Genomic DNA, 48,379 nt, shown 5'->3' with positions numbered 1-48,379 from the left:
CTTTAAAACGATAAAAACTGTCACGACTATAGCCCATAATCTTGCAAGCACGTGATACGTTTCCTAACTGTTGGGAGAGTTCAAGCAATCCCAGTTTGTTCTTGATGACCTTTTCTGATGTTGTCATAACTCAATCTGTTTTCTGTTACAAAAATATTCTTTTTATGCGTAACTGTCAGATTAAGTCGTGACTAATTCAAAATAATGCGGAGAATCAGATGCTCTTGTTTAAAAAGTCAAGACTTAATTTAAGAATTTACCCGTCTGACAATAGACAAATGCTTAAATTAAGTCTTGACTAAATCTTTAGAATAGGCTCTGGCAATCCTAATGATTATTGTTGAGCTTCTTACCAACAATAGGGGATACTTCGCTTTGTGCACACCTTTCTGAGTGCTGCAAGGAAGTAACTGCGTTGGCTACACCACCCTCGATTGGTACGTTCTCTGTTAATAATGTCAGTTAGTTCGTCATTAGTGAGTTTGCGCAGACGGACATAATACTTAACAGTTTCATACTCTCCCCGGAGGGTTGACTTAGAAAAAATGGTTTTGATCTTCATAAAGATACATTTTTAAGTTAAACTTACACATCTTCTTACCACCGTGGCTATCTTCATGATTTGCTCGGTTGGTGCGTCTAAATGAGACGACTCTTGATGTTATGCTTGCAAAGGTATGAAAAAATATCTATAAAATAACATGCTGCTCCATGACTTATTTTATCTTTATCCTTCAAGAAAAAGGGTCGGGTGTTGGTTAAATGAAAAAGTCTCGGTAAACCTTGTAAAGGCTACCGAGACTTTTTCATTATCAATATTTATTTACTTCACTTCCTCAAAATCTGCGTCCTGAATGGTGTCGTCCTGCTTAGGCTGCTCCTGCTGACCTGCATCTGCGCCCGGCTGAGAACCTGCCTGACCTGCACCCTGATACATCTGCTGCGATGCTGCCTGCATTACGGTGTTGAGGTTGTTGATGGCAGTGTCGATGGCAGCGACGTCGGCAGCCTTGTGGGCGTCCTTGAGCTGCTGGAGGGCACTCTCGATACCGGGCTTTTGGTCAGCCGGAATCTTGTCGCCGTTATCCTTCAGGAAGTTCTCTGTGGTGAAAATCATGGAGTCAGCCTGATTGAGCTTGTCAATCTTTTCACGCTCTGCCTTGTCGGCTGCGGCGTTTTGCTCAGCTTCTGCCTTCATGCGATCGATCTCCTCTTGGCTCAAACCGGATGAGGCTTCTATGCGAATCTTCTGTTCCTTGCCGGTAGCCTTGTCCTTGGCACTTACATTCAGAATACCATTGGCGTCGATGTCGAATGTTACTTCAATCTGTGGTACGCCACGGCGAGCCGGAGCTATGCCTTCCAAATTGAACTGACCGATACTCTTGTTCTGTGCTGCCATGGGGCGTTCGCCTTGGAGTACGTGGATGGTCACGGCCGTCTGATTGTCTACCGCGGTAGAGAAGGTCTCGCTCTTCTTGCAGGGTATCGTGGTGTTGGCTTCGATAAGCTTGGTCATTACGCCACCCATTGTCTCGATACCGAGGGTCAATGGTGTCACGTCGAGCAACACAATGTCACCCACACCGCTTTCCTTGTTGAGGATGGCACCTTGGATAGCAGCACCTACGGCTACCACTTCGTCGGGGTTAACACCCTTTGAAGGCTCTTTGCCGAAGTAATTCTTAACCAATGTCTGAACAGCAGGAATACGGCTGGAACCACCTACGAGGATAACCTCATCAATGTCTGAAGTCGAGAGTTTGGCGTCGCGGATAGCGTTCTGGCAAGGAACCAAGCAAGCCTGAATCAACTCATGGGCCAACTGTTCAAACTGAGCGCGGGTCAAAGTCTTTACAAGGTGCTTGGGCACACCGCCTTCCGCACTGATATAAGGCAGGTTGATTTCGGTAGAAGTAGAGCTTGACAACTCGATCTTAGCTTTCTCGGCAGCCTCTTTCAAGCGCTGCATGGCCATGGGATCCTTGGTCAAATCAATGCCCTCATCGGCCTTGAAACCGTCAGCGAGCCACTTAATGATAACCTGATCGAAGTCGTCACCACCGAGGTGAGTGTCACCATTGGTTGAGAGAACCTCGAATACGCCACCGCCAAACTCGAGGATGGAAATGTCGAATGTACCACCACCAAGGTCGAACACGGCGATTTTCATATCCTTATTTGCTTTATCCACACCATAGGCGAGGGCTGCGGCTGTAGGCTCATTCACGATACGCTGCACGTTAAGTCCGGCGATTTGACCGGCCTCCTTTGTGGCCTGACGCTGTGAGTCAGAGAAGTAAGCGGGAACCGTAATGACGGCGTCGGTCACTTCCTGACCCAAATAATCCTCGGCAGTTTTCTTCATCTTCTGAAGTACCATGGCCGAAATTTCCTGCGGAGTGTACTTGCGTCCTTCTATTTCCACACGAGGATAACCGGCTTCGTTCACAACCGTGTAAGGCATGGTCTCAGCCTCTTTGCGGCTCTGCTCATAGGTCTCACCCATGAAGCGCTTGATAGAATAAACGGTGTTCTGCGGGTTTGTGATAGCCTGACGCTTGGCAGGATCGCCCACTTTACGCTCTCCGTCTTTAACAAAGCCAATCACTGAAGGAGTCGTACGCTTGCCTTCACTGTTTGCTATTACTACAGGCTCGTTGCCTTCAAATACAGATACGCAACTGTTAGTAGTACCTAAGTCGATTCCAATAATCTTTCCCATAATTGTATATATTTTATTTTTTCTTGTTATTCAATATAAAGTGCCGCCTTGGCGGGCGACACTCCAAAAATAACAAACCCCATGCCAAGGAAAAACCATGGGCATAGGGTATGACAAGTTGACATGACTAATCGTCGTATCGTTTCAATATGCTGTCGTATTTGTCAATCCTTCGGTCGCGCAGGAAGGGCCACCAGCGTCTTACTTGCTCACTGTGGTCGAGGTCAATGTTGACGATGATACTCTCTTCCTCATCGTTGCCGGCCCTATAGTGCAGCTCTCCTTGCGGCCCGGCGACGAAGCTGCTGCCCCAAAACTGTATGCCTTCGGTCTGCCCACTGGGGTCGGGTTCAAAGCCTACACGGTTTACCGATATGACGGGAAGCCCATTGGCAACGGCATGCCCACGCTGTACGGTGGTCCAAGCCTCACGCTGTCGCTCCTGCTCTTCTTTCGAGTCGCTCAGTGCATAGCCTATGGCGGTGGGATAGATGAGCATTTCGGCGCCTTGCAGCGCCATGAGGCGGGCTGCTTCGGGATACCATTGGTCCCAGCAAACGAGCACGCCCAACCGGCCCACGCTGGTGTCGATAGGGTGGAATCCCAAGTCGCCGGGCGTGAAATAGAACTTCTCGTAATAGGCCGGATCATCGGGAATGTGCATCTTGCGATACTTTCCGGCAATGCTTCCGTCGGCTTCTATTACCACGGCCGTGTTGTGATAAAGGCCCGGTGCTCGACGTTCAAACAACGAGGTCACGATAACCACATGATAGGTCTTGGCCAGTTCGCCGAAGAATTGGGTGGAAGGCCCCGGTATCGGTTCGGCTAAATCAAAGACATTGACATCCTCTGTTTGGCAGAAATAGAGCGAGTTGTGCAGTTCCTGCAATACGATGAGTTGCGCGCCACGCTGTGCGAGGTCGGCTATACCTTCGGCCAGACGAACCATGTTGTCTTGTTGGTCGGCCACGTTGTGCTGTTGGAGAAATCCAATTTTCAATTCTTTCATACGTTGATGGGTTGATGTGGGGGTGAATGAGTGGGGTGGTGAGTTGATGGGATGATGGCGTGGGAGCTGTCGCAAGGGTAGACCGATAGGTCGGTTACAGCCTTGCGTTGAGGCTACAAGGCCAATGCTCCTTCGGGAAATTGCATCGTCAGGCAGTGGAGCGACCCATGTTGACGGATGACCGTGCGTGAGTCTACGCCAATGATGTCGCGTCCGGGGAAGGCCAATCCTATGGTTCGGAGGGCCTCTTGGTCCTTTTCGGGCTGCTCATAAGTAGGCACCATTACCGCCCCATTCATGATAACGAAGTTGGCATAGGTAGCCGGCAATCGTTCGCCATCGTCGTAGATGGCCGTGGGCATGGGCAATCGAAGCAGCCGATAGGGGCGTCCGTCAGCGGTCTTTAGCTGTTTGAGTTGTTGCTCCAAGGCGTTGAAATCCTCAAACTGCTCATCATTCATGTCGTCGCAGCCTATATATAATAAGGTGTCGTCGGGTGCCAAACGAACGATCGTGTCGATATGGCCATCCGTGTCGTCACCGATGAGGTTTCCATGGTCGAGCCATACAATGCGCTCCGCATGGAGCCTACGGCGCAATTGCTCCTCAATCTGCGCTTGGGAGAGCGGCTGATTGCGATGCGGAGCCAGCAAACATTGCGACGTGGTGAACACGGTTCCCCGTCCATCGCTCTCTATCGATCCGCCCTCCAGCACCAAGTCGTCGTGGCTTTCCACTGTTCCGGCAAATACGCCTTGGGCATTGAGCTGCCCGGTTATGCGATTGTCTTTCTCCCAAGCAAACTTTTCGCCCCATCCATTGAACTTAAAGTCGAGCAGTCGGTGGGCCGGCGCTTCTCTGTCCATTGCCTTCCGAGCCGTCAGGGTGATGGCTCCATGGTCGCGGGCCCACGTGTCGTTGGTTTCCATGGCGTAAAACCTGACATTGCGCAGCGCCGCTTCGTCGATGTGACTGCGCAACGTCTCGGCCACGATGTGGGGCTGCGGCGTTACGATGAGCACGGGTTCATAGCGGGCGATGGTACGGGTCATTTCAATGAAAGTGGCCGTAATGTCGTCCAAATAAGGCTTCCAGTCAGTGTCGGCGTGGGGCCATGTCAGTTGAATACCGCTCTGCGGCTCCCATTCGGCAGGGAGAACGAAATCGCCGGGGGTAAAGTTGGGATGACTCATTGCTTATAAAATAATGTGTAACTTTTTATCGTGCGAATTTACAAAGAATCGCCGTCATATCCGCATTTTTTTAGAAGTTTTACGTCATGGCGGTCCTTTTCAGACGGCTTGAGGAGTATGGCGAAGCGTAGGATGGACGGGGTAGAGGCATGGGAGTCGAAGTGTTAAAAAACTTCCGAATATTTTACACAAGGTAGCCGAATGCTTTTAATTTTGTAAGAAATAAATTTATTGGTTGTGAAAATACGATTCTTATGGTATTTTGTATCTATTTGTAAATCAAAGGGTTGCTTGATTGATGATTTGCAGTGACGCATTTTGAGGCCTGAAAACCTTGTCTTTTCGCGTTTTTTGTAGGCTTTTTCTGCTATGAGAATTGCGTTTTGATGAGGTCATAGCTGCCTTATGGCGTGGCTGAAGCTATCTTATGAAGCAGCAAAAGGTCATGTTCGGTTGTTAAATCATTGCTTTTGAGCCTTTCGAGAAGCTGAGTGTGGTGATATGGGAGTGTTAAAAAACGCTGTGCTTTCTTTACAAAAAAGCGGTCAAAATCTGTTCGGACCATAGGCCGTAATGGGCTGGGCGAGTGGCGGAATATGGACTGTTGCTCATAATTTGTGAGCGAAAGCATTGCCGAAAACTTACTTTTGCCTATCTTTGCATAAGATAGGCTGCATTCAACAATTTAAGAACGAGCTCTTATTGTCTTCGTTTGCACTATCTTTGCATAAGATAGGCGGCGCTCGACAATTTAAGAACGAGCTTTTATTGTCTTCGTTTGCGCTATCGCGGCATTAGAAAAATAGAAACGGAATGCTTGAAATAAAAGATCCCATACTGACTCTGTCGGGCCGACAGATACTCTCCGGCAGTCAATCGTTTGCCGTGGAGGGTGGTGAGGCCGTGTGCCTATCGGGCCACAGCGGGTCGGGAAAAACAATGCTGTTGCGGGTTCTCATGGGACTGCAACCGCTCGATAGCGGCTTCGTAAGCATGGATGGCGACCTGCTGACGCCCCTTTCCGCGCCGTATTTTCGCCGCCACATGGCTTATGTTCCGCAGGAGTTGGAGCCGCTCTATCCCACGGTGGAAGAGTGGCTTGACGAGTTGCTCGATCTGAAAGTGAACCGGCAAAGCGATGTCAGCCTGAAAATGGTGGTGCACGAGTTGAAGCTATTGGGGCTGGAACCGTCGTTATTGGGCGCTTCGATGGGCGAGGTGGCCTATCATGACTTGCAACTGATAATGCTGGTCGTGGCCCTGCTGCTCAAGAAACCTTATGTGCTGGTCGACCATATCGGCTCGGTGGCCACTCCGAAGGTGGCCGAACTGCTGGCGCGAATGAAGCAAAACGGGCAGGCAGTGGTGCTTGTGAGTAATGAGGAAGCCTTGTCCTCGCTTTGTAATTATCTTATTCGGATGGACGCTTCCACCCCTTTACAAACCAATTTATAACACATGGAAATAGCTGTTTTAGGCATATTTTTTGGTATCTTGCTGTTGGCGGTGCCTTTGTTTGTGGTCTATCGCTTCGGCATAACCTTTGAAACCAAACTCTATAAGGCGCTGGGCAAGATGATACTCTTCGTAGGTGGCTTGGGCGGCGTGATGAAGTTACTGCTTCTGTGGAGCAATCCCGTCATCAGCGTGCTGGGCTTTCTGTTGATGGTAGTGCTGGCTTCGGCGTCTACGGTGTACCATGCCCGTATGGGGTCGTGGCGCTTTTACCTGCCCGTCGTGGCGGGAGTGCTGCTTTCGTCCTTATTTTTCGGTCTCTATTTTTTGCTTTTGGTGCTGGGACTGAAGAACCCCTTGGAGGCCCGTTTCTTCCTTCCGGTCATCGGAATGTTGATAGGTGGCATGGTTCCGGCCGGTGCTCAGGCGCTCCACACTTATTATTCGGGGCTTCGTCATCATGGAAAGCTCTACGATTATCTGCGTGCCAATGGCGCCACTCCTGCCGAGTCGGTGGCTTATTTCCTGCGGCGGGCCTTGCAAAGGGTCATGGCGACCTATTTAAAGCAGATGGGTATGGCCGTGGTTTATGTGTCGCCGGTGGCCATGTGGGCGCTGATAGCCGGTGGAGTCGACCCGGTTATGGCGGCCGAGTTCGAGATTCTTTTACTGATTACGTCGTTTGCGGCGGCTTGTTGCTCACTCTTGCTGACGGTATGGGTGGCCCGCAAGTACGCTTTTGACGCTTACGGACAATTAAAATAATGAAATATAACTTTCTTCTTTTGCCGTTGGGATTGCTTTTGAGCTTATCCGCTTGCAATCTGCCTTCGGCTCGCAACCATCGTCCTTTAATGCCGGGCGTCAGCCGCATGCCTGCTGCCGGGGAAAGACCCGCCGTTGAGGAAACGGCGGAAAAGCCCGTGGCGATGGATTCTTTGTGGCCCGTTATCTTGTCGAAAGACGTTCCGTCGCAGTTGTTGCGCCGTGAGGGTTACACCGTTTCCTATAACTCATCGACCCGTATTCCCAATTGGGTGATGTGGCGCCTGACAGCCGAGCACACATCGGGCACTTTCAAGCGGGGCGACATTGCCTTTCAGACCGATCACGAGGCCGAGGGACCGGCCGTGAATACCTTTGATTACGCTCGCTCGGGCTATGATCGGGGCCACATGTGCCCATCGGGTGACAACAAATGGAGCCGCCGTGCGCAAGAGGAATCATTCCTGCTGACCAATATTTGTCCGCAAAACCACCAGCTCAATGCCGGCGATTGGAACGAAATGGAACTGCAATGTCGCAATTGGGCCAAGCAATATGGCGACATTTACATCGTTGCCGGCCCTATCTTGTTCAACAAACGGCACAAGACTATTGGGCGGGCGAAGGTCACGGTGCCCGAGGCTTTCTTCAAAGTGGTGCTCTGTTTGCGTGGCAAAGCTAAGGCGATAGGTTTCGTTTATCGCAATGAGGCCGGCAATAGGCCCAAGGGCGATTATGTCAATTCCGTGGACCAGATAGAGCGTATCACGGGCTTTGACTTCTTCCCCGGCCTGCCCGACGACTTGGAACATCAGGTGGAGTCGCGGCAAGACATGGAAGATTGGTAAAAAAAGTTAAGGGATTTTTCCCTGATTCCATATCTCATTATAAATCATTACCTTTGCACTATATTAGGGAAAAGGCCCGTTTCGTGGTCCGGTATTCCCTTTTAAAATGCTTTTAGCGTGAAAATATTACAAGTGTTATCAGCCCTTGAACGATTCGCGCCTCTGCCCTTACAGGAAGGTTTCGACAATGCCGGCCTGCAAGTTGGATTGACAGAGGCGGAAGTCTCAGGGGCTTTATTGTGTCTTGACGTGACCGAAGCCATCGTCGATGAGGCCATTGACAAGCATTGTAACCTCATTGTGTCCCATCATCCGCTCATCTTCCGTAAGTTGAGCCGAATCAGTAATGATGATGAAGTGCAGCGCACGGTGTGGAAAGCGATAAAGAATGACATCTGCATCGTGTCGATGCACACCAATATGGATAACGCCCCGGGCGGTGTCAACTTCCGTATCGCCGATAAGATGGGGCTTCGTGATGTGGCGTTTTTCGGTGAGAAGCGTTCCTATGATGACACGTTGGAGGGTCAGCCTCGGCATATCGACTATGCGTCGGGCGTCATAGGCCGTTTTGAGGAGCCGTTGGCAGCTGACGATTTCGTGTTGTTGTTGCGTAAACGCTTCGATGTGGAGTGCGTACAGTGCAACCAATTGCTGCGCAGACCTATTAATAAGGTGGCCATTTGTGGCGGTTCGGGCGCTTTCCTCTTGCCCGACGCTGTCAAAGCCGGGGCCGATGCTTTCGTGACGGGTGAGATGCACTACCATGATTTCTTTGGTCACGACCAGCAATTGCAGATATGTGTGATTGGTCATTACCAGAGTGAGCAGTTCACGTCGGAGGTCTTTCGCTCCGTCATAGAGGCAGCCTGCCCGGGTGTGCCTTGTCATCTGACGGAGATAAACACCAATCCTATCATTTATTTATAGCACTTGTTGGCGGACTGAAAGCAATCCAATAGAATTATTAATAACATAAATAGAATCAAAATGGCAAAGAAAGATCCTACAGATTTGTCGGTTGAAGAGAAGTTGAAGACGCTCTATCAACTGCAAACTACCCTTAGTGGCATTGATGAAAAGCGTGCGCTCCGTGGTGAGTTGCCCCTCGAAGTACAAGACTTGGAGGACGAAATAGCCGGTCTTCACACCCGTATGGAGAAGATAGAGAACGAAATCCATGAGTTCCAAAGTGCGATTGTACAGAAGAAAGGTGAGATAGCTGACGCGCAAGCCAGCGTAGAACGCTACAAGAAGCAGCTCAATGACGTTAAGAACAACCGTGAGTATGACACGCTGACCAAGGAAATCGAGTTCCAAGAGCTTGAGATTGAACTCTGCAATAAGAAGATTCGTGAGGCGCAAGTTAAGGTAAGCGAGCGTCAGGAGGACCTTCAGAACGCGCAAGCACAAATCGATGACCGCCAAGGAGACCTCGATCAGAAGAAGAGTGAGCTGGAAGAAATCATGCAGGAAACCCGTGAGGAGGAAGAACGTTTGAAGGAAAAGGCCAAGGAATTGGAGCTAAAGATAGAGCCACGCCTGCTTACCAGCTTCCGTCGTATCCGCAAAAATGCCCGCAACGGCTTGGGTATCGTCTATGTACAGCGTGACGCTTGCGGTGGATGTTTCAACAAAATACCGCCTCAGCGTCAGCTCGACATCAAGATGCACAAGAAGATTATCGTGTGTGAATACTGCGGTCGCATCATGATTGACCCGGAACTGGCCGGCGTTAAGTCAGCTCAGGCTGCGGAAGAAAAGCCAAAGCGCAAGCGTACCATCCGTAAAAAGAAGGATGAGGACGCAGAAGAAGCGTAACAAAAAGTAAAAGCGAGGGGTTCGTGTGCAGCAGCTCCTCGTTTTTGTTTTCTACTTTTCATTTAAATAAATATATCAATCAACATAACGAAAAACGATAATGGAAAAGCTTATCATCAATTCATACGACGAGTTTGCTACTTATTTGGGTAAGGAGTTGGGCGTGTCCGAGTGGCTCGAAGTGTCACAAGAGCGCATCAATCAGTTTGCTGACGCCACCTTGGATCACCAGTGGATTCATGTAGATGTGGAGCGTGCGAAGGTTGAAAGTCCCTATAAGAGCACCATAGCGCACGGTTATCTCACGCTGTCGCTGCTCCCTTACATGTGGGGACAGATTATAGAGGTGAACAACTTGAAGATGATGGTCAACTACGGGATGGATAAAATGCGTTTCGGTAAGCCGGTATTGACGGGTAGCCGTGTGCGTCTTGTCGCGTCGCTTGACGGAATTGAGAACTTGCGGGGTATCTGTAAGACCAGCATTAAGTTTAAAATAGAGATTGAAGGCGACCGTAAGCCGGCCTTGGAAGGCATTGCCACCTTCTTATATTACTTTGAATAACGAATCAGTTTGCTGTCATGAAGAAATTATTTGCATTCCTATTGCTGGTAGCCGGTGCCTTAACGGCAGTGGCGCAGGTCAACCGTCCTAAGCTCGTGGTGGGCCTTGTGGTCGATCAGATGCGCTGGGATTACCTCTACTATTACTATGATCAGTTCGGAGAAGATGGCCTGCGGCGGCTCGTTGACCAAGGATATAGCTTTGAAAACACCATGATCAACTATGTTCCAACGGTTACCGCGATTGGTCATGCAAGTATTTACACGGGTTCAGTGCCCGCTTTGATGGGTATTGCCGGCAATAATTTCTTCGAGAACGATGAGCCTAAATACTGTGTTGGTGACCCTTCCGTGAAGAGCGTGGGCAGCAATACGAGTGCGGGACAGATGTCGCCGCGTAATCTCTTGGCGTCAACAATCGGTGACGAATTGCATATCGCCACTGATTTTAAGTCAAAAGTAGTGGGTGTGGCCTTGAAAGATAGGGCCGCGATTCTGCCTGCCGGCCATAGCGCTGATGGCGCTTATTGGTGGGATACCAAAGCGGGGAGATTCGTAACGAGCACTTTCTACCGCAACGAACTGCCCGAGTGGGTGGCTGCTTTCAACAAGAAATACCAGCAGAAGCCCGGTACCGACGTGAAGATGATGGACTTAGGAATAACCCTAACCTTCAAATTGGCGGAGGAAGCCTTGGAGAATGAGCAGATGGGAAAGGACGATGTGACCGATTTCTTGGCCGTAAGTATATCCTCGACCGACGCTATCGGACATGCGTACAGCACCCGCGGAAAGGAAATCAGTAGCGCTTACATGCAGTTGGATAAGGATTTGGCGGCGTTCTTTAAGGTGCTTGACTCGAAGATAGGTAAGGATAATTACCTTCTTTTCCTCACGGCTGACCACGGAGGAGCCCATAATCCCAATTTCATGAAGCGACATCGTATCCCCGCCGGAGGCTTTGAGGGATGGACGATTGGTGGCAAGGAACTGAACGCTCACCTGCAACAAACCTTTGGAACGCAAGCCAAATTGGTGACGGGTGCCAACTCTTTCCGTGTGTATATCAATCGGAAAGGAGTCGCCGAAGCCGGTCTCGACCTGCAACGTGTGAAAGATGAGGCTGCCGCATGGTTGATGAAACGTCCCGAGGTGATGTATGTGGCCGACCATGCCCGGCTTGCCAATCAGGCCATACCACAGCCCATAAAGGAGCGTATCATCAATGGATGGAACGTGAAGCGTAGCGGTGACCTGACCATCATCACGGCCCCGGGCTGGCTCGAGGCCACTAACAGCCCCGATTATAAGGGTACCGGCCATAGCCAATGGAACCCTTACGACGCTCATATTCCATTCGTTCTCTACGGATGGAACGTAAAGAAGGGCAGCACCGTTGAGCCCACACGTATCGTAGACATTGCGCCCACCATCTGCGCAATGCTGCATATCCAAATGCCCAACGCGTGCGTGGGAGACGCAAAGCAAATAAGATAAAGAACAACATGGAATGTGGACGCGGTAAGAGTGCGTCCACATTTTTTCATTTACTTGATATTATAAAGTAGAACAACCAATGGGAGGTTTTTTTGGAACAATATCCGTTAAGGATTGTGTTAACGATGTGTTTTATGGAACGGACTATAATTCACATTTAGGGACCAAGCGTGCCGGTATGGTAGTTTACGACAAAGAACGTGGTTTCAGCCGTAGCATTCATAGTTTGGAGCGTGATTATTTTCGCAGTAAGTTTGAAGATGAGCTTGATAACTTCTGTGGTAACTCAGGAATGGGCGTCATCAGCGATACCGACCCACAGCCTATCATCATCAATTCGCACTTAGGACGCTACGCGGTAGTGACAGTTGCCAAGATCAACAACATGCGTCAGATCTCCGAAGAGATGATGTCGCAACATATTCACTTCAGTGAAATGTCGGCAAATAACATTAATCAGACGGAGCTTGTGGCCCTGCTGATTAATAAGGGCAACACTTTTATTGAAGGAATCAACCATGTTTACAAGACGATAGAGGGCTCTTGCTCCATGCTTATCCTGACAGAAGACGGCATTATCGCAGCTCGTGACCTGCTGGGGCGTACTCCTATTGTCATAGGAAGGCGAGAAGGAGCGTGGGCCGCTACGAGTGAGTCGGCTGCTTATCCCAATCTTGACTTTGAAATCGTGCGCGACGTGGCGCCGGGAGAAATCGTCCGCCTCCGTGCCGATGGGATGGAAGTGCTGCAAGAGCCCTATTCCCACGAGCAGATATGCTCCTTCCTATGGGTGTATTACGGATTTCCGGCCAGCGATTACGAGGGAATCAACGCTGAAGCCGTGCGTGAACGCAATGGCGCCATGATGGGTCGGGAGGATAAAACCGAAGCCGATCTCGTCTGTGGCATACCCGATTCGGGTGTGGGAATGGCGATTGGTTATGCCGAAGGTCATGGCATACCCTATAAACGGGCAGTGTTGAAATATACACCGACATGGCCTCGCAGTTTCACACCGGGCAACCAAAGTCGCCGTAAGCTCGTGGCCAAGATGAAACTCATACCCAACAAGGCCGTGCTCGATGGCCAGCGGGTGGTGTTTTGTGACGACTCCATCGTGCGGGGAACGCAGTTGCGTGACAACGTGCGCACCTTCTTTGAGTATGGTGCCAAGGAAGTGCATGCCCGCATATCGTGTCCCCCCTTGGTCTATGGCTGTCCGTTCATCGGCTTTACCGCTTCAAAAAGCAATTTGGAGCTTATCACCCGCCGTGTCATCAAGGATTTTGAGGGAAATGAGGATATGAAATTGAAGGAGTACGCTACGACCGACAGCCCCGAATACAAGCGCATGGTGGACGAGATAGCCCGCCGATTGGACCTCACGACATTGAAATTCAACAAGGTTGAAACGCTGATTGAGAGTATCGGACTGCCCAAGTGCAAGGTTTGTACCCACTGCTTCGACGGTAGCAGTTACTATCGTGCGCCGCAGGAAGAACAAGCCGCGGAGTAGCGCTACAAGCCTTTCGCATTGGGCAATGACCTGCCAAGAAACAGCTGATGGGCTGATATGAAGCAGCAATAACACCTTATTATATATGTAAACCACCGGTAACCGTTGCCCATCATGGGTAGGGTTGCCGGTGGTTTTGTGTTTTCAGGAGGGTAAGAGGGATGTTTTAAGAAGAATAAGAGTGCAGTTCAATGAGATTGAAAGGGCTTTAAAGAAGAATAAAAGGGGCGCTCAATGAGAAAGAACAAGCTGTTTCAGAGGCGTCGTTTCTCCGCGTTGCCTGCGCCCTTGCCACGGTATTGACTACGCGAAGCATTGAAATTGTAGGTGAGCGAGAGGCCTATGCTGCGTGTAAACTCGTAACAATCCTTTGTATTTACTACCTGCTGACCATATTGGGTCCATGCGCTGCGCCGTGTTTTGAGCACGTCGTTGGCATAGACATTGAGCAACAGCGCCTTGTGAAAGAAGTAATGGGATAGAGAAAGGTCGAGACCGGCCGACGCACGCACCTTTACGAAGTATGCTTTGTTTGATTTCATATATATCCCTATACCGTTCAGCGATGGAAAAAACTAAGCAAAACAATGAAAAAAATAATATTTCGGATAAAAAATAGCTGTCTCTTATCGGGTGATGGGTCCCTCGAGGGTGGATGGGAGGCAGCAGGGTGGAGTGTGGAAATGGGGTGCTTGAGATGTAAGAAAAGCGTTGTGAATCAGGTGGTTGCGTGCATTTAGGGCATGGCCGTGGCCCGATGTGAATATCATTGTGGTCTTTGCCCTATATGGAAGCAGCCCTTTGAGGGCGTCAAAGGGCTGCTTCGGACTTGTCATCATGGGCTTTTCACACGCTCAAAGGGCTGCTTTGGCCATGGCCTTGCACGACGGTTGGGAAATAAGGGGCGCGCGAGGCTCGTCGGATAGTTGGCCCTTTAATGCTTGATGGCCAGCGTATAGTTGTAGTAATGGGTGTCGCCCGTGATGTCCTTCACCACTTTGAGGAATGGCGGAAACTTGATGTCGTCGTGGCTGGCAATGCCTTTGGTTTCAAGAATCATGAGGTTATCGATGGGCTTCAGGTAGGTGTCGAGCTCAAAGAACTGGCCTTGATAGATGAAACTCTTGCGGTTCTTGTGAATCGTTTGCCGATAAGGGTCGGCTTGTTGCAGGAGCGAGGCGTAAAGGTTGTTGCTCACTTGTCGCTCAACGACAATCTCCTCTGTGGGCGATATGCGCTTTGTGGTGGTGTGAACGTTGACTCTGTTGCCCTTCCATTCACGTTTTCGGAGCCTCACTTCGCTGCCCGGCTCGGTCGCCAGATAGGTTTGTGTGATGTCGGTCTCGGTGAAGTCGGTCATCACTCCCGTCACCTCAACGATGTACTTGCGCTCATCCTCGATGGGCTGGGGCAGTCCTAAGACGTTGCTAATCTCCTTTACCACTCTGTTTATCTTGCGATCGAAGTCCTCATCGTTGTTGATGACCCGCAGATGGGGGTGCCCCGTCCATGCGTTGATAATCTTCTTGTCGATGAGGCGGGCCAGTTCGAGGCCCTCGGTGCGCTCGCTGTTGTTGGCCGTGGTGTAGAATCGTTCGGCTCCATCGGCCGCCGACACCAAGTGGAGCACGGCGTCGTAGCGCTCATCACGCAACTTTGGCGTGCTGGTTCCTACGGCTTGGGTGATGTCCGTCCACATTTCGGGCTTCATGTAGGCCGAAATATCCATGGCACCGCGGTCACATACGATGATGGCAGGTTGTCCGCAGGCCTCCGCCATGCGCATAAACTTGTCTTCAAGGGCCAATTGCACCTCGAGAGTTGCCTTCTCTCCTTCGTAAAAAAGTGCGGAGTTCTTAGTCAGATAGTTCATTCCGGCTTGCGAGAACATGGTGGGTACTTCCGGAATTGTGAACACTTGATACCCTAAACTGCTGAAATGTTCTATCACTTTGATAAGGGCTGTCGTCTTGCCGGCACAAGGACCGCCGGTCAATACAATTCGCTTGATACTGTGCATTGCTATATAAATAATGTGATAAGCATAAGGGCAAAGTTACGGGAATTCGTAAATAAATCAAAATAAATGTATCTTTAATTTATGTTTACGCCATTTGTCGCATTGTTAATAATTGTTTTTATAAGGGCTATCCTCTTGAAAAAAGCTTGTAATGAGACTGAAAATTGCTTAAATTTGCGATATATCGACCATTGAATAATACGTATAACAATTTCCTTTTAATCTATCTTTGTGGCTTATGAAACGAACGACTTATACCTGATATAAAGGCATATTATTATCAAAAAGATGTAGTTTGTCGCATTTCCTTGATGATAGCCGCTGACCTGAAGTGAGGAGAATGGAAGGAAGTAAAGACATTTGTTAACACTTTGAAAGACGCTCTTTGCCTTTGCTTTTCGGGCCATGGGAACTTGTCCTCACTCAAAATCCGTTGTAACTAAGAATGGAAACACAAATAAAAAGAATCTATGGAAAAGAAACTATTAATGCTTTTAGTCGGACTGTTCTGCTGTATTGGAGCGGCGATGGCCCAAACGAGAGTAACGGGTACCGTGGTCTCGCAGGACGATGGTGAGCCGGTGATAGGTGCTTCTGTCACTATTCAGGGTACAAAAACCGGTGCGGTTACTGACATTGATGGCCGTTTCACGCTCACGGTGCCCGCCGGTGCCAAACTCGTGTTTAGCTATATCGGCATGAAAAGCCAGACGCTTGCGGCCCGCAACGGCATGAAGGTGAGCTTGGTGCCTGATAACGAGACGCTGGACGAGGTGGTCGTAACGGGTATGATGAAAGTAGATAAGCGACTCTTTACCGGTGCTACGACCAAACTTGACGCCAATAAGGCCAAGCTCGATGGTGTTGCTGACATCAGCCGGTCGCTCGAAGGCCGTGCCGCAGGTGTGTCGGTACAGAACGTGAGCGGCACTTTCGGTACGGCACCAAAGATTCGTGTGCGTGGCGCAACGTCCATTTATGGTAGCTCAAAGCCCTTGTGGGTGGTCGATGGAGTCATTCAGGAGGATGTGGTTAACGTAAGTGCGGACGAGCTTTCTTCAGGAGATGCCTCTACTTTAATATCTTCGGCCATCGCGGGACTTAACTCTGACGACATCGAGAGCTTTCAGATATTGAAAGATGGTTCGGCAACTTCCATCTATGGTGCACGTGCCATGGCGGGAGTTATTGTCATTACCACCAAGAAAGGTAAGGCCGGACAGGCGCATATCAACTATACGGGTGAGTTTACGCTGCGTCTCATCCCCAGCTATTCTACCTTTAACATCATGAACTCGCAAGATCAGATGTCTGTTTATCAGGAGTTGGAGCAGAAAGGATTCCTTAGTTACTCTACCACATCCAATCGTTCTGAATATGGTATTTACGGTAAGATGTATGATTTGTTGACGCTATACGACGTTACTTCGGGTCAGTTCGGGCTGGCCAATACGCAGAAAGCCCGTAATGCTTACCTTCGATCGGCCGAATATAGGAATACTGACTGGTTTGGAGAGCTTTTCAACACCAATGTTATGAGCAATCACTCGGTCAGTATCTCAGGAGGTACGGAGCGGGCACAGTTCTATGGTTCGGTGAGTGCGATGATTGACCCGGGCTGGACCCTGCAAAGCAAGGTGCAACGCTATACGGCCAACTTCAATTCTACCTATCGTATATCGAACAAACTGACTACCAATATAGCTGGAAATGCCTCGTTCCGTAAGCAGAGGGCGCCGGGTACATTGGCTTCAGTGGTAGATGATGTAAATGGAACAGTCAACCGTGACTTCGATATTAACCCCTACTCATACGCCTTGAACACGTCACGTTGTCTTGATCCCGATGAGTATTACACCCGCAATTACGCTCCCTTTAACATTAAGCATGAGCTGGCCAATAACTACATGGACTTAGGTGTGCAGGATTTCCGTGGTCAAATAAAGCTCGACTACAAGCCGGTGAAGAAGTTGGAGCTGTCATTGCTGGCCGCCGTTAAGTATTCCGGCACCTCACAAGAGCACTTCATACACGATCATTCCAATCAGTCTGAGGCCTATCGGGCAGGTTATACTACGGTAATTCGTGACAATAATCCCTTCTTTTATAAGGATCCGCTCAATGCTTACGACGTAAAACACACCGTACTTAACTATGGTGGTATCTTTGAACGTACCGATCGGAGTATCTTTGGTTGGGATATGCGTGCCAGCTTGCAGTATAACGATGTGTTCAATAATGACCATATCGTAAATTTCTACGGTGGTTTGGAAACGAATTCCAACGACCGTCACAACACGTGGTTCCGTGGTTGGGGTATGCAATACGACGCCGGTGAGATAGCTAACTATAACTATGAGATATTCAAGAAGGGCGCCGAGGAGAATACCGAGTACTATACGTTGAGGAATTATCATACCCGCAGTGCTGCGTTTTTCGCTAATGCGACCTACTCATGGAAAGGTCGTTATACGATTAACGGTACCTATCGTTATGAAGGAACCAACGGATTAGGAAAGAATCGTAGCAGTCGTTGGTTGCCGACATGGAACATTGCCGGTACGTGGAATGCACATGAAGAACCTTGGTTCAGAAATGTGTTTAAGGGAAAGTTGAGCCATCTGACGCTCAAGGCTTCGTATTCGCTGACCGCCGACCGACCGGCTGTGACCAATGCGGCAGTGATCATTCGCAGCAATAACCCTTGGCGCCCTTCGGCAGGCATAAAGGAGACTTCTCTTTACCAAAGTTCGCCCGCTAACCAAGACCTTACTTATGAGAAAAAGCATGAGCTTAATTTAGGTTTAGAGGCCGGTTTCCTCAATAACCGTATCAATTTCGCGCTTGATTGGTACAAGCGTAACAACTATGATTTGATTGGTCCGACCGTTACTCAGGGCACTTCGGGCTCCATGATGAGCTATGGTAACATTGCTTCCATGAAGTCTGACGGTGTTGAGGTTAGCCTTTCGACCACCAATATCAAGACAAAGAACTTTAGTTGGACTACCAGTTTCATCTATTCGCACACGCATAATGAGGTGACAAAGCTCGAGACTTCAACCACAATGATGACACTTATATCGGGCAACGGCTTCACGAAGGAAGGCTATCCCGTGCGTTGTCTGTTCTCTGTTCCGTTCCGTGGATTGAACCATGAAGGTATTCCTACCTTCCTCGATCAGGACGGTAATGTGTCTACTACGGGTATTTATTTCCAAACAAGTGACCCTGATAAGTTGGGTTTCCTGAAGTATGAAGGCTCCACAGAGCCGACCGAAACGGGTTCACTCGGCAATATCTTCAAGTACAAAGGCTTTATGCTCAACGTGTTTGTTACTTATTCATTCGGTAACGTGGTACGTCTCGACCCCGTGTTCCGCAGTTATTACAGCGATTTAACGTCTACTCCGAAGGAATTTAAGAACCGTTGGACGGTTCCCGGTGATGAAAATACGACGTCAATTCCTGTTATTGCCAATCAGCGGCAGCGCAATTTGGATTCTCATTTGGGTTATGCGTACAGTGCTTACAACTATTCGACGGAGCGAATTGCCAAGGGTGACTTTATCAGAATGAAGGAAATATCCTTGGGTTATGACTTCCCGAAACCCTTCTGCGGCCGCTTGGGGCTGAATACATTGGGCCTTAAACTGCAAGCAACCAACCTTTTCTTGATCTACGCGGACAAGAAATTGAATGGCCAAGACCCCGAGTTTTTTAATACCGGTGGTGTTGCGGCGCCCATGCCAAAGCAATTTACCCTTACATTACGACTTGGAATCTAAAAGGAAAAAGCTATGAAAAAGAAGATATATTTATATAGTATCGCGGTCTTGAGCCTGCTATCGTTAGCCTCTTGCGATAGTTTTCTTGATAAGATGCCTGACAATCGTGCCGAAATCGATACGGAAGATGAGGTGCAGAAGATATTAGTGGAGGCTTATACCGACCACGATTACATTGTTGTTAATGAGCTTATGTCGGATAATACCGATCGTTATTTGGAGGATAACCCCAATACCGGGCGCTATGTAGAAAGCGTTTACAATTGGAGTGACGTGACAGAATCGGATAATGAAAGCTCTGCCAGATTCTGGACATCGTGCTATGGCTGCATTGCCAATGCCAACTTAGCGTTGGAAGGCATAGAAAGGATGGGGGGACCGACTACCTTGGTTCTTCGTGAAGCTAAGGCCGAGGCGTTGTTGTGTCGTGCTTTTCATCATTTCTTGTTGGTGAATGAGTTTTGCATGGCTTACAACAGCAAGACAAGCGGTGAGGATTTGGGCATTCCGTATTTGGAAGTTCCGGAAACAGAACTCAATCCGAAGCATGACCGAAGCACCGTGGCGGAGGTCTACAAGAAGATTGACCGTGACATACAAGAAGCTCTGCCTATCATGGGTGAGAGCTATTTTGCGGTGCCCAAATACCACTTCAACAAAAGGGCGGCCTATGCTTTCGCGTGTCGTTTCTACCTTTATTATGAACGATGGGCCGACGCTGAGAAATATGCCGACTTGTGTTTGGGTGCCGATCCTTCGATACTCTTGCGTGATTATCAGAAGATGGGTGAGCTTCCCAATGACTATGCGGCCCGTGTGAATCACTATACGGGCGTGGATATAGCCGCCAATCTGCTGCTCACGACTACCTATGGTTATCCTGCCCGCTTCTTAGCGAATAACTCATCGTACAAGAAGTTTGCCCATGTTCCTTACATTGCGGAGCATGAAGACATCCTTGCCAATAATATATGGGGGGCAACCAGTACCTCTTCTTTCTATGATAAAGGACATTCTTATAACAGTTCCAATGCCACATACGTGATTTTCTGGCGTCTGCCCCGTGACTTTGAATACACCAATCCCGTAGCGGGAACGGGGTATCATCGCAGTGTCTATCCGCTGCTTACCACGGATGAATGTCTCCTCAACCGTGCGGAGGCACGCATCATGCAGGGCAAGTATGACGCAGCAGCCACTGACTTGACCCTTTGGATGACCAATTGTGTGAAGCCGGCAGCCGGTCTTACGTTGACGCCCTCTTCTATTCAGCAGTTCTATTCGACCGTTGCTTACAGTTATGATGACGATCCTTTGGTGTCGACCATCAAGAAACACTTGCATCCCCAGTTTGAGATTGGCGAGGAAGGAGGCATAAAGGAAAGCATGCTACAGTGCTTATTGAGCTTCCGTCGCATAGAAACAATGCACATGGGATTGCGCTGGTTTGACATTAAGCGCTACCGTATCGTCATACCACGGCGTACCATTGACATCACGGGTAACCCTGCCAGCATAGAAGACCAACTGACCGTAGATGATCCGCGGCGGGCCATTCAGATACCACTTCGTGTGCGTGACGCAGGCATGAAGCCTAATCCTCGTAAATGATAACTTAACTTGAAGAACTATGAAAAGATACTTTTTATATACATTATTATATATAGTGGCCCTGAGTTTTGTATCCTGTTCCGAGGATAAGCTCAGCGACAAGAGCGTGATAGTTGACAGTAAGGTTGAGGAAAACGCATTCGATAAATGGTTGACAGCCAATTTCATCAATACGTATAACATCAACTTTGAGTATCGTTTCGCCGATAACGAGGCCGATATGGCCTATTACACCGTTCCCGCAAAGCTGGACGCAGCCATCAAGATGGCCCATCTGTTGAAGCATGTATGCTTGGAAACCTACGATGAAGTGGCCGGAATCAACTTTACCCGGGCCAATTTCCCGAAGCACATCTTCCTGATAGGCGAGTGGGAATACAAGAATAACGGCACCTATATCCTTGGTACGGCCGAGGGAGGAAAGAAAGTTTACCTCGCAGGCGTCAACGATTTAGACAAGCATCTCAAGTCGGCTTCTGAGTTGAACCATTATTACTTGAAGACCATTCACCATGAGTTTACCCACATCCTGAATCAAAACAAACCCTATTTGGCCGACTTTCGTAAGGTTTCCGACGCCGGATATGTGAATGATGAGTGGAACGTCGCGCCCAATGATACGGGCTATCTGCATCGTGGATTCGTATCGGCCTACTCGCAGGATGACGACCGTGAGGATTTCGCGGAGCTACTTTCTATCTATGTTACCACCGCTCCGGACCAGTGGGAGGAGTGGATGCAGGATGCGGCCACGGGAAAAGTAGGCTCCATGACGGGCCGTCAGATCATCGAACAGAAGCTCGACATGGTCCGAACCTACATGAAAGACTCGTGGAACGTAAGCTTGGAAGATTTAAGAACAGCCATCCTTCGTCGTCAACAAGATGTGATGACAGGCAAGGTTGACCTGACTGATGTCAAAGTGGAATAACATTAAAACAGCAGATTATGAAGAACAATAAGATATTAATGCTCCTATTGCTGGTTGGCACGACCATCCTCTTGCAGTCATGCCTGAAAAATGAGGAGGACCTTTTCGGCCAACCGTCATCCAATCGCATGGATGCGTATTTGGATAAGGCCAAGAACGTGCTGACCGGTGCGCCCAACGGATGGGCTTTTGAGTACTATCCCAACGTGAAACAAGCCTATGGCGGCTTTACCTATACGCTGAAATTCAATACCGACGGCACGGTGGAAGCCCGCAAGGAAGGTGTGGCAGCAGCCGAGAAGTCCGGCTTTTCTATCAAGACCGACGCCGGACCGGTTCTCTCTTTCGATACTTATAGCAACCTGCTTCACGAGTATGCCACCCCCTCAAGCTCGGCTTATCAAGCCAAGCAAGGCGACTTTGAGTTTGTCATTGACAGCGTTGGTGAGGAGATTGTCAAGTTACATGGCAAGCGCACCCGCAATGTCATGTACCTATATAAGCTCACGGAAAGCGCCGAAACCTATCTGAAGAAAGTTGAACGTCAGAGATCCTTGTTCTGGTATGACCACACCGAGGGCACAATAGGCACAGCCACCGACCGTCAGACGTATGACTTCACGGCCCGGCAGATGACGATTGGCGGTGGCAAAGTGGCCTACACCTTTACCGACAAGGGCATTCGACTCTTCAAGGAGGTGGCGTTAGGTGGTCGGATGGTACGCAATTTTGAGAACGACGACGCCCACATGCAACTCAAATGTCTTGACGAGGGCGCTACGGACGTGGTGCTCAAGGGTACACTTTCGGGCGAGTACTTCCCCGGATTGCTCGAGGCTGAGGCCGGAATCATAAGAATCAATGACGCCGAAATGTCGAAAACCATCACGATGTCGCACCTGAAAGACTTTGATGTGAAGAAGAATGGCGACTGGTTTACGCTGACCCAAGAGGGTGACAACGTGAAACTGGTCTATACAGCCAACCGTACCGGCCACGTGCGCACGGGCCATATAGACTACGCTTTGGGCGAAATCAGGGGCACGGTGACCATTGTTCAAGGAACGTTTGCCGACGATGTGGTGGGCGATTACGAGCTGCATTATCAGGATGGAGCCAATACTTACACGATGAAAGCCCGTATTACACCCGACAAAAAGCTCTATCTGATGTATGGTGAGAACGAGTTGAGTATGAAGTTGCGAGTAACCAACGAGACCATCATAGGCATAGAGAGCGGTCAATATATGGGAGAACTCAAGAATGAGGATGGAACGGTATCCTATTGTTACAACATTTTCCTTGACGAAGCTAACACCTATTGGACCGGTTACAACGCCGGTTATTATTACAATGCCGGTTTCTCTTATTCCGAGGATACCCATGAGCAGGTCGGTCACTTTGAAGGTATGTTTGGCGCGAGGACCATCCGCAACTTCGCCTTGTACTCCTTTAAGGCCAAAAAGTTCTCAAGTGATAACAACAGTGGCTATCTCGTCAGGATGAAAGACCCTTATCTTGTGAAGACCAATTAAAAAGCAATCGTTATGAAGAAGATATTTTGTTCACTAATTCTATGCTTAGGAATAGCCGGTTTGTCGGCTTGTTCCGATGATAACAGCAAGAATCTCAATTGGCAATCGCCCATTTCGATCATTAATTCCAATATTATCTTTGAGGGCAACAAGGCTTCGGGTGGTCTCCGGGTGCAGGCCCCATCGGCCATTACGGCCACCGTCACGGCCCCATGGTGTCACATCAGTGTGGTCAATGGTGACTCCGTTACGGTCAACGTGGATGAGAATGCCACCATAGAGGGGCGCTCCGCCGTTATCGCTATCAAGAGTGGCGATGAGGAACTGACGGCCGTCGTGCAGCAAAAAGGCCTCTCCTTTTTACCCAAGATGGATAAAAAACTGACCCTTACCAGCGATAAGGGCGTTACGAAGTATTACATTAAGCACACCACGGCTGCCAAGGCGTGGAGCAATGTGGCGTGGTTGAAGCCCTCGATGGATGGCGATAGCTTGGTAATCGCGTCTGATGAGAACACCGGTATGGCCCATCGAAGCGGCATGGTCTATGTGCAGTCGGGGCCTTATACGGACTCGGTGGCCGTGGAACAAGCCTTCAGTTTTGACAAAGCCTATCTGCGTAAGTACAACCTCCGCTATCCGTCGGGTTCGGATTGGAAATCCACTCCCGTGGAAATGGTGAAAAACGAAGATGGTTATTACTTCCTCAAGTTCACGGACGCCGCGAACTCCACCTTCTCCGGACTGGAAATACCCTTGGAAGTGGATAATGTCAACATGTCAATCGCTATCGCCAACCTCGCCCTTGCGGGCACCAAGATCTATAAGGGAACCGAATATAAGGTAATGGTCATGGTGATGGGACAGAAAAAGGGTGCTACGAGTATCAGCCGATTCAGCAACGGAGGCATAAAACTGAATGGCGTTCCAACGGTCAACAATGACAAGGTTACATGGAATTTCACGCCTAATGACCAGTTCAATTCCGAGAGATATGACTATCTGTTGCGCTTGTCTCTGTCTACCGACGGTAGTTATTCGGGTTATGCCAAGGTATCGATTGCCACCTTGGGACAGCCTTATCTTGAGCAGGCTGATTGATTCTTGGCGAATGAAAGCGGCTCGGATGAAGGTCCTTCGACCGTTGTTTGCTTACCTTTATTCTAAGTAGTATATAATAGGGCGCAGCTTTTTTCTAAAAAGCTGCGCCTTTTTTGTATCCTTAATCGGCATGAGTTTGATTATGAATTATTTTTACAAAAGGCATAGAAAAAGTGCCATTGCCGTTGATGAATCGTGCTTTCGTTCTGAAAAACGCTAAGAAAATGGTTCTCGTTAATGCGTTGATATATAATTGGTTATGATTTTTAAAGCGTCGAAAAATGCTTCTGCTCTTTCCCATTTGGGTACTTTTACCGGCCCGTAGCGGTGCTTTGGGCTTTTTAAAAGAGGCTTACGGGGATGTGGAAACATGGCCGTGGAGTGGTCAAAGGGCAGTTATGGGCGAGGGACGAGCGTGTGTAGGCTCTGTCAAAGGCGTGGCATGATGGTGTAAAAAAGCCATTTCGGCGTTGTCGCCTCTCCGGATGAGTCGCTGAAAAGAGCGTGAAAAACTGACATAAAACTTTACAAATATCTTCTTTTTCATCAGGCCCCGCAACCTTGGGGCGGGCCCTTTGGCGGCGTGAAGTGAAAAATTATAACCTTTGGAAGACAGATAATCAAATATTTCAATTATCTTTGTATATCCAACCTCCCGAGCCGTGGCCACGCGGTTATGGGCTCCGCGAGGTGGAGATTTATAACTTGTATATATTCATATTTACATAAATTACATGGCAACAGTAGACGACAAGAAGATTATCTTCTCAATGGTGGGAGTCTCAAAAATCATCCCGCAGAATCAAAAGCAAATCCTGAAGAATATCTATCTCTCCTTCTTCTATGGCGCTAAGATTGGTATCATCGGTTTGAATGGTGCCGGTAAGTCGACGCTTATGAAGATTATCGCCGGACTGGAACAGCCTTCGCAAGGCGAAGTAGTGTGGAGTCCCGGCTACTCCGTGGGCTATCTGCCCCAAGATCCGCCGTTGGACGAGGACAAGACCGTGAAAGAGAACGTGCAGGAAGGCGTGCGTGAGGTGTACGACGCCCTGAAAGAATACGACGAAATCAACGTGAAGTTTGGCTTAGAAGAGTATTATGGCGATCCCGACAAGATGGATAAGCTCATGCAAAGGCAAGCCGAGCTGCAGGACATCATCGACGCCACCGACGCGTGGAACATGGATTCCAAGCTCGAAAGGGCCATGGCTGCCCTCCATTGTCCGCCGGGCGATTGGCCCGTCACCAACCTTTCGGGTGGTGAGCGCCGCCGTGTGGCCTTGTGTCGGCTGCTCCTTACGAAGCCCGACGTGCTCTTGCTCGACGAGCCTACCAACCACCTCGACGCCGAAAGTATCGACTGGTTGGAGCAACATTTGCAGCAATACGAGGGCACGGTCATCGCTGTGACCCACGACCGATACTTCCTTGACGACGTGAGCGAGTGGATATTGGAGCTCGACCGTGGCGAGGGTATCCCATGGAAGGGTAATTACTCTTCATGGTTGGAGCAGAAAACAACCCGCATGGCGCAAGAAGAGAAGATTGCGTCGAAGCGCCGCAAGACCCTCCAACGTGAGCTTGAGTGGGTCCGCATGGCTCCCAAGGCCCGTCAGGCCAAGGGCAAGGCCCGTCTGAACTCTTACGAGCAAATGCTCAATGAGGAGCAGAAGGAGCGCGAGGAGAAGCTCGAAATTTATATCCCCAATGGTCCTCGACTGGGTAATAAGGTGATTGAGGCGCAGCATGTGCAGAAGGCTTTTGGTGAGAAAGTGCTCTTCAGCGACCTCAACTTCATGCTCCCGCCCAACGGTATCGTGGGTGTCATTGGCCCCAACGGTGCCGGTAAGACCACGCTTTTCCGTCTTATCATGGGCTTGGATCAGGCCGATGGCGGTACGTTTGAGGTGGGCGAGACGGTGAAGTTGGCCTATGTGGACCAGCAACATAAGGACATCGACCCCAATAAATCGGTGTACGATGTCGTTGCTCAGGGCAATGAGACCATCCGGATGGGTGGCCGCGACATCAACTCAAGAGCCTATCTGTCGCGTTTCAACTTCTCTGGCACCGACCAAAACAAGCTCTGCGGCGTGCTCTCGGGTGGTGAGCGTAACCGTTTGCAATTGGCTTTGGCCTTGAAACAAGAGGGCAATGTGCTCCTGCTCGATGAGCCTACGAACGACATCGACGTCAATACGCTGCGTGCGTTGGAAGAAGGTTTGGAGGCATTTGCCGGCTGTGCCGTTGTCATCAGCCACGACCGATGGTTCCTCGACCGTATTTGTACGCACATATTGGCCTTTGAGGGCAATGGCGAGGTGGTGTTCTTCGAGGGCGATTACTCCGAATACGAAATCAATAAGGCCCGTCGTTTGGGTAACGAGGAAATCAAGAAGACCCGTTACCGCAAGCTGATGGAAGATTAATTCCGGTTCCTTCCGGCAGGCTCATGGGGCTGTCGGAAGGATTATTAATTGATATAAATCTATGGATCAAGCAGAAAAAACAAGGATAGAAGAACGTATCGTGGACGTGCTCAAGACCGTCTACGACCCCGAGATTCCCGTTGACATTTGGAATTTGGGTATGATATATAAGGTGGAAGTGAAGGAGGATGGCGTTGTCGACTTAGACATGACGTTCACGGCGCCCAATTGTCCGGCCGCCGATTTCATCTTAGAGGATGTCCGCACCAAGGTGGAGAGCGTGGAAGGCGTGGCTTCGGCCAATGTCAATCTGGTCTTTGAACCCGCTTGGGATCAAAGCATGATGAGCGAGGAAGCAAGGGTGGAACTGGGTTTTGAATAAAACTGAAGCTGTATGAAGAACGTGTATTTTTTGAGTGATGCCCACTTAGGTTCGCTGGCCATTGAGCATCGGCGTACCCAAGAGCGAAGACTTGTAAGATTTTTGGATAGTATCAAGGAGAAAGCCGCTGCCGTTTACCTGCTCGGTGACATGTTTGATTTTTGGAATGAATACAAGTATGTCGTGCCCAAAGGTTACACTCGATTTCTCGGAAAGTTGTCGGAACTGACCGATAATGGCGTCGAGGTGCACTTCTTCACGGGCAATCACGACCTTTGGACCTATGGTTATTTGGAGCAGGAGTGTGGTGTTATCGTGCATCGCAAGCCACTGACGACCGAGATTTACGGCAAAGTGTTCTTCTTGGCCCATGGCGATGGCCTCGGCGATCCTGACCATCGGTTCAAGATATTGCGCAAAATGTTCCACAATCCGCTGTGCCAATGGCTGCTCAATACGGTCCATCCACGTTGGGGAATGGCCTTGGGGCTCAATTGGGCCAAGCACAGTCGCCTCAAAAGAGCTGACGGTAAAGAGCTTCCTTACATGGGGGAGGATCGGGAATATTTGGTGTTGTTCACCAAGGAATACATGAAAAACCATGCCGACATTGATTATTTTATCTATGGTCATCGCCATATTGAGCTTGACATTACGCTGGATCGCAAGGCCCGTGTCATGATTCTGGGCGATTGGATATGGCAGTTCACCTATGCCGTGTTTGACGGTGAGCACATGTTTTTGGAGCAATATGAGGAAGGAGTCACAAGGCCTTGACGGGGCTTTGTGGCATAGGATGGGGCGGTCAATGGCTTTTGATAGGCCCGTTTAACAAAATGTAAACCTTTGTTCACAAATAAAGCCGTTTTTTATTTGTTGAATTCAGGATTAATCTTTATATTTGCGGTGTCATGCTTACAGAATGACAATGCTATAAGAATTCAACTATTACTATTAAACCTATTATAATTTAAGACACTATGGAAGTTGAGAAAATCATGCAGGACCTCGCTAAGAAGCATCCGGGCGAGCCTGAATTCCTTCAAGCAGTTGAAGAAGTACTTAATTCTATCAAAGATGTTTATAATCAACATCCTGAATTTGAAAAAGCAAAGCTTATTGAGCGTCTCGTAGAACCGGAGCGTGTAATCATGTTCCGTGTGCCTTGGACCGATGACAAGGGTGATGTTCATGTTAACATAGGCTATCGTGTGCAGTTCAACGGTGCCATCGGACCTTATAAGGGTGGCCTTCGTTTCCATCCATCCGTTAACTTGAGTATCATGAAATTCCTCGGTTTCGAGCAGACTTTCAAGAATGCGCTCACCACATTGCCCATGGGCGGTGCCAAAGGTGGTAGCGATTTCGCGCCACGAGGCCGTAGCAGCGCTGAGATTATGCGCTTCTGCCAGTCTTTCATGAGCGAACTCTATCGCCATATCGGCCCCGATGTTGACGTGCCCGCAGGCGATATTGGCGTTGGCGCACGTGAGATTGGTTACCTCTTCGGTATGTATAAGAAGCTCACTCACCATTGGGAAGGCGTTCTTACCGGCAAGGGCTTGGAGTGGGGTGGCTCTAACATCCGTCCCGAAGCTACCGGTTATGGCGCTCTCTACTTCGTAAATCAGATGTTGCAGACCCGCAATCTCGACATGAAAGGTAAGACTGTGGTTGTCAGTGGCTTTGGTAATGTGGCTTGGGGTGCCGTTCAGAAGGCGACAGAGTTAGGCGCCAAGGTGATCACTATCAGTGGTCCGGATGGTTACATCTATGATCCGGCCGGTATTTGTGGTGAGAAGAACGAGTACATGCTTGAGCTTCGCTCCAGCGGTAATGACATTTGTGCTCCTTATGCTGAGAAGTTTGAAGGCAGTAAGTTCATCGCCGGCAAGAAACCTTGGGAGGTTAAGGCCGATATTTACTTGACTTGCGCTACACAGAATGAGCTTAATGGCGAGGACGCCGACATGATTTTGGCGAATAGTCCTTTGTGTGTGGCTGAGGTAAGTAACATGGGTTGCACGGCTGAAGCTGTTACTAAGTTTATCAAGGCTAAGCAACTCTTCGCGCCGGGTAAGGCTGTCAACGCAGGTGGTGTGGCCACTTCAGGTCTTGAAATGACACAGAACTCCATCCGTTTGCATTGGAGTGCCGCTGAAGTTGATGAGAACCTGCATAAGATTATGCACTCTATCCATGAGCAGTGCGTGAAATATGGTACTGAAGCAGATGGCTATATTGACTATGTGAAGGGTGCCAATGTTGCCGGATTCATGAAGGTTGCTAATGCCATGATGGCGCAAGGCGTAGTATAAACGAACCAAATTGTATCGTGAATTGTAGAAAACGAAGTCTTTTTTTACAAGTTCTAATCTTATTGGCCTTTACTCTTTTGTGTGCTCAAACGCAGAAGGGTAAGGCCACTTTTTATTCAAAGAGAGCCACCGGAGCACGAACGGCCAGCGGAGAGCGGCTCCATCACGACAGCTTAACGTGCGCTCATCGCAGTCATCCCTTTGGAACAAAACTGCGAGTGACCAATCATGCTAATGGCAAAGAGGTGATCGTGCGTGTTACCGACCGTGGTCCGTTCAGCCGAGGACGAATCATTGACCTTTCTTGGGGTGCCGCCAAAGCGCTCGATATATTAGATCAGGGCGTGGCAGTAGTGGAGATTGAGGTGGTAAATGAGAACATCATACCTTTTAAACCGCCCGTTTATCAATTTCCGGAGTTTGATTTGGGCGTTTCCAAGAAGCCTATAGGCTTCGGTAAAGATTGGAGAAAACTGAAAAAAAGAATGAGCCGTTGAGTCTTTATTCTCAACAGCCCATTCATTGATTCGTGTCGTTATATATTCCTCTTTCTTGTCAGCAGCGCTTTTGTAGCATGCTTTTGAATTTAATTTTGCGGAGGGATGGATTTCCTTTTTCTTGTCAGCAGCGCTTTTGATGAATGGATTTAAAAACGTTGTTGTAGGACTGAGATGCGCTTTTATTTGACCTTATTGAGTTTCACCATGACGGGGTAGTGGTCTGAAAGGTTGCGTCGGGTTTTGCCAAGCCAGTAACTATTGGTGAAGATACCATAGTGATTGACTTCAAAATCGGGCGAAACAAAGATATGATCTATACGGTTGTTGTCGCGGAAGTCTTGCATGTAGTCGTTCCAAGTGCCGATGGGTGCCATGCGTTGTTGGGCATTCGCATAGCAGTCACGCAGGTTTCCTTGTTCTGCCAACAGCTTGTAGACCTCGTTGTTTTGGTCAAGATTGAAGTCGCCGGTTAAGATAACGCTCTCGCCTTTGGCCAGTTCCTTAATGCGACTGATGATGAGGCGGGCGCTCTCTTGCCGTGCCACGGTGCCTACATGGTCCATGTGCGTATTGAAAAAGTAGAACTTCTTGCCCGTCATCTTATCCATAAACTTACCCCAAGTGCATATACGCACACAGGCGGCGTCCCATCCCAGTGAAGGCTTCTCGGGTGTTTGCGACAACCAAAAGTGGCCATTAGCCAACACTTTCAGCCGTTGCGTGTTATAGAAAATGGCCGCATATTCGCCTGCTTCCTTGCCATCGTCCCGTCCAACGCCCATGAATTGGTAGTTGGGCAATCCTTTTTGAAGATCATGAAGCTGGTTGACGAGTACCTCCTGCGTGCCAAAGATGGCCGGTTCTTCAAAGTTTATGAAGTCACAAATGGGCTGACAGCGCAGTGACCAGCCGTTTCCCTCGGGCCTATCGGCAGGATTGTCGTAGCGGATATTGTAACTTCCAACATATAGTTGTTGGGCATAGACACTGCAAAAGAGTAAGAGGAATAATGTTAAAGTTGTAATTCTTTTCATGAATATTATTGTTTTATGATTGATGTTTGTTGAAATCCATCCGGTTATATTTATGCTTTAAGCGAGAAATAAGCCAAAAATTTTCTCCTTGACAAAAGTATATAAAACAACGGGAATGGTGAAACTATTTCTCTATAAAAGTTGATAAGCCACCGAGTTGGTTGGGAAGTTGACGAGTGAACGAGTGCACGAGTAGACGATTTGTTAGTTCTTAGTTGACAAGTCTTTAGTTGACGAGTTGACAAGTTATTAGTTTTTAGTTGACAAGTTTTGAGTTAACGAGTTGCTGGTTATTTATGCCTTGTCGGGTAAGTTATCCGAAACGGCAGTTTTGATGTGGCGTGTTAAATACATATATAATAAGGTGGCAATATGTGCTTTTTGAGGTTCAAAGGCCCATAATTACAACAATAATCCCTATTTTTGTAACCTGATACATAGTAAAAGAACTGTTCAGAGACAATATGGAAGACAAAATCCCACAAGAGTTCAATAAGTTCTATTTGAAAGATGTCACGTTTGTGAATCTGATGATGCGGCGTATTTATAACGTATTGATAGTAGCCAATCCTTATGATGCGTTCATGTTGGAGGACGACGGACGAATAGAAGAGAAGATATATAATGAGTATATGGAGTTGGGATTGCGCTATCCGCCCACCTTTACGCAAGTAAGCACCATTGAAGAGGCCCTGCCCATCCTCAATACCACACGCATAGACTTGGTTATTTGCATGCCCGGCAACGCCGATAACGACGCTTTCGACGTGGCCCGAGGCATAAAAGAACATTTCCCGAAGATACATTGCGTGGTCCTGACGCCGTTCTCTCATGGCATTACCCAGCGCATGCAACATGAGGACTTGAGCATTTTCGACTATGTATTTTGCTGGTTAGGCAATACCAATCTTATCCTTTCTATTATCAAGTTGATAGAGGATAAGATGAACATAGAGCACGACATTCGCGAGGGAGGCGTGCAAATGATACTCTTAGTTGAAGATAGTATCCGCTTTTACAGCTCCATCCTCCCCAATCTTTATAACTATATTCTGCTTCAGAGCAAGCGTTTCTCCACCGAGGCGCTCAACAAACATCAGGCCACCCTGCGCATGCGAGGGCGTCCAAAGGTAGTGCTGGCCCGTAACTATCAGGAAGCCATGGAACTGTTCATGCGTTATAAGAACAATTGCTTGGGCGTTATATCCGACGCACGCTTCCCTATGGACAACCGATTGTCGCAGTTGCCGACGGCAGATGGCGCCGGCGAGGGCGTGAAAGACCCCGAGGCGGGCTTAAAGCTCTTGCATGCCATCCGTCAGGAGGACGAGTACGTGCCCCTCATCATGGAGAGTTCGGAGTCGGATAACCGACAAAAGGCCGAGGCGGAGGGCTTCCGTTTCGTGGATAAGAACTCAAAGAAGATGAGCGTTGACCTACGAAACCTCTTAGAAGAGCACATGGGATTCGGCGACTTCATCTTCCGTGACCCCGCAACCCATGAGGAGATACTGCGTGTTCACAGCCTGAAGGAATTGCAAGACAATATCTTCAAGATTCCCAACGACTCCATGTTGTATCACATCAGCCGCAATCACATGAGCCGTTGGCTAAGTGCCCGGGCCATATTTCCCGTTTCGGCCTTCCTCCGACAAGTCACTTGGCACAAGCTGCAGGACGTTGACGCACATCGTCAGATCATCTTCGACGCCATCGTTCAGTATCGTAAAATGAAGAACATTGGCGTTGTGGCCGTGTTCGACCGTATGAAGTTCGACCGTTTTGCCCACTTCGCACGCATTGGCGACGGCTCTTTGGGCGGCAAAGGACGCGGCCTTGCTTTCTTGGATAACGTGGTTAAGATGCACCCGGAGCTCAATAAATTCGAGGGAGTTTCGGTCCAAATACCCAAGACCTTGGTGCTTTGCACCGACTTGTTCGACCAGTTCATGGAGCAGAACAACCTTTACCAGATAGCGCTTAGCGACGTTAGTAACGACGAAATCCTGCGTCATTTCCTGCGGGCGCAGCTCCCCGACGCGCTCATGGATGACTTCTTTACCTTCTTTGAGGCTGTGAAGTGCCCCATAGCCGTGCGTTCCAGCTCGTTGTTAGAGGACAGTCATTACCAACCTTTCGCAGGAATATACAGCACTTACATGATTCCTTACTTGGAAGATCGCTACGCCATGGTCCGCATGTTGGCCTGCGCGATCAAGGGAGTCTACGCCTCGGTGTTCTATAAGGATTCCAAAGCCTACATGACCGCTACCCGTAACGTCATCGACCAAGAGAAAATGGCCGTCATATTGCAGGAAGTCGTGGGCCGCACATACGGCGATAAGTTCTATCCCAACATCAGTGGCGTACTGCGTTCGCTCAATTATTACCCCATCGGCGATGAGACCTCGGAAGAGGGAATCGCCTCGTTGGCATTGGGATTGGGCAAGTACATCGTCGATGGTGGTCAGACTTTGCGGGTCAGCCCGTACCATCCCGATCAGGTGTTGCAGACCAGTGAAATGGAAACAGCGTTGCGCGAGACGCAAACTCAGTTCTATGCGCTCGACCTAAGCAATATAAACGAAGAGTTCAAAGTAGACGATGGATTCAATATAAAGACGCTCAAGGTGAAAGAAGCCGTCGACGACCATTCGCTCAATTTCATCGCCTCAACCTATGATCCCTACGATCAGGTAATCCGCGATGGGCTTTATGACGGTGGGCGTAAGATTATCTCGTTCTGCGGTGTGCTGCAACAAGGCGTCTTCCCCCTGCCCGAAATCATGCAAATGGCTATGAAGTTCGGCTCCGAAGCCATGCGACGTCCCGTCGAAATAGAGTTTGCCTGCAATATCAACGCCGACCGCACGGGCGATTTCAACCTGCTTCAGATACGCCCCATCGTCGACTCCAAGCAGATGATAGACGAGGACGTGAAGGCCATCAGCGATGAGGATTGCCTCTTGCGGAGCCACAACTCGCTGGGCCATGGCGTGGTAGAAGACGTTGTCGACGTAGTTTACGTGAAGTATGACGACAACTATTCGGCCATGCACAACTACGATGTAGCCGCCGATATAGAGCGAATCAACCGCAAGTTCATCAACGATGGGCGCAATTACGTGCTTATCGGGCCCGGCCGATGGGGTTCCAGCGACCATTATTTGGGCATTCCCGTAAAGTGGCCCCATATCAGCGCGGCTCGAGTCATTGTGGAAGTGGCGTTGAAAAACTATCGTGTCGACCCGAGCCAAGGCACCCATTTCTTCCAAAACCTTACCAGTTTCGGCGTGGGTTACTTTACCATCGATACCAATGTGGTGGGTGAGGGCGGCATGCTTCGTAAGGATTTGCTCGACGCCATGCCCGCCGTGGAGGAGACAACCTACGTGCGTCATGTGCGTTTCGACCATCCGTTGCGTATCTTGATGGACGGAAGAACGCAAGAAGGAGTGGTCATGAAGTGATGTTAAGTTAAATAATGTTAGATTGATAGGCCTTTTTTGAACTTAATATTTCTATTTGTTGGATTCTGTCTTTATTTGGTTTATATTTGTTACATAATTTGTTTTAAAAAGCAGAATATAAAATTACGGTCGGTTGGCCTTGAGCTTTTATAGGCTTTAAGGCCATCGTTTTTCCCGTAATTCTTCAACTATATAAAACTGAGTGTATAACCTTATTTTAATTTAAAACAAAGAATCGTATGCGAACATTTGACTTAGAGCAGGAAGTTATACCGGCACTCGTGAAAGCCGCGTTCATGTTATGGGCTGTATCAGCAGCGGTATATGCGATTGATTGGCTGTTTTATGGGGTTGTAGCCCTTATGTTCTTAGCTTTCATTGCTGAAATAGTGCTGTCGCATAAAGTAGGGAAGAGTAAGGGGATGGACTATGCTTTCTCGTTAGGCGAGTCAGTTTCGGTTAGTTTAGACATGCTTGTTATCTGTTTGGTGGGGATTATATTAGCCTATGCCGCAGGTTCCCGAATGGTTTATGTATGGCTGCTCATGACTGCGTTTTGGTTTATCGAAAGATTCTTATTTAAGAAGGAGCGTAGTAAAATAGAAACGCCTGCCGCCCAAGAGTAAAAGCCTCGGTTGAAGAAAAACTATCTTTCTTCTATTCATTCTCGTATTATGCTCAGTTGATAGTATAACCTTATTTTAATTTAAAACAAAGAATTGTATGCGAACATTTGACTTAGAGAAGGAAGTAATGCCGAGTATCGTTAATGCGATATGTATTTTAGGAATAGCAGCAGATGTAGTTTATGAGGTATATTGGCTGCTTTACTTGGCAGGAGCTCTGATGTTGTTGCTTATTATTACCGATATTGTATTATATTACAAAGTAGTAAAGAGTAAGGGATTTGAATACGCTTCCATGCTGAATGACTCAAGTTTCTTTACTATAGATGTTGTAGTAATCGAATTGGTGGGTATGATGATAAGCTACGCTATAGGCTCTCAAATGTTTTACGCATGGGGATTAATCGTTTTGGTAATCCTTATCAGTTGGTTCATTCCTATGAAAAAGCGTGAAAAAACTAACGTGCCTGCCGCCCAAGAGTAAAGGTTCATAATTTCAACCTTGCGATAACGCCATTCTCGAAGCAGCCCTTTTACCCGCTCAAAGGGCTGCTTTTATTGTGTCATAACGGCTCTTTGGGCGGGTAAAAGGCCTGCTTTCGTAGGGCGATAACGAAGCGGTTGATTATCAATTGATTATGTTTGTATTTTTTGCTTTCGTGTTTTCAACCTTGCGGAGGCCCACAAGAAATGTCCCAACTTTCATATTAGAGTTTTTGGGGGCGTATATCTGTTAGTTTGATTGACGTAAATCAATAAAATAGGAATTCAACGCAATAATCCTCAAAAATATTTGCAAATAGAATAAAATGCCTTTATCTTTGCATTGTGTTTTTCATGGTATTAGATTTAAGGTTAACAAGATTGGGACTCAGCGGAGCCCCTTTTTTTATGTCCTTACGTCAACTTGCTATTTTGGGAAGGGCCAATGAGGAGGGAATAACTTAGATATACCCCGTTAAAAAAATGATAAATTCTTTATTCTTTACTCTATAATACGCTTTCATTATGTGTTTTCTATGTCTGTATTGTTAAGTTGATAAGGTGGGGAAAATACGAAAAAGCGTATAATGTTTGGAGATATAGGAATCATTCTGTATTTTTGCTAAAGATAGAAAGGGTATTCGTATATTTATAATAGTTACGTGAAAGGAAAGGAAATGAAAACAAAAGAAGAAGCCTACGCATGGCTTAGAAAGACCAAGCAGCGCAAGAAAGAGATGGTGGAGGAAATGAAAGACTATCTCGTTTCTGAATATGAAAAGCAGTATGGGTGCAAGCCTACTCATATAGAAGTGCTATGATACTTAATGTAGAGGCAATTAATGAAAAGGCCCCGTACGTAGTCAGTCAAGTTCCTAACAAAAACTTTGTTAGTTTTAAGACTGATTATGGGGTTGAATACTTGGTTGGTTTTGATAAAGATGACTTGTCTTTGTCGAGCGCAGACGTCTATCAATTCTCTATTATCAATGCTAATAATAAGAAATCTCCACGTGATGGCAAGGTGCGCGATACCATTATAGCTGTTGTAGAAGACTTTTTTAGTCTCAATAATGAGGTCATGCTTTATATATGTGAGACCGGTGATGACAAACAACCCATGCGAAGTAGGCTGTTCGAGCATTGGTTTGACCGCTATAAAAAGGGCTGGAATATCCTTATTCTTTCAACATCTTTGTGTGATGAGGATGGCGTTCAAAACTATGCCGCTATTATTTTAAGGCAGGACCATCCTCGTTTGACAGAGGTTATAAATGAGTTTACAGAAACGATAAAGGCCCTTAATAGCAAATAAAAGACAAGTAATTCATTGATTTTTACTACATTTGCAGTCGTCAACGTTGACGGGTTGCCTCGTTACACCTTTCTGATGGCCTGACAACTACTTGCTAAACGGGGGCGGTAGAATCGTTTTGATCATGAATTTTGTAAAGTTTTTAAAAGATTGGACCTTGCTGGTAGGTCTTGTGGTAGGCTCTTTGGTCTACTTGTTGTTTACCGGTATTCCGGCGTTGGTGCCCATTGGTGAGGCCTGCGGGCCCGTGTTGGTGTCGGTGTTGCCGGTCAATATTTTCCTCATGCTTTACATGACGTTCTGTAAAATGCAGATGCACGACCTGCGTCCGCGCCGTTGGCATTTTATTTTACAAGCCATTCGCATACTTCTTTCCTTGCTGGCCGTCGTGGCGGTGAACCTCTGCGACGACCCCACATGGAAGCTCCTGCTCGAGGGAGTCTTCATTTGCGTTATCTGCCCCACGGCCGCTGCCGCTCCCGTTATCGTGGAAAAGTTGGGTGGCAATATCGCTTCGCTCACCATCTATCTGTTTATTGCCAATGGCGTAACGTCGGTTATCATTCCCTTGTTCTTCCCTTTGGTGGAGAAGGCGGCCGACATCAGTTTTCTCACGGCTTTCCTCATGGTGCTCAAACGGGTGTTGATGGTGCTCGTCATTCCCCTTGGCTGCGCCTTGTTTACCCGTAAATACCTGCCGGGCGTGGTGGAATGGGTGAAGCGGAGGTCTAATTTGAGCATTTACCTTTGGAGTATCAATCTTTCCATCATCATGGGTTTCACCATGCGGAGCCTCATTCATGCGCCCGTGTCGGGCTGGGTGTTGTGGGCCTTGTGTATCATTCCGTTGGTTCTTTCGCTCTTTCAGTTCTCGTTGGGAAAGGCCATCGGCCGTCATTATGGCGACAGTATAGGCGCCGGTCAGGCCTTGGGACAGAAGAATACCGTGGTGGGTATATGGCTCACCTTGTCGTTTTTGAATCCTTATGTTTCGATAGCGCCCTGCGTGTATGTGATATGGCAGAACATCATCAATGCCGTGCAGTTGTGGTATAAGCAGAAGTATGGCTATCTGAAGTGGTAGCGTGAGCGGGAAAATGAAAGGAAACCGAACGTGGTAAACAGTAATAAAACCGAGGATATGGAGGACAACAGCATAGTGGCTTTGCTCGAGCGCCACGGCGTGAGGCCCACGGCCAACCGCATACTCATCGTGAAGGCGCTGGCCGCCGGGCGCCATCCGCTGTCGATGCGCGACCTTGAGATAGAGATACAATCCATCGACAAGTCGAATATTTTTAGGGCGTTGACCCTCTTTCGTGAGCGTCACATGGTGCATGCCGTGGAGGATGGCGACGGCGCTACCCGTTATGAGCTTTGTTGGAGCGAGGATGAGGACAGCGATGAGGACGAGCACATGCACTTTTTTTGCGAGGTATGCCACCGCACTTTCTGCCTTTACGACCGCCATGTGCCCGATGTCAGTCTGCCCGAAGGCTATCGGGTGAGCAGTGTCAATTGCTTAGTGAAAGGCGTATGCCCCGCTTGTGGGCGCAAGAGAAAGTGCTGACGACTTCATTTTTTAGAGATAATTAACGGCCCATAGTAACATTTGTTACCTTGGGCCGTTGGCCGTTTGTATAATTTTGCGGCTGAAATTCAAAAGTCATTATCAAATAAATTCAAGAAAGATGGAGAATAAAATGTTTTGTTTTCAGTGCCAAGAAACAGCTAAGGGCACCGGTTGTGTACTTCAGGGCGTGTGTGGAAAAACGGCTGAAACGTCGCGTTGGCAGGATTTGTTGTTGAGCGTTGTCAGGGGCGTGGCCACCATTGCCGACGCGCTTGGCCGATCGGGACAGCCTTACGACAAGGTAAAGGTGGGCGATTTTGTGGTCGATGCGCTCTTTACAACCATCACTAATGCCAACTTCGACGATGAGGCTATATTAAATAAGGTGGCCTTGGGTGTGACCATAAAGGAGGATCTGCGTCGTCAGGCGGTGTTGGCCGGTGTGGCTTTGCCTGCCTATCAAGAGGTGATTTGGGAAGGCGATGAGGTTGATTATGAGGCCGAGGGCCGTCGTCAGGGCGTGCTCCGCAATGAGAACGCCGACCTGCGGTCGCTCAAGGAGCTGGCCGTGCTGGGCCTGAAGGGCATGGCGGCTTACTACGAACACGCTGCCCGCTTGGGCGAACGCGACGAGTCAATCGTTGACTTCATGCTGAAAGCATTGGCCATCGTCACCAATCCCGACGCCACGATGGATGAGTTGCTCGGCAATGTGCTCGAAACGGGCAAGTTCGGAGTCGACGTGATGGCCCTGCTCGATAAGGCTAACACGGGTGTTTACGGCAATCCCGAGATAACGAAGGTGAATATCGGTGTGGGGAAGAACCCCGGCATATTGATTTCGGGCCATGACCTTAAAGACATAGAGGACCTGCTTATACAGACCGAAGGCACCGGCGTGGACGTTTATACGCATGGCGAGATGTTGCCGGCCCACTACTATCCGCAACTGAAAAAGTATCGCCATTTGGTTGGCAACTACGGTAACGCTTGGTGGAAGCAGCGTGAAGAGTTTGCCACTTTCAACGGTCCCATCGTCTTTACGACCAATTGTATCGTGCCGCCGACGCCGAAGGCTTCTTACAAGGACCGCGTCTTTACGACCAACGCCACGGGATTCCCCGGCTGGAAGCATATCACGGCCGGCGCCGATGGCCATAAGGACTTCAGCGAGGTCATCGCCTTGGCCAAGCAGTGCGAGGCTCCCACGGAGATTGAGCAGGGCGAAATCGTCGGTGGTTTTGGCCATGCGCAGGTGTTTGCCTTGGCCGATCAGATTGTGGAAGCCGTGAAGAGCGGTGCCATTCGCAAGTTTGTAGTCATGAGCGGATGCGATGGCAGAATGAAGAGTCGTAACTATTACGAGGAGTTCGCCAAGGCTTTGCCCCACGATACCGTGATATTGACCAGTGGCTGCGCCAAGTTTAAGTACAATAAGTTGAACTTGGGCGACATCAACGGCATTCCCCGGGTGCTCGACGCCGGCCAATGTAACGACTCTTATAGCTGGGCCGTGGTGGCGCTGAAGCTGAAAGAAATCTTTGGGGCCAATGATATTAACGACTTACCCATCTTCTTCAACATCGCTTGGTATGAGCAAAAGGCCGTCATAGTGCTGCTGGCGCTGCTCCATTTGGGTGTGAAGAACATTCATGTTGGCCCCACGTTGCCCGCCTTTATCTCCGAAGGTGTGCTCAGAGTGTTGGTCGATAACTTCGGGCTTGCGCCTAACGGCACGGTGGAAGACGACCTTCAGCAATACATCTTGTCATAAGGCGGTGGGCTGTCAGCCTTGTTGTAAGGGCTTTCGGTAGCCTATGACCGATAATAAAGATGAGAGGGCGCGGCTTAGGCTGCGCCCTCTTTGCGAATGGATAGCCATGGGCGAGGCGTTCCGAGCAGTCGGGCGGAGTCGGGGCTTGCTCTATTATATAAAGGTATAGGGCAGGAGCGGTAGGTGAGTTTCGGCCGCTTTACGGCGGAGTAATAAGCCTATGAATGGGGAATAAATGGTAAATGATTTGATAATATGTGGCAAAAAGGGCAATTTTTTATGTAAATTGTTGCTTCCGAACAATATTTATGTTAAATTTGCGCTTAGTTATTTAATAAATCATACAAATTATTTTAGAGAATTATGAAAAAGTATTTAGCAGAAATGTTCGGCACGATGGTGCTGGTACTCATGGGCTGCGGCGTGGCTGTCAGCTTGGGTTGTAACAATGGCGATCCTGAAACGGTTATTGGAACAGCCTTGGCTTTCGGTCTGTCTGTTGTGGCTATGGCTTACACCATTGGTGGTATCTCAGGTTGCCACATTAACCCCGCCATCACGTTGGGCGTTTATCTGAGTGGTCGTATGAACACAAAGGATTTCGGAATGTACATCTTGTTCCAAGTGATTGGTGCCTTCATCGGTTCCGCTATCTTGTATCTGCTCACGTCGAATGCCGGCCTTAATGGTACCGGAGCCAACGATTTGCAGGACATTGACGTAACCGTATTGGGCGGTTTGTTGGCCGAGATTGTATTTACTTGCGTATTCGTATTGGTTGTATTGGGCGCAACGGCGAAGACCAACGGTGCTACCAACAACTTCGCGGGTCTGGCTATCGGCCTGACATTGGTGCTTGTACACTTGGCTTGCATCCGTTATACCGGTACATCGGTTAACCCCGCACGTTCAATAGGTCCCGCTTTCTTCCAAGGAGGTAGCGCTTTGCAGCACTTGTGGATATTTATTGTAGGCCCATTCGTAGGCGCCGCTTGTGCCGCAGGTATCTGGAAGGTTATCGATACCGAGGAGAAGGCATAATAAGAACGACTGACTGTATTATTTTAATTAGACATTTATATTCCGGAAAGTTGCGGTTTAACAAGCCGCGACTTCCGGTTTTCTTTTCATGAAGAACCGTGCAAAACAATGAATTAAACGCTATGCAGGGACATTCTTCGGAGGAACGTCCCAAGGCAACCTTGACAACAAAGAAGTATTTGGTGCCTTTCGTCCTGATAACGAGCCTGTTCTTTCTTTGGGGTTTTGCCCGTGCCATCCTTGATGTGCTCAACAAGCACTTTCAGAATGAGCTTCATATCACCATCACGCAGTCGTCACTCATACAAGTGACAACTTACTTGGGGTATTTCCTGATGGCCATTCCGGCGGGCTGGTTTATCAATCGCAACAGCTATCGTAGGGGCGCGGTAGTGGGTCTTATGCTCTTTGGCATAGGAGCGTTGCTGTTTATTCCTTGTGCCGCCATCGGCACGTTTTATGCCTTCTTGGGTGCCTTGTTCGTCATAGGTTGTGGCCTTGTGTTCTTGGAAACATCGGCCAATCCTTACGTAACAGAGCTGGGTAGCAAGGAGACTGCCACCAGTCGGCTTAATTTCTCGCAATCGTTCAACGGACTGGGAAGCCTGTTTGCCACGTTTGTGGTGGGACAGTTCTTCTTCAGCGGTTCGACAAGCGCTTACAGCGCGGTGGTGCCTTACACGATATTAGGTGTGTTGGTGCTGGTTATCGCCTTGGTGTTTTCGAGAGCCGAGCTGCCCGAAATCAAGCATGAGGAGGAAAAGTCGGAGCGTGATTCGGAAACCCGTATCAAGCAACTCTTCAAACATCATCCCATGTTTGTCTTTGGTTTGTTCGCTCTCTTGGCCTATGAGGTGGCCGAGATTTCCATCAACAGTTATTTCATTAACTTCGTTACGGGCCAAGGATGGATGGACGACAGCAGCGCAAGTATCGTGTTAACGGTGGCTTTGGCATTCTTCATGGTAGGTCGTTTTGTGGGAAGCTGGTTGATGAGGCGTGTTCCCGCCGAGGTGATGTTGCTCATCTGCGCTGCCGGAAGCGTGCTTTGCATGATTGCGGTACTGCTGAATTTGGGTAAAATATCCATGCTGGCTATCATCTGTAATTATCTTTTTGAGGCCATCATGTTCCCCACTATCTTCTCGTTGGCATTGCAAGGGCTGGGCAATCTTAAGAAAAGTGCCTCGTCACTGTTGATGATGACGCCTATCGGAGGTTGCGGATTCCTGCTGATGGGGCTGATAGCCGACCATACCAATTTGGTGATTCCCTTCCTCATTCCGTTCTTCGGCTATTTCATCGTGTTGCTCTTTGCCTCTGAACTGACCCGCAAGAACGATTCGCTGAAGCGGCGGTCATAAAAACGGTGGTGCCTCATTTTGCAACGCTTGTTTTACAATTGGTGGGAGAGTGGCAAGGAATCGTGTTATTATTAATTTTTTTAACCTGAGCGCATGGCTAAATCATGCGCTATTATTTTGTATTGCGGAAAGAATATGTTAATTTTGCATGCGATACAACTAATTAGGTATTATTTTATTATATAAACAACATAAATATTATGGCAGTAAGTTTCAAAGAATTAGGTCTCGTGAATACACGTGACATGTTCAAAAGAGCCGTTGACGGTGGTTATGCTATTCCGGCATTCAATTTCAATAACTTGGAACAGCTTCAGGCTATTATCAAGGCCTCTTCAGAGTTGAAGTCACCCGTGATCCTTCAGGTTTCTAAGGGTGCCCGCAACTATGCTAACCAGACATTGCTCCGTTATTTGGCAGAAGGTGCTGTTGAGTATGCTAAAGAATTGGGTTGCAATCATCCTGAGATCGTATTGCACCTTGACCATGGTGACAGCTTCGAGCTTTGCAAGAACTGTGTAGACATGGGCTTCTCTTCAGTAATGATCGACGGTTCTTCACTTCCTTACGAAGAGAACGTAGCGTTGACAAAGCGTGTAGTAGAGTATGCTCATCAGTTCGACGTAACTGTTGAGGGTGAGCTTGGCGTACTCGCAGGCGTTGAGGACGAAGTTGTAGCTGAGGAATCTCACTATACAAAGCCCGAGGAAGTTGTAGACTTCGCTACCCGTACTGGTGTAGACTCTTTGGCTATTTCTATCGGTACTTCTCACGGTGCTTACAAGTTCAAGCCCGAGCAGTGCACACGCGACCCGAAGACCGGCCGTTTGATTCCTCCTCCATTGGCTTTCGACGTATTGGAAGCTATCGAGAAAGAACTTCCCGGATTCCCAATCGTGCTCCACGGCTCATCTTCTGTACCCCAGCAGTATGTTGACATCATCAACGCTAATGGCGGTAAGTTGCCTAACGCTGTAGGTATTCCTGAAGAAGAACTCCGTAAGGCTACCAAGAGTGCTGTTTGCAAGATCAATATTGACTCTGACTCTCGTTTGGCTTTCACGGCCGGTGTTCGTGAGACATTCGTTCAGCACCCTGAGTACTTCGACCCCCGCCAGTATTGTGGTAAGGCTCGTGAGTACATGGAGAAGCTCTACTCAGAGAAGATTACCGACGTTCTCGGCTCTGACAACAAGCTGGCTCAACTCGATTAATTGACTTCCCATGCGGAGACTTGCGTAGAACAATCTCCGTAGAAGGAAACCCTTATAGGCCCGGTCTTGGTAAAGATCGGGCTTTTTTGTATATATATTCCGGTTTTCACGGTAAAAGCGGGGATAAAACTTTTATAGTTTCGTAGTTTTTTCGTACATTTGCAATAAGAAAATAAATTTGAGTTTTCAAGATAGTAAATAGTGTTTGCATACATACCCATTACCAATAACAAAAGCAACTGGTAAATAACTATAATATTTTTTATGACTCTCTATTTTGAGGCCACTTGCTGTCCGTGAGGATGGGGCAAGTGGTCAGTTTTGTTTTATAGGGCTATTTATTGTTTTGAATTTTAATTTAAATAGTGCTATATATATAAATGTAACACATATTTATATTTGTTTCATTGTTTTTTTGTTACCTTTGCAGCGTACAATTAGAAAATATATGAGAGGATTTTTAAGTTTAGTCCTTGCTTTAGTTTTAGGCAATGGATTTGCTGCTCGGGCCGGCGTGTCTGGTCAAAATGCCGCAAAAGCCATTGAGCAAAAGCAGGAAGATGTTGTTTCAGGAGTGGTTCTTGATGAGACTGGAGAACCTTTAATCGGAGTTACAGTACAGCAAAAAGGAACAGAGAACAAGGCAATGACCGATATTGATGGCCGCTACTCTCTTCGCTTGAAGGCAGGAGCAGCCAAGACCTTGGTGTTGACTTATGTGGGCATGAAGACCAAAACGGTGACTGTCACGGGCGCTGTGGCCAACGTGAAGATGGAGGAAGACGCCCATGCTTTGCAGGATGTAGTGGTTGTGGGTGCCTATGGAACGACCCAAAAACGCAGTGACCTTGTGGGTAGTGCCTATCAGGTGAATTCCACACAGTTGAAAGGTTTGCCCCAGCAGCGCCTCGACGTCATGCTTGACGGTTTGATTCCGGGTGTAAAGATTGCCCCCAATACGACCGACCCCGGCAGTCCCCGTACACGTTTTAATGTACGCGTGCGTGGTGAAGCGTCGCTTAACGCCAGCAATGAGCCGCTGTGGGTGATTGATGGAACGCCGATGTACACGGGTGATCGTACGAACATGATGCCCGGAACGAGCTATACGGTGAGCCCATTGTCGTTTATCAATCCTGATGATATAGAGTCGATAACGGTGTTGAAAGACGCAACGTCGACGTCAATCTATGGTGCCGACGGTGCCAATGGTGTAATCCTTGTGACTACGAAGAAAGGTCGTGCAGGAAAAACTACCATTAGTAGCAGTGTACAGTTTGGTGTTGCGAATATTGATGTTAGCACGGCTCCTAAAGTGTTGAACGCCAAGCAGTGGATGGAATTGGCCAAGTCGGCCTATCAAAATGCGGGATTGGATATGCGGACTTTCCCTTTTCAGGATAACGATATAAACAGTTACTCTACCACTGATACCAATTGGCGCGATGTTTATTACGGCACGGGGAATAACTTGAGTGCCAATGTGTCGCTGAACGGAGGTTCGGAGAAAAGTGATTATTATGTTTCGGGCCAGTATTATGAGAATAAGGGAACGGTTAAAGGTAATGCGCAACAGCGAGTAACCTTGAATTCTAAGTTTGGTTTTCAGTTAGTGAAGAAATTGGATCTTGAGGTTAAGTTATCAGCTTCGTATAATAACAATGATCTTTTCGCTTTAGGACGTGAGTATTATGAACTTTTGCCCATCTATTCTCCTTACAATGCTGACGGCACTATTCGCTTATATAATAAAAGAGTGGTAGGTTTGGATAGCAATGGCAGTCCTATTTTTACTAAAGAGCGTTTTATTAACAACTCAGTGGCAGAGCGGGAACAGAATATTAATAATCAAAAGGCATGGTTTTTAACAAGTAACTTCACATTAAACTATGAAATATTGAAGGGCTTTACCTACACGGGAAAGTTTTCTTATGACTATCAGAGCACGTTGGAACAGACCTATAGCTCACAGCGAAATTGGACCGGTATGTCGTCAGAGGATAATCCTTTGGGATATGCTCGTCGCTCCTCAGCCGATATAACCAATTGGAATACGGTTCATCGACTGAATTTCAATAGGGCTTTTGGTAAGCATGTGATAGGTGGACTGTTTGGTTTTGAGGCTGGTTCTCGGAATTATGTCACGATGTATGTCACCGGTTCGGGCTTTATCAATGATAAAATACAAGATGTAAGCTATGCTAATAAGAAGGATGGGTTTAACAGTAGCAATAAAGCTAATAAGGCTTCTTTCTTCGGGCAGGCCAGTTATTCTTATGACCAACGTTATTATTTAACGATAAACGGCCGTAAGGATGGCAATTCACAGTTTGGTAGCGACGTGCGCTGGGCTAACTTCGCATCTGTGGGAGTTTCATGGAATGTGCATAATGAGAAGTGGTTTAATATACCATGGATGAATGTCTTGAAGCTCAAGGCAAGCTATGGCTCGAATGGTAACTCGCGTCTTGGCGGCCAAGAGTCGCTCGGCACCTATTCGTATGGTGACAGTTATCAGTACAATGGTGAGATGGGAGGCGTGCAAGGACAGTCGCCCAACTCGAAATTAAGCTGGGAAACAACCTATATGACCAACCTTGGTATTCGTATAGCAGCGCTGAATCGTATTGATTTTGAGTTGGAATATTATCATAACAATACGAAAAATCTGCTTAGCCAGCTGCCCGTTTCACTAATGATAGGTGACACACGTGTTTATCGTAATGTTGGTGAAATAGTAAATCAAGGTATTGAAATGACATTGACCACGCGTAATTTTATTCCTAAAAAGGAAGATGGTTTCAGTTGGACAACAGAGTTCAATCTTGCTCATAATAACAACAAACTGACCAAGTCCTACCGTGGTACGCAGGTAAACTTTACGGATGGCATTTCTTGGATTGAGGGAGAAGATACCAAAACTTATTATCTCGTGCGCTGGGCAGGCGTCGATCCCTACGACGGAAGCCCCATGTGGTATGATGCGAAAGGCAATATTACCAAGTCATACGACAGTGTCAACAACCGTGTTAGGGGCAAAAAGCTCAATTCTACGGTAACGGGAGGTATGAAAAATAAGTTTACTTATAAAGGATTCACGTTTAGTTTCCTGCTTAACTACCAATTTGGAGGTTATAATTATAGTAGTTTTGCCAGCATAATGAACTCAGATGGTTATAATATTCTTAGCCAAAATCAGGCGATAGAACAATTACAGCGTTGGCAGTTGCCCGGAGATATAGCGCTCAATCCCAAGTCTATTGCCAATTCTTCGACCCAATCATCGCGTACTTCTACGCGTTTTCTCTATAAAAAAGACTTGATTCGTTTGCAGAATATGGTGTTGGACTATCAACTTCCATCTGATGTAGTTCGTGGATGGGGGCTTTCAAGCGCATCGGTGTCGCTTATTGGCGATAACTTGCTTGCCTATAGTCCATATTCCGGAAGTGATCATAACTCTTATAAGACCGTTATGAGCGGTTATCCATTAGAGCGTACTTTCTCGATAGCAGTAAGCGTAGGATTTTAAAAGCTAACAGATAAGTCCAATGAAAAAGTTTTTTATATATACAGCGATTGCCCTTTGTTTGGCAACGCTCACCGCTTGTAATGATTTCCTCACTGTAGAGCAAAAAGGAAAAAATACAATTCCGGGATTCCTTTCCGATCCTCGTGGCTTACATTCAGGATTAGTAGGAGCCTATCAAAAGTATTTCAGCCAATACGATAGACAGTTCTTGAAGTATCCGGAGGTGGCCGGTATCACGGCGAACCTTAATGTTACGTCGGGCTCGGACATGCTTGACCAATATAATTTCGTACCTAATGCGGTCAGTGCCACTACTTCTTATTATATATGGTATAGCTTGGGTACCGCATTAGCTAATGCCAATAACATTATTCAGTATGCTCCTATCGTGGCAAAGGATTTCCCCGAGCGTGCCGATTTTTGTGAACAACAGCGTGGGCAAGCCTTATTTTTACGAGCGTTATGCCATTTCGACCTTGTAAGAGTGTTTGCTCAGCCTTATAACTACACTGCCGATGCTTCTCATTTGGGCATTCCCGTATTAACAATCACGCCCGGCCCGAATGACAATCCTTCACGTAATACGGTGAAAGAAGTGTACGATCAGATTCTTATTGACCTCAAGGAAGCCGCCACAATCCTTACCGATGAGAAGGCTACGGATAGCCATTACGCCTCTTTGCAGGCTGTTAATGCCATGCAGGCCCGTGTGTATCTCTACATGGAAGATTGGCAAAATGCTTACGATTACGCCGTGAAGGCCATCGCCGGACAAGATTTGGCCGATAAAGCGACGCTCATCAATATGTACGCAAACCTGACTACACAAGGTGAAGCCATATTCCGCTTGAGCGGAGAAGCCATGAGCGGCCAGCAAAAAGCATTCTATAATACGCAGTGTGTGCCATCAGACCAGTTGTTGAACATGTTTGATGCGGA

39 protein-coding genes and 1 riboswitch are annotated in these 48,379 nt (G+C 48.1%); of the genes, 31 read left to right on the top strand and 8 right to left on the bottom strand.

From position 1 onward, the window contains the following. The 4 genes from VIR50_RS11950 to VIR50_RS11935 form a co-directional block, all read right to left on the bottom strand. Positions 1–127 (bottom strand): helix-turn-helix domain-containing protein (locus tag VIR50_RS11950; protein WP_300949045.1); only part of this gene is annotated, 127 nt, incomplete at its 3' end. Positions 128–559: 432 nt separating this feature from the next. Continuing rightward, a riboswitch (SAM-I-IV-variant riboswitch) is annotated at positions 560–667 on the bottom strand. Positions 668–823: 156 nt separating this feature from the next. Then, positions 824–2,725, bottom strand: a complete 1,902-nt coding sequence (dnaK, locus tag VIR50_RS11945) for a molecular chaperone DnaK (protein ID WP_331935338.1) — start codon at positions 2,723–2,725, stop codon at positions 824–826. Positions 2,726–2,852: 127 nt separating this feature from the next. Next, a complete protein-coding gene (locus tag VIR50_RS11940; protein ID WP_331935337.1) occupies positions 2,853–3,737 on the bottom strand; it encodes a carbon-nitrogen hydrolase in 885 nt (294 codons plus the stop codon). A 113-nt stretch (positions 3,738–3,850) separates the two neighbouring features. Then, entirely contained in the window at positions 3,851–4,930 is a 1,080-nt protein-coding gene (locus VIR50_RS11935; RefSeq protein ID WP_331935336.1) for an agmatine deiminase family protein, read from the bottom strand. An 813-nt stretch (positions 4,931–5,743) separates the two neighbouring features. Here VIR50_RS11935 and VIR50_RS11930 point away from each other — a divergent pair. The 8 genes from VIR50_RS11930 (at position 5,744) to VIR50_RS11895 (ending at position 13,396) form a co-directional block, all read left to right on the top strand. Continuing rightward, entirely contained in the window at positions 5,744–6,385 is a 642-nt protein-coding gene (locus tag VIR50_RS11930) for an ABC transporter ATP-binding protein (RefSeq protein WP_331935335.1), read from the top strand. A 3-nt stretch (positions 6,386–6,388) separates the two neighbouring features. Then, the gene (locus VIR50_RS11925) at positions 6,389–7,150 is read left to right on the top strand and encodes an ABC transporter permease (protein WP_331935334.1); all 762 of its coding nucleotides are present in this window, start codon (positions 6,389–6,391) and stop codon (positions 7,148–7,150) included. After that, positions 7,150–7,998, top strand: coding sequence for a DNA/RNA non-specific endonuclease (locus VIR50_RS11920; RefSeq protein ID WP_331935333.1), 849 nt, complete (start codon positions 7,150–7,152; stop codon positions 7,996–7,998). The genes VIR50_RS11925 and VIR50_RS11920 overlap by 1 nt, the downstream gene beginning before the upstream one ends. A gap of 117 nt (positions 7,999–8,115) precedes the next feature. Continuing rightward, the gene (locus VIR50_RS11915) at positions 8,116–8,928 is read left to right on the top strand and encodes a Nif3-like dinuclear metal center hexameric protein (RefSeq protein ID WP_331935332.1); all 813 of its coding nucleotides are present in this window, start codon (positions 8,116–8,118) and stop codon (positions 8,926–8,928) included. 60 nt (positions 8,929–8,988) lie between these two features. Next, entirely contained in the window at positions 8,989–9,819 is an 831-nt protein-coding gene (locus tag VIR50_RS11910; protein WP_331935331.1) for a zinc ribbon domain-containing protein, read from the top strand. Positions 9,820–9,919: 100 nt separating this feature from the next. Beyond that, the gene (locus VIR50_RS11905) at positions 9,920–10,384 is read left to right on the top strand and encodes a MaoC family dehydratase (protein ID WP_331935330.1); all 465 of its coding nucleotides are present in this window, start codon (positions 9,920–9,922) and stop codon (positions 10,382–10,384) included. A 17-nt stretch (positions 10,385–10,401) separates the two neighbouring features. Then, positions 10,402–11,880 carry an alkaline phosphatase family protein gene (locus tag VIR50_RS11900; protein ID WP_331935329.1) on the top strand — a complete coding sequence of 493 codons (1,479 nt, stop codon included), beginning with the start codon at positions 10,402–10,404 and terminating at the stop codon, positions 11,878–11,880. Between the two features lie 79 nt (positions 11,881–11,959). Next, entirely contained in the window at positions 11,960–13,396 is a 1,437-nt protein-coding gene (locus tag VIR50_RS11895) for an amidophosphoribosyltransferase (RefSeq protein ID WP_331935328.1), read from the top strand. A 254-nt stretch (positions 13,397–13,650) separates the two neighbouring features. Here VIR50_RS11895 and VIR50_RS11890 read toward each other — a convergent pair whose 3' ends face one another. The 3 genes from VIR50_RS11890 to VIR50_RS11880 all read right to left on the bottom strand — a co-directional run bounded on the left by VIR50_RS11890 (position 13,651) and on the right by VIR50_RS11880 (position 15,416). Next, positions 13,651–13,938 carry an outer membrane beta-barrel protein gene (locus VIR50_RS11890; protein ID WP_331935327.1) on the bottom strand — a complete coding sequence of 96 codons (288 nt, stop codon included), beginning with the start codon at positions 13,936–13,938 and terminating at the stop codon, positions 13,651–13,653. An 84-nt stretch (positions 13,939–14,022) separates the two neighbouring features. Continuing rightward, positions 14,023–14,235: a hypothetical protein gene (locus tag VIR50_RS11885; RefSeq protein ID WP_331935326.1), complete on the bottom strand. Its 213-nt coding sequence runs from the start codon at positions 14,233–14,235 to the stop codon at positions 14,023–14,025. 95 nt (positions 14,236–14,330) lie between these two features. Then, positions 14,331–15,416 (bottom strand): AAA family ATPase, encoded by a 1,086-nt coding sequence (locus tag VIR50_RS11880; RefSeq protein WP_331935325.1) that lies wholly within the window; start codon positions 15,414–15,416, stop codon positions 14,331–14,333. Between the two features lie 470 nt (positions 15,417–15,886). On the opposite strand from VIR50_RS11880, the gene VIR50_RS11875 reads away from it, so the two are divergent. The 10 genes from VIR50_RS11875 (at position 15,887) to VIR50_RS11830 (ending at position 30,011) form a co-directional block, all read left to right on the top strand. Further along, complete coding sequence (locus VIR50_RS11875; RefSeq protein ID WP_331935324.1) at positions 15,887–19,204, top strand: SusC/RagA family TonB-linked outer membrane protein; 3,318 nt, start codon at positions 15,887–15,889, stop codon at positions 19,202–19,204. Positions 19,205–19,216: 12 nt separating this feature from the next. Beyond that, positions 19,217–20,815 (top strand): RagB/SusD family nutrient uptake outer membrane protein, encoded by a 1,599-nt coding sequence (locus tag VIR50_RS11870; protein WP_331935323.1) that lies wholly within the window; start codon positions 19,217–19,219, stop codon positions 20,813–20,815. 19 nt (positions 20,816–20,834) lie between these two features. Next, entirely contained in the window at positions 20,835–21,746 is a 912-nt protein-coding gene (locus VIR50_RS11865) for a zinc-binding metallopeptidase (RefSeq protein ID WP_331935322.1), read from the top strand. A gap of 17 nt (positions 21,747–21,763) precedes the next feature. Further along, the gene (locus tag VIR50_RS11860; RefSeq protein WP_331935321.1) at positions 21,764–23,281 is read left to right on the top strand and encodes a DUF4302 domain-containing protein; all 1,518 of its coding nucleotides are present in this window, start codon (positions 21,764–21,766) and stop codon (positions 23,279–23,281) included. Between the two features lie 12 nt (positions 23,282–23,293). Further along, positions 23,294–24,382 carry a BACON domain-containing protein gene (locus tag VIR50_RS11855; RefSeq protein WP_331935320.1) on the top strand — a complete coding sequence of 363 codons (1,089 nt, stop codon included), beginning with the start codon at positions 23,294–23,296 and terminating at the stop codon, positions 24,380–24,382. 734 nt (positions 24,383–25,116) lie between these two features. Next, positions 25,117–26,814, top strand: a complete 1,698-nt coding sequence (gene ettA, locus VIR50_RS11850; RefSeq protein WP_331935319.1) for an energy-dependent translational throttle protein EttA — start codon at positions 25,117–25,119, stop codon at positions 26,812–26,814. Positions 26,815–26,875: 61 nt separating this feature from the next. Continuing rightward, a complete protein-coding gene (locus VIR50_RS11845; RefSeq protein WP_331935318.1) occupies positions 26,876–27,196 on the top strand; it encodes a metal-sulfur cluster assembly factor in 321 nt (106 codons plus the stop codon). A 12-nt stretch (positions 27,197–27,208) separates the two neighbouring features. Next, positions 27,209–27,973 (top strand): UDP-2,3-diacylglucosamine diphosphatase, encoded by a 765-nt coding sequence (locus VIR50_RS11840; protein ID WP_331935317.1) that lies wholly within the window; start codon positions 27,209–27,211, stop codon positions 27,971–27,973. Between the two features lie 203 nt (positions 27,974–28,176). Beyond that, positions 28,177–29,514 (top strand): NADP-specific glutamate dehydrogenase, encoded by a 1,338-nt coding sequence (gene gdhA, locus VIR50_RS11835; protein ID WP_331935316.1) that lies wholly within the window; start codon positions 28,177–28,179, stop codon positions 29,512–29,514. A gap of 62 nt (positions 29,515–29,576) precedes the next feature. Further along, positions 29,577–30,011 (top strand): septal ring lytic transglycosylase RlpA family protein, encoded by a 435-nt coding sequence (locus tag VIR50_RS11830; protein ID WP_331935315.1) that lies wholly within the window; start codon positions 29,577–29,579, stop codon positions 30,009–30,011. A 182-nt stretch (positions 30,012–30,193) separates the two neighbouring features. Here the strand turns inward: VIR50_RS11830 and VIR50_RS11825 are convergent, their stop codons facing one another. Next, on the bottom strand, positions 30,194–31,048 hold the full coding sequence (locus VIR50_RS11825; RefSeq protein ID WP_331935314.1) for an endonuclease/exonuclease/phosphatase family protein: 855 nt from the start codon (positions 31,046–31,048) through the stop codon (positions 30,194–30,196). A 464-nt stretch (positions 31,049–31,512) separates the two neighbouring features. Here VIR50_RS11825 and VIR50_RS11820 point away from each other — a divergent pair, with 464 nt between their 5' ends. The 13 genes from VIR50_RS11820 to VIR50_RS11760 form a co-directional block, all read left to right on the top strand. After that, positions 31,513–34,518, top strand: a complete 3,006-nt coding sequence (locus tag VIR50_RS11820) for a PEP/pyruvate-binding domain-containing protein (RefSeq protein WP_331935313.1) — start codon at positions 31,513–31,515, stop codon at positions 34,516–34,518. Between the two features lie 239 nt (positions 34,519–34,757). Next, complete coding sequence (locus VIR50_RS11815; protein WP_331935312.1) at positions 34,758–35,144, top strand: hypothetical protein; 387 nt, start codon at positions 34,758–34,760, stop codon at positions 35,142–35,144. Between the two features lie 97 nt (positions 35,145–35,241). Further along, positions 35,242–35,628, top strand: coding sequence for a hypothetical protein (locus VIR50_RS11810; protein ID WP_331935311.1), 387 nt, complete (start codon positions 35,242–35,244; stop codon positions 35,626–35,628). Positions 35,629–36,304: 676 nt separating this feature from the next. After that, entirely contained in the window at positions 36,305–36,448 is a 144-nt protein-coding gene (locus VIR50_RS11805) for a hypothetical protein (protein WP_331935310.1), read from the top strand. Continuing rightward, on the top strand, positions 36,445–36,942 hold the full coding sequence (locus VIR50_RS11800; RefSeq protein ID WP_331935309.1) for a DUF6169 family protein: 498 nt from the start codon (positions 36,445–36,447) through the stop codon (positions 36,940–36,942). The genes VIR50_RS11805 and VIR50_RS11800 overlap by 4 nt, the downstream gene beginning before the upstream one ends. A gap of 124 nt (positions 36,943–37,066) precedes the next feature. Beyond that, the gene (locus VIR50_RS11795; RefSeq protein ID WP_331935308.1) at positions 37,067–38,026 is read left to right on the top strand and encodes a transporter; all 960 of its coding nucleotides are present in this window, start codon (positions 37,067–37,069) and stop codon (positions 38,024–38,026) included. Positions 38,027–38,083: 57 nt separating this feature from the next. Beyond that, positions 38,084–38,512 carry a Fur family transcriptional regulator gene (locus VIR50_RS11790; protein ID WP_331935339.1) on the top strand — a complete coding sequence of 143 codons (429 nt, stop codon included), beginning with the start codon at positions 38,084–38,086 and terminating at the stop codon, positions 38,510–38,512. Positions 38,513–38,633: 121 nt separating this feature from the next. After that, positions 38,634–40,289, top strand: coding sequence for a hydroxylamine reductase (gene hcp / locus VIR50_RS11785; RefSeq protein WP_331935307.1), 1,656 nt, complete (start codon positions 38,634–38,636; stop codon positions 40,287–40,289). A gap of 363 nt (positions 40,290–40,652) precedes the next feature. Next, positions 40,653–41,330 carry an MIP/aquaporin family protein gene (locus VIR50_RS11780; RefSeq protein ID WP_331935306.1) on the top strand — a complete coding sequence of 226 codons (678 nt, stop codon included), beginning with the start codon at positions 40,653–40,655 and terminating at the stop codon, positions 41,328–41,330. 122 nt (positions 41,331–41,452) lie between these two features. Next, the gene (locus VIR50_RS11775; protein ID WP_331935305.1) at positions 41,453–42,694 is read left to right on the top strand and encodes a sugar MFS transporter; all 1,242 of its coding nucleotides are present in this window, start codon (positions 41,453–41,455) and stop codon (positions 42,692–42,694) included. 200 nt (positions 42,695–42,894) lie between these two features. Beyond that, positions 42,895–43,908 carry a class II fructose-bisphosphate aldolase gene (locus VIR50_RS11770; RefSeq protein ID WP_331935304.1) on the top strand — a complete coding sequence of 338 codons (1,014 nt, stop codon included), beginning with the start codon at positions 42,895–42,897 and terminating at the stop codon, positions 43,906–43,908. A gap of 448 nt (positions 43,909–44,356) precedes the next feature. Continuing rightward, positions 44,357–47,440 carry a SusC/RagA family TonB-linked outer membrane protein gene (locus VIR50_RS11765; protein ID WP_331935303.1) on the top strand — a complete coding sequence of 1,028 codons (3,084 nt, stop codon included), beginning with the start codon at positions 44,357–44,359 and terminating at the stop codon, positions 47,438–47,440. A 19-nt stretch (positions 47,441–47,459) separates the two neighbouring features. Next, the coding region (locus VIR50_RS11760) for a RagB/SusD family nutrient uptake outer membrane protein (protein WP_331935302.1) at positions 47,460–48,379 on the top strand (920 nt) is incomplete at its 3' end.

It is taken from the genome of Prevotella sp. (assembly GCF_036570325.1).
Lineage (GTDB): Bacteria > Bacteroidota > Bacteroidia > Bacteroidales > Bacteroidaceae > Prevotella.
The sequence above is the reverse complement of the archived record's forward strand: the minus strand, read 5'-3'. Positions and strand labels throughout refer to the sequence as shown.

What these genes read in the sequence shown, in the direction of transcription:
- VIR50_RS11905 (WP_331935330.1), top strand. Translation starts at nt 9,920, where the DNA reads ATGGAAAAGCTTATCATCAATTCATACGACGAGTTTGCTACTTATTTG.
- VIR50_RS11775 (WP_331935305.1), top strand. Translation starts at nt 41,453, where the DNA reads ATGCAGGGACATTCTTCGGAGGAACGTCCCAAGGCAACCTTGACAACA.
- VIR50_RS11870 (WP_331935323.1), top strand. Translation starts at nt 19,217, where the DNA reads ATGAAAAAGAAGATATATTTATATAGTATCGCGGTCTTGAGCCTGCTA.
- VIR50_RS11805 (WP_331935310.1), top strand. Translation starts at nt 36,305, where the DNA reads ATGAAAACAAAAGAAGAAGCCTACGCATGGCTTAGAAAGACCAAGCAG.
- VIR50_RS11930 (WP_331935335.1), top strand. Translation starts at nt 5,744, where the DNA reads ATGCTTGAAATAAAAGATCCCATACTGACTCTGTCGGGCCGACAGATA.
- VIR50_RS11820 (WP_331935313.1), top strand. Translation starts at nt 31,513, where the DNA reads ATGGAAGACAAAATCCCACAAGAGTTCAATAAGTTCTATTTGAAAGAT.
- VIR50_RS11855 (WP_331935320.1), top strand. Translation starts at nt 23,294, where the DNA reads ATGAAGAAGATATTTTGTTCACTAATTCTATGCTTAGGAATAGCCGGT.
- VIR50_RS11790 (WP_331935339.1), top strand. Translation starts at nt 38,084, where the DNA reads ATGGAGGACAACAGCATAGTGGCTTTGCTCGAGCGCCACGGCGTGAGG.
- VIR50_RS11780 (WP_331935306.1), top strand. Translation starts at nt 40,653, where the DNA reads ATGAAAAAGTATTTAGCAGAAATGTTCGGCACGATGGTGCTGGTACTC.
- VIR50_RS11940 (WP_331935337.1), bottom strand. Translation starts at nt 3,737, where the DNA reads ATGAAAGAATTGAAAATTGGATTTCTCCAACAGCACAACGTGGCCGAC.
- VIR50_RS11880 (WP_331935325.1), bottom strand. Translation starts at nt 15,416, where the DNA reads ATGCACAGTATCAAGCGAATTGTATTGACCGGCGGTCCTTGTGCCGGC.
- VIR50_RS11810 (WP_331935311.1), top strand. Translation starts at nt 35,242, where the DNA reads ATGCGAACATTTGACTTAGAGAAGGAAGTAATGCCGAGTATCGTTAAT.
- hcp (WP_331935307.1), top strand. Translation starts at nt 38,634, where the DNA reads ATGGAGAATAAAATGTTTTGTTTTCAGTGCCAAGAAACAGCTAAGGGC.
- VIR50_RS11800 (WP_331935309.1), top strand. Translation starts at nt 36,445, where the DNA reads ATGATACTTAATGTAGAGGCAATTAATGAAAAGGCCCCGTACGTAGTC.
- VIR50_RS11890 (WP_331935327.1), bottom strand. Translation starts at nt 13,938, where the DNA reads ATGAAATCAAACAAAGCATACTTCGTAAAGGTGCGTGCGTCGGCCGGT.
- VIR50_RS11895 (WP_331935328.1), top strand. Translation starts at nt 11,960, where the DNA reads ATGGGAGGTTTTTTTGGAACAATATCCGTTAAGGATTGTGTTAACGAT.
- VIR50_RS11765 (WP_331935303.1), top strand. Translation starts at nt 44,357, where the DNA reads ATGAGAGGATTTTTAAGTTTAGTCCTTGCTTTAGTTTTAGGCAATGGA.
- VIR50_RS11875 (WP_331935324.1), top strand. Translation starts at nt 15,887, where the DNA reads ATGGAAAAGAAACTATTAATGCTTTTAGTCGGACTGTTCTGCTGTATT.
- VIR50_RS11920 (WP_331935333.1), top strand. Translation starts at nt 7,150, where the DNA reads ATGAAATATAACTTTCTTCTTTTGCCGTTGGGATTGCTTTTGAGCTTA.
- VIR50_RS11815 (WP_331935312.1), top strand. Translation starts at nt 34,758, where the DNA reads ATGCGAACATTTGACTTAGAGCAGGAAGTTATACCGGCACTCGTGAAA.
- VIR50_RS11910 (WP_331935331.1), top strand. Translation starts at nt 8,989, where the DNA reads ATGGCAAAGAAAGATCCTACAGATTTGTCGGTTGAAGAGAAGTTGAAG.
- VIR50_RS11845 (WP_331935318.1), top strand. Translation starts at nt 26,876, where the DNA reads ATGGATCAAGCAGAAAAAACAAGGATAGAAGAACGTATCGTGGACGTG.
- VIR50_RS11900 (WP_331935329.1), top strand. Translation starts at nt 10,402, where the DNA reads ATGAAGAAATTATTTGCATTCCTATTGCTGGTAGCCGGTGCCTTAACG.
- VIR50_RS11935 (WP_331935336.1), bottom strand. Translation starts at nt 4,930, where the DNA reads ATGAGTCATCCCAACTTTACCCCCGGCGATTTCGTTCTCCCTGCCGAA.
- VIR50_RS11885 (WP_331935326.1), bottom strand. Translation starts at nt 14,235, where the DNA reads ATGATGACAAGTCCGAAGCAGCCCTTTGACGCCCTCAAAGGGCTGCTT.
- ettA (WP_331935319.1), top strand. Translation starts at nt 25,117, where the DNA reads ATGGCAACAGTAGACGACAAGAAGATTATCTTCTCAATGGTGGGAGTC.
- VIR50_RS11825 (WP_331935314.1), bottom strand. Translation starts at nt 31,048, where the DNA reads ATGAAAAGAATTACAACTTTAACATTATTCCTCTTACTCTTTTGCAGT.
- VIR50_RS11795 (WP_331935308.1), top strand. Translation starts at nt 37,067, where the DNA reads ATGAATTTTGTAAAGTTTTTAAAAGATTGGACCTTGCTGGTAGGTCTT.
- VIR50_RS11865 (WP_331935322.1), top strand. Translation starts at nt 20,835, where the DNA reads ATGAAAAGATACTTTTTATATACATTATTATATATAGTGGCCCTGAGT.
- dnaK (WP_331935338.1), bottom strand. Translation starts at nt 2,725, where the DNA reads ATGGGAAAGATTATTGGAATCGACTTAGGTACTACTAACAGTTGCGTA.
- gdhA (WP_331935316.1), top strand. Translation starts at nt 28,177, where the DNA reads ATGGAAGTTGAGAAAATCATGCAGGACCTCGCTAAGAAGCATCCGGGC.
- VIR50_RS11840 (WP_331935317.1), top strand. Translation starts at nt 27,209, where the DNA reads ATGAAGAACGTGTATTTTTTGAGTGATGCCCACTTAGGTTCGCTGGCC.
- VIR50_RS11925 (WP_331935334.1), top strand. Translation starts at nt 6,389, where the DNA reads ATGGAAATAGCTGTTTTAGGCATATTTTTTGGTATCTTGCTGTTGGCG.
- VIR50_RS11770 (WP_331935304.1), top strand. Translation starts at nt 42,895, where the DNA reads ATGGCAGTAAGTTTCAAAGAATTAGGTCTCGTGAATACACGTGACATG.
- VIR50_RS11860 (WP_331935321.1), top strand. Translation starts at nt 21,764, where the DNA reads ATGAAGAACAATAAGATATTAATGCTCCTATTGCTGGTTGGCACGACC.